A 56,656-nucleotide genomic window follows, 5' to 3' on the forward strand; every position below is an offset into this window, starting at 1 on the left:
GCCTTTTGACCGGCAGCACGGCGGGCGTCGCCTTCCTTTTGCACTATGCTTTCGGCATCAATTTCGGCCTCGCCTTCTTCCTGCTCAACCTGCCGTTCTTCTACCTGTCGCTGAAGCGGCTGGGCCCGGCCTTCACGGTCAAGACCTTCATCGCCATCGGCGTGACCTCGTTCCTGACGGACATCCAGTCGCGCCTTTTCCAGATCGGCACGATCCAGCCAGCCTGGGCGGCCCTGCTCGGCGGACTTCTGCTCGGCTACGGCCTGCTTGCGCTCTACCGCCACCGCGCCAGCCTCGGCGGCGTCGGTATTCTCGGCATCTATCTGCAGGAGCGCTTCGGCATTCGCGCCGGCCTCGTGCAGCTTGCGATCGACATGGTGGTGCTTGTCTTCGCCTTCGGCGTGACCTCGCCCACCGTCGTTGCCTGGTCGGTACTCGGTGCTGTCGTCTTGAACCTGTTCGTGGCCATCAACCACCGCGCCGATCGTTACATCGCGCTCTAGAACGCCGTGCGTTCATCTGAACGCAGATGCTCTAGGATGCAGAGCAGCTAGCCCCGAAGCGGACCTCGGGGCTAGCTGGAAGTTCCTCACGCGATATCAGGCGGCCTTGACCGGCTGATCGACCGGATGCTGCGAGCGCAGGCCGACAGCGACACGGTTCCAGACATTGATGACGCCGATCGCCATGGTGATCTTGGTGATTTCAGCCTCGCTGAAGTGCGCGCGCAGCGGCTCGAAATCCGCGTCGGGTGCGCCGGTCTGGGCAAGGTTGGTCAGCGATTCCGTCCAAGCGAGCACGGCGCGCTCACGCGCGTCATAGATCGGCGATTCCCGCCAGGCGCAGATCAGGTGAATCCACTGCTCGCTCATACCGGTGTGGCGCGCCTCTTTCACATGCATGTCGATGCAATAGGCGCAGCCGTTGATCTGCGAGGCGCGCAGCTTGATCAGGTGGATCAGGCGCGGCTCCAGGCCGGATTCCTTGACGATGTAGCTGTCGAAGGCGGCCGCGGCCTTGTAGGCATCGGGAGCGGCTTGAACGAAGTTGAAACGCGGCTGCATGGACTTCTCCTTGGGCTTAACGGGTTGATGGGGGTCAGGCGCTGGCGGACGATTTGCGCTCGTTGATCGCCAGAAAGGCTTCGGTTCGCGCCCATACGCTGCCGTCATCCTTGGCGTTGAGGTCATCCAGGATGCTGGCGATGGTCACGCGCCTGAGTTCGGTGCGGTAGGCCTGCTCGGCTCTCAGCATCGCGACATTGATGGTGCAGGGCGCGGTCGGCTTGCAGGCATAGGGATTGGGACCGCGCAGCCGGATCTCGTTGCAGCGGAACGCCGGCTCCGGGCCTTCGACCGCAAGTACGATATCTAGCAAGGTAATCTTCTCCGGCGTCTTCGCGAGCCGGTAACCGCCCTTAGGACCCGGAACTGCCTCCAGCAGTCCGGCACCGGACATCGCCTGCAGGTGCTTCAAGAGATAGCTCGTAGAGACGCCATGGAACTCGGCAAGAGCGGCCGCCGACAGGGTGCTGCCCGGCTGAAGACAGCTCAGCATCGTCACGCTGTGAATGGCCTGCTCGACCCCGTCACCGAGTTTCATGGGCGGCTCCTTAATCGTGGATAATTTTTATCTATGATTAGACCGCGAGTCAATGCCTGTGATTGCACCCATCGGACAGGCTTCTCTTTTGGCGGATTTGATCTACCTTTGTTCTCCGTGAACAGGATCGATTCCAGAGAGCCGCAGGGCGATGCCCTGACCCTGCCCGCTCCCTTTCTGCGCTGGTTCGGCGAGAAGGGCTGGCGGCCGCGTGCGCACCAGCTGGAGCTGCTCGCCCGCGCCGGGGCCGGGGAAAGCACGCTGCTGATCGCTCCGACCGGCGCCGGCAAGACGCTCGCCGGCTTCCTGCCTTCGCTGGTCGATCTCACCCGGCGCGGCAAGATCCCGCCGGGCGCAGCCTTCGTCGGCATCCACACGCTCTACATCTCGCCTCTGAAGGCGCTCGCCGTCGATATCGAGCGCAACCTGATGAAACCGGTCGGCGAAATGGGACTGCCTGTGCGCGTCGAAAACCGTACCGGCGATACGCCGACCGCCAAGCGTCAGCGGCAGAAGCTCAATCCGCCCGACATCCTGCTGACGACGCCGGAGCAACTGGCGCTGCTGCTCGCCAACGGCGAGGCGCAACGCTTCTTCAAGGACCTGCGCTACGTCGTCTTTGACGAGCTGCATTCGCTCGTCACCTCCAAACGCGGCCATCTTCTCTCCCTCGGTCTGGCGCGGCTGCGCCGGCTGGCGCCCGGCCTGCAGACGATCGGCCTTTCGGCAACGGTCGCCGACCCGATGGATCTGCAGCGTTGGCTGGCGCCGCAAGAGCCGGACGCGCACAACCATGCCGGGCTGGTCCAGGTCCAGGGCGGGGCCAAGCCGCAGATCTCCATTCTGAAGACCGAGGAGCATGTGCCCTGGGCCGGGCACTCGGCACGCTACGCCATCGCCGATGTCTACGAAGCGATCAAGGAGCACGGCACCACCCTGCTCTTCGTCAACACCCGCAGCCAGGCGGAGCTGCTCTTCCAGGAGCTCTGGACGATCAACGACGACAACCTGCCGATCGCGCTGCATCACGGTTCGCTCGACGTCGCCCAGCGCCGCAAAGTCGAGGCGGCGATGGCGGAGAACCGCCTTCGGGCGGTCGTTGCGACCTCGACGCTCGACCTCGGCATCGACTGGGGCGATGTCGATCTCGTCGTGCATGTGGGCGCGCCGAAGGGCGCGAGTCGCCTTGCCCAGCGCATCGGCCGCGCCAACCACCGCATGGACGAACCGTCGAAGGCGATCCTGGTGCCGGCCAACCGCTTCGAGGTGATGGAATGCCAGGCCGCACTCGACGCCAACTATATCGGCGCGCAGGACACGCCACCCGTCGGCAAGGGCGCTCTCGACGTGCTCGCCCAGCACGTGCTCGGCATGGCTTGCGCCGCGCCTTTCGATCCGCTCGCATTGTTCGATGAAATCACCACCGCCTCGCCTTATGCGACGCTCGCCTGGGAGACCTTCGAGCGCGTCATCGATTTCGTTGCGACCGGCGGCTATGCGCTGAAAACCTACGAGCGCTATGCCCGCATCCGCAAGACCAAGGACGGGCTCTATCGCGTCTCCAATCCGCTGGTGGCGCAACAGTACCGGCTGAACGTCGGCACCATCGTCGAATCGCCGATGCTGAACGTGCGTTTGGTCAAGCGCAACGCCCGCGGCTCGCTTGGCCGCGGCGGCATGCCGCTCGGCAAGGTCGAAGAGTACTTTCTCGAAATGCTCTCGCAGGGCGACACCTTCATGTTCTCCGGCAAGGTGCTGCGTTTCGAGGGCATCCGCGAAAACGAGTGCCTGGTCAGCCAGGCCTTTACCTTCGATCCCAAGGTGCCGAGCTATGCTGGCGGCAAGTTTCCGCTGTCGACCTATCTCGCCGAGCAGGTCCGCAGGATGCTTGCCGATCCGGCGCGCCGGGCAGCGCTGCCGGAACAGGTGCGCGACTGGCTGTCCTTGCAGAAGGACGTCTCGATGCTGCCGCGCGAGGACGAGCTTCTGATCGAGACCTTTCCGCGCGGCAGCCGCCATTACATGGTCATCTATGCCTTCGAAGGGCGGTTGGCGCACCAGACGCTCGGCATGCTGCTTACCCGCCGGCTCGATCGCGCCGGGCTGAAACCGCTCGGTTTCGTCGCCACCGATTACTCGCTAGCGGTCTGGGCGCTCGACGACCTCGGGGCCACCTTCGAGCTCAGGCGCGGCGCGCTTGCCGATCTCTTCGACGAGGACATGCTCGGCGACGACCTCGAAGCCTGGCTCAACGAATCCTTCCTGCTCAAACGGACCTTCCGCAACTGCGCCGTCATCGCCGGCCTCATCGACCAGCGCCATCCCGGCAAGGAAAAGACCGGCCGGCAGGTGACGGTCTCGGCCGACCTCATTTACGACGTATTGCACGCGCACGAGCCGGATCACCTCCTGCTCGAAGCGACCCGCAACGATGCGGCGACGGGGCTTTTGGACATCGCCCGCCTCGGGGATATGCTGAAGCGAATCAAGGGCCACATCACGCATCGACGGCTCGACCGGATCTCGCCGCTGGCGGTGCCCGTCATGCTGGAGATCGGCAAGGAAATGGTCCAGGGCGAAGCGCAGGACTTCCTGCTGTCGGAAGCCGCCGACGACCTGATCCACGAGGCGATGGGCGGTCTGGATGTGGATTGATAGGAAAATGGTTTCGAGAATGAGCAGTCTGTCGATGTCGGCGGGTTACCCCCCTCTGGCCTGCCGGCCAGAGGGGGTTATTATCCTCGCAACACAATGTGCGAGACGGTGACCATGCACCGCCTCGCCCACGCCGTCTCGGCTCAGACGACTGCCCCCCTCCTCCATGCCCAGACAATCGTCAACGGCGTCATCGCGATCTGCGATCCGCTCGGTAGCCTCTACCTGCCGGAGACGGGCACGCTGGTCGTCTCCGACCTGCATCTGGAGAAAGGCTCCGCCTTTGCCCGCCGCGGCATGCTTTTGCCGCCTTACGATACGCTGGCGACGCTGCGCGTGCTTGAAGCGGCGATCGCGCGGCACGACCCGAAGTTCGTCATCAGCCTCGGCGACAACTTCCATGACCGCGTCGGTTCGGCGGCAATGCCCGATGATTTCCGGCACATGATTGCCGCCATGGCGCATGGGCGCGAATGGGTCTGGATCAACGGCAACCACGACCCGGACGGCGCTTTCGGGCTGCCGGGCGCCTCGATGGACGAACTTGGCCATGCGGGCCTGACCTTCCGGCACGAGCCGAAGCGCGGCGATGCCGTCGGCGAGATCGCCGGGCACCTGCATCCGGCTGCAACGGTGGTAAGACGGGAAAGAGCGGTGCGCCGCGCTTGCTTTGCGACCGATGGCACGCGCATGCTGATGCCGGCTTTCGGGGTCACCACTGGCGGGCTCGATCTCAGGCACCGGGCGATGACCGGCCTCTTCGACCGCAGCAAGCTTGTCGCCCATATGCTCGGGCGCGACCGGATCTATTCGGTTCGCTTTGCCAATCTCATCGCCTGAAGAGGGCGGGGAAAACGGCGCGGCTCTCCCGCGCCGGGGATCCGCCGGTAATCAGAAGGCGTTGAAGGTCAGCGTCGTCAGCGAGCGCGAGATGCCCGGCACCGTGGCAATGTTGTCGTTGATGAACTTGCCGATGTCCTGGCCTTCTTCGATATAGACCTTGATGATCAGGTCGTAATCGCCGCTCGTCGAATACATCTCCGAAACGATCTCCTTGCGGTAGATCTCGTCGGCAACCTCGTAGGTCTTGCCGGGAGCGCACTGCAACTGGACAAAAATCGGTTTCATCGAGCTTCCTCTGTTTTTTATTTGCCATGGCATGCGCTGATGAAACGCATTCAGCATGCCTTTCCATAGCGCTCCGGCGCGCAAAAGGAAACGTCGGCGAAGATCGCCCGTCGCTATTCCTTGCGGAAGATCACGCTGGCGCCCCAGCCGGTGATGACGGCGAGCAGCACGGCCATGAGGCCATAGAGCAGCGGCTGCTGGTGTGCCGCCTGGGTGATGAACTGTTCCAGGCCGGTCTTGACGACACGCAGCGGCAGCGCCTTGGCGGCGACGAAGACGCCGTCACGGAAGAGATAGGCGCGAACCACATGCACGCCGTTCGGCACGTTGGCCGGCAAGCGCACCGAGGCCTTGAAGAGGCTGGAGCTGATGAACTGCACGCCGCCGGGATCGCGCTCGTAGACGCCGCTGGTCTCGCGGATGCGGCGGAAGGCATTGCGGAATTCGCCGAGATTGCTGCCGTCACCGACGAAGCCGAGCGGCACCAGCCGCATGTGGTCGACGCCGATGCCCATGTTGCCCATCTCGCCGGGCGGCGCGATCGTCTCGATATCGCGCGTCGACGACAGCGAATAGGATTCAGGCACCAGCTCGAAGGTCATGGAGCTGGTGTTCACCCAGATGCCGAAGACGCGCTCCTTCTTACGCACCGTCGCGTTGTCCTTGGGCCCTTCGAGGCTGACGACGATGTTGTAGCGACCCTGAGCCAGCAGGCCCTGATCGAAGCCGTCGACGGCGCCGAAGATCGTCAGGTCGGCGCCGCGGAAATCGGAAGTGATGGCGATCTCGTCGGTCGAGATGCCGATCTCCAGCTTCTCGGTGAAATCGGCATTCTCGTCCTGGATGGCTGCCTGCGCCGGGGCGGCGAAAGCGAGAACAAGGAGAGCGAGAGCTGTGCGGGCGAGGCGGATCATCAGAAACCGAACCCCGCGGATACGACCGAATAGACGTCCTTCGGCGGAATGATGAGCTCGATTGCCAGACGGATGCCGACGGCAAGAACAAGCAAGGCCAGCAATGCGCGCAGCTGTTCGCCGCGCAGCTTCTGGCCGACGCGTACGCCGTATTGGGCACCGATGACACCGGCGATCATCAGTACGAAGGCGAGCACGATATCGACGGTGTAGTTGGTCGAAGCCTGGACGATGACCGTGTAGGCCGAAACGAAGATAATCTGGAACAGCGACGTGCCGACGACGACGTTGGTCGGGATGCGCAGGAGATAGATCATCGCCGGCACCATGATGAAGCCGCCGCCGACACCCATGACCGAGGTCAGGATGCCGATGCAGAAGCCGAGGGCGACAACCGGGATGACGCTCAGGTAGATCTTCGATTTCTTGAAGCGCATCTTCAAGGGCAGGCCATGCACCCAGTTGTGCTGGCCAGGGCGACGCAAGGTCGTCTGCTGGTTCTTGGCCGCCTTGCGCATGGCGACGACGCTCTCCCAAAGCATCAGGCCGCCAACGGTGCCGAGCAGCACGACGTAAAGCAGCGAGATCACCAGGTCGAGCTGGCCGAGGCGACGCAGCAGCGAGAACAGCCAGACGCCGACGGTCGCGCCGGCAAGACCACCGCATAAGAGCACCGTGCCGAGCTTGATGTCGATCGTGCCACGCCGGAAATGCGTGATCGCCCCCGAAATCGACGAGGCCACCACCTGGTTGGCACCGGTCGCTACCGCTACGACGGGAGGAATATTGTAGAAGATCAGGAGCGGGGTGATCAGGAACCCGCCACCGACGCCGAACATGCCGGACAGAAAGCCGACTGCGGCGCCCATACCGAGAATGATGAGTATGTTCACCGACAACTCTGCGATGGGCAGATAAATCGACACGCCGGGACCTCGATATGCCAACGGCCCGCGATGCGGGCGAACCAGTCAGTGTGGCAATCAAATCACCACGATTGAGGGAATATTCGAAGGGCCGGCACCTCTCCCGAGGGCGAGGCGGCCTCCGTCATGCACTCCTGCAGCGTTGCGCTTCCGCCAGGACGTGCCAAGGCCACGAATCGGACCTTGATTGCTGCATCGGCTCTTCCTTAGCCCGATTCCGATTAAGGAATTATGCAGCAGCCCGAGATTTCAACCTTTTCAGCCACATGGCGGATGGCTGCGCCACCCGCAACCCGTGTCGCCCGGCTCTGCGGCTTTATTACGGCGCAAGGCCCAAGGGTCAGGAATTGCGCTTCAGCAATTCCTTGACCAACTGCTCGGTGATTTCGCCCGTCGGCTCCTGGCCGACCGACTTCTGGAAGGCCTTGATGGCGGCGACGGTCTTCTTGCCCATCTGGCCATCCGGCTTGCCAGCGTCAAAGCCGTTGTTGTTGAGGATCGCCTGGATGTTGCGGACCGCCTTGCTCATGTCGACGCTGGCGGTCTTGTTGGCCGGGCCAACCCAGGCATCCGGAACGTCGACGCTGTTTGCCTTGGCGTCGACCGGCTCAGCCTTCCAGGCTTCCGCCTTGGCCTTGGCGCTTTCGAGCTGCTCCGGCTTCATCGCCTTGGCAACTTCGTCGCGCTTGGCGCCGGCATCGAGATCGCCTTCGCGGGCAGCCGCCGAGAACCACTTGTAGGATTCCGTCAGGTCCTGCGGCACGCCGTTGCCACGGGCATAGAGAACCGCAAGGTTGAACTGGCTGTCGCGGATGCCGAGCTCGGCCGCCTTCGCAAACCACTTCGTTGCCTCGTTGAAGTCAGGCGCGCCATCGCGGCCGCTTGCCAGCATCACCGCGAGGTTGTGCATGGCGCTGGCGTTGCCCTGGCCAGCGGAAGCGATATAGAGCGCCTTCGCCTTCGCCGCGTCGCGCGTCACGCCGGTGCCCTTCTCGTAAAGGGTCGCGAGGCGGTACTGTGCCGGCACGACACCGGCATCGGCGGCGCGCTGATACCATTTGGCGGCTTCAGCCATGTTTTCCTGAACACCACGGCCCTCGGTGAAGCGCACGGCGATTTCGTAGAAGGCGAGCGGGTCGCCGCCCTTGGCCGCGGTCACCAGCGCGACCGGACCGAAACCTTCCGGCAACACGACGTCGGTGGGCACAGCGGCAGCAGCTGTCGTCGCCGGGGTCATCTCGGCGCCATCGGCCGGCGCGCTGGCGAGCGAAGCGTTCGCCACCGGCGACGCTGCGGCCGGAGCCGGCTGGAACTCGGTGACCGGCGTCTTCGTTTCGGCGACCGGCGCAAGCATCGGCGCCTTGTCTTCGGGCGTTGCAAAGGTGGTCGTCGGCACGGTCGTTGCCGTCACCGCGATCGAGGCCTCGGCAGGCTTCACGGGCGTTTCGACGGAATCGAGCGGCGGCGCAACGGCCGTCTCAGACGCGGTAACCGGTGCTTCCTGCGCCGCGACGGTCGTGCCCTGCACCAGATGGTCGTCGGCGGCCTTGAACTCGGCTGCCTGCGGAGTGACCGTCTTCTCGATGACCGCGACCCGTTCGACCGGCATCTCGTCCTTGTTCAGCATCGAGCTGACCAGCGGGTAAGACATGATCGCCAAAAGAACGGCGCCGACGGCCATGAGGATCGGCCGGCGATGGCGGGCGAAGGCGCCGCCGATGCCGGACGTCGCGGCCTTGTCGCCGGTCTTGTTGAGGGTGTCGGTCTCTTCGACGGCAAGCTGGGCGGCGCGGCGGGCGGCGGCGATGAAGTCCGATTTGTCGCCATCGGCCGGTTGGATGCCTGCCTTGTTCATCTGCCCGGCGCGCACGCGTTCCAGGATCTTCTTCACGTCGGGAACGCCGGAGCCCGGCTCGAGCAGCTGGTTCGCTTCTTCCGGCGCGAGCATTTCGGAGGGATCGATCGACGGGGTCGGCTCGACGAGCTTGCGTGCCTGTTCCGGCGCCGGTTCCGAGCGCTTGCCGGAAAAGCGCCGGGTGAGGCCGGCGAGCAGGCCGGTGCGGGCGGCGGCAGCCGGCTCGCGCTCTTCTTCGAGCTCGACGGTCGAAATCTGCGCATCGTCGGCAAGGGCTGTTGCCGGTTCGGCGGGTTGAACCGCGACGGCCTGGTCCTCTGCCTGGAGGGCACGGACATTGCGCTGCAGGTCGTCGTAGCGATCATCAAGATCGCCGCCACCGAAGGGGTCGTGGAACTCCGGCTGTGCGGCGCGCGGCATCTGAGCCGCTTCGCGCACCACCGCCATGGCAGGCTGCGCCGCCATTGCCGGCTCGCGGTTTTCGATGCGCTCCAGCTTGTCGGCAATGTGGACGAGCGTTTCGTGCAGCGCCTCGAAGGTGCGCGCGGTCCGCTCCTCGCTGGAACGGCTCAAGTCCTCAAGCGTCCTCAAGTCTTCGGCGAGTGCCGAGATCGCTGCCAGATCGCCACCGGCGGAGGCCTGCGAAGGGCCGTTCTTGGAATAGGCTTCCATCACAGCTTCGGCGGCCTGGCGCGCGGCTTCCACGATGTACTCGTCGCTGGTCGAGAAATAGTCCTCGAGCGCGGTCATGCGGCTTTCGTAGTCGACGGGCATGGCGCTTTGGGCGACGTCCGCCCGCGGCTGGCTGACCAGCGTCGACAGGTTGGCAATCTGGGCTTCAAGGTTCTGAAGTGCTGCGCGGTCGTCGAACGGCGCGGCGTAGGTCTCTTCCAGACGCTGCGCGATACCGACCAGGCGATCTTCCAGCCGGTCGAAACGCGGATCGGACGCGGGCTGGGCGCCATGGGCGTCAAGCTCGTCGATCCGGCGGGCGAGATAGTCCAACCGTTCGGCGAGCGCGTCGTTGACGCTGCCCTGGTCGAGAGCTTCGATCTTGCGGGAAATGTCCGACAGGTAATCGTTGAGGTCTGACTGCGCGGTCCTGCTGCTGCGCTCCATCATCAGCGACAGCTGGTCCAGCCGCTCTTCCAAGCGGGCAGCCGCCTTTTCACCGGCGAGATCCTCGACCCGGACGGTCAAGGCTTCGAGGCGCGCACCGAGCCCACCGTCGTTCGGGCGCGACAGGCTGTCGATCTGGCGGGAGAGATCGCCAAGCCGGCTTTCCAGGCGATTGACAAAGCCGGAATCCAGCCCGGACGTCATGCGAGTGTTGGCCGCGATGGCGCGGCTGATTTCGTCGAGACGGCTGTCGAGATCGGCAAACTGCGAGACGAGGCGGCGATCGTCCGGCTGGATCTGGCGACCGAGCATTTCGATCGCCTGGGCGACGGCGATCAGCTTGTCTTCCAGCGCGTCGACGGCGGAGCTTCCCTGGAGCGAGCCGATCTGCGACTTGATTTCGTCCAGGCGATAGGCGAGCGCGACCAGTTCGTCGTCGCGGTTCTGATCAAAGGCGATCAACCGGTCTTCGACACCGCTCCAGCGGTTCTCCATCCGGCGCATGCTGTCTTCGCGCGCGAGACCGTCGATCATCGCGCGCAGGTCGTCAAAATCGCCGCGCAGCGCATCGGCCTGGGCGGGCGATGCCTGGCGGCCGAGATGCTGGATGCTGTCGGCAAGGCGCTGCATGTCGCCGCGCACGTCTTCGGCAAAGCTGTGATCCTGCGCCTGCGCCTTGATGCCGCGAATTTCGGAGCGCAGCGAATTCATCTCGCGCGTCAGGCCGTCAGTGATGTCGCGCTTCAGGTCCTGGCGCAAACCGATAAGCGCTTCGGCGATATCGTTGACCGCGGAGGCGGGCCGCGGAGGTTGGCTGTGAAGCGGTTGCTGGCGCGGCTCTTCGACGAAGCGCTCGGAAACGGGTCGTTCGGGGGCATAACGTTCCGGCTCGCGCTGCGGCATCCGGTCGCGAAGCGTCGGGCGCTCGCGCGAGGTGCTGAGGCTGCGCTGGCGCTGCATGATTTCGGCGACGGCATCGCGGGGCGAGGCCGTTTCCCGCACGGGTTCGCGGGCGGGCTGGCGCTCGGGCGGCCTTGGCGCCGGGTCGCGGGCCGTGCCGCTCATCAGGCCTTCGATCCGCGCCTCCAATCCTTCGATGGTGCGGTTCAAGGCGTCGAGCGACGGCCGCTCGCTATAGGACTGGCTGCCTGCGCGCTGAGGATTTGATCGCAATCCACTCATGTTGTTCTTCGCCCCTGTCGTCGGCCATCTCGAAAGTCGTCACGGAAGAAAACTGCTTTCTTCACCCCTGTGGCGCTTCCGACGCGGGCAAAACTACAACGATGCGACGCCAGGACAGGTTGCAGCTTTGACCATCTCAACACGCACCTTTCACGAAACGTGGTAAACAAGCGGTTAACCTGCGGATGATTTTTTAACGATTTGGCAGGATCGTGCGAAGTTGAGGCGCCGCGGTGCCGCCGACCTCCCCCACACGCCACCAATCTGCACGACACGCAATTTTTGACGTTTACGCAAACGTCAAAATTTTGTAGCATCCGGCCAACGATGCGAGACCGCCCTGGAGCATCCCGATGTCCCGTGGAAGCACGGGAGGGAGACGATGCCCTGGAATCAATGAGGATGGCGGCGCATCCGGCATCCTGCAACCGGGCGTCGACGACGAGAGACGGCAGCCCGAAGCACCAAAGGCGAGGAAAGAATGCCCATCTACAAGGCTCCGGTCGACGATACCCTCTTCATCCTGAACGACGTGCTCGGCATCGAGCGCTACAACAACCTGCCCGGATTTGCCGATGCGACGCCCGACATGATCGAAGCGATCGTCGGCGAAGCTGCCAAGCTTGCCGAAGAAGCTCTGTTTCCGGTCAACCTTTCCGGCGACCAGGAAGGCTGCAAGCGTCGCGACGACGGTTCGGTCAGCGTGCCGAAGGGCTTCAAGGAAGCCTTCGACCTCTACCGCGAAGGCGGCTGGCTTGGCCTTGCCGTGCCCGAAGAATTCGGTGGCCAGGGCCTGCCCTATACGCTGCACACCGCCGTCGGCGAATACATGTCGTCGGCCAACATGGCACTGACCATGTATCCGGGCCTCACCCAGGGCGCGATCGCCGCGATCCTCGTGCATGGCACGGACGAGCAGAAGCAGGCCTACCTGCCGAAGATGGTTGCCGGCACCTGGACCGGAACGATGAATCTCACCGAGCCGCATTGCGGGACGGACCTCGGCCTCCTGCGCACGAAGGCAGTGCCCACCGGCGACGGCGCCTACAAGATCTCCGGCCAGAAGATCTTCATCTCTGCCGGCGAACACGACATGTCGGACAACATCATCCATCTGGTGCTCGCCCGCATTGAGGGCGCGCCCGAGGGTGTGAAGGGCATTTCACTGTTCATCGTACCGAAATTCAGGCTTGATGCCGCCGGCGAGCCGGGCGAACGCAACGGCGTTTCTTGCGGCGCGATCGAACACAAGATGGGCATCCACGGCAACTCGACCTGCGTCATGAACTATGACGAGGCCGAAGGCTATCTCATCGGCACGGAGAACAAGGGCCTCAACGCCATGTTCGTGATGATGAACGAGGCGCGCCTCGGCGTCGGCCTGCAGGGTCTCTCGATTGCCGAAATCGCCTACCAGAATGCCGCCAACTATGCGCGCGACCGCATCCAGGGCCGTTCGCTCTCCGGCCCGAAGGCGCCGGACAAGAAGGCCGACCCGATCATCGTGCATCCGGACGTGCGCCGCACCCTGATGACGATCAAGGCCTTCAACGAAGCCGGCCGCGCCTTCACGCTCTGGACCGCGCTCAAGTCCGACATCGCCCACCGCTCCGACAATGATGCCGACCGCCAGACGGCCGACGACGTCCTCGGCCTGATGACGCCGATCCTGAAGGGCGTACTCACCGACAAGGGCTTCGACCATGCCGTCATGGCGCAGCAGATGTTCGGCGGTCACGGCTACATCGAAGAACACGGCATGAGCCAGTATGTCCGCGATGCCCGCATAGCGATGATCTATGAAGGCGCCAACGGCATCCAGGCGCTCGACCTCGTCGGACGCAAGCTGGGCCTCAACGGCGGCCGCGCCATCATGGCGCTGTTCAAGGAGATCGGCGATTTCTGCGAGGAAAACCGCAGCAACGAAAAGCTCGCCGCCTATACCAAGGCGCTGAAGAAGGGCCTCAACGACCTGCAGGCGGCCACCATGTGGTTCATGCAGAACGCCATGGCCAAACCCGACAATGCCGGCGCCGGCTCGACCGACTACATGCACCTCTTCGGTCTCGTCGTCCTTGGTTACATGTGGGCGAAGATCGCCAAGACCGCCGAGGAAAAGCTTGCCTCTGGCGAAACGGCGCGCGCAGACTATTTGAAGAACAAGCTGATCACCGCGACCTTCTTCATGGAAAGGATCCTGCCGGAAACGGCCCTGCGCAAGGCCCGCATCGAAACCGGCGCCGACACGCTGATGGCGCTTGATGCGGCCGCTTTCTAATCCCGCCGCGGGTTCGATCTAAAATGTTTTGACGGGCAGCACCTGACGGTGCTGCCGAAAGGGAGATGAGACATGACGAAAGTCTTCGTTTACGACCACGTGCGCACACCGCGCGGCCGTGGCAAGAAGGACGGATCGCTGCACGAAGTGCCGTCCGTTCGCCTGGCAGCCAAGATGCTGGAAGCGGTGCGTGACCGCAACGACCTCGACACCTCGACCGTGGACGACATCATCATGGGTTGCGTCGATCCTGTGATGGACGCAGGCGCGGTGATCCCGAAGGCTGCCGCCTTCGAAGCCGGTTATTCGACCCGTGCGCCTGGCATGCAGATTTCACGCTTCTGCGCCTCCGGCCTCGACGCCGTCAACTTTGGCGCAGCCAAGATCGCCCAAGGCGCCGACGACATCGTGATTGCCGGCGGCGTTGAATCGATGTCGCGCGTCGGCCTCGGCATGTCGGGCGGCGCCTGGTTCATGGACCCCTCAGTCAACCTGCCGGCCTTCTTCATGCCGCAGGGCGTTTCGGCCGACCTGATCGCCACCAAGTACGGTTTTAGCCGCGACGACGTCGACGCCTATGCGGTCGAAAGCCAGAAGCGTGCGGCGCACGCCTGGGAACAGGGCTACTTCAAGAAGTCCGTCGTGCCCTTCAAGGACCAGAACGGCCTGACCATCCTCGACCGCGACGAGCACATGCGTCCGGGCACCGACATGCAGGCGCTCGCTTCGCTCAACCCGTCCTTCCAGATGCCGGGCGAAATGGGCGGCTTCGAAGCCGTCGGCATCCAGGCGCATCCTGAAATTGAGAAGATCAACTACGTGCACCACGCCGGCAACTCCTCGGGCATCGTCGATGGCGCTGCTGCCGTGTTGCTCGGCTCCAAGGCCGGCGGCGAAAGCATGGGCCTGAAGCCGCGCGCCCGCATCCGCGCCTTCGCCAACATCGGCTCCGATCCGGCACTGATGCTGACCGGCCCGGTCGACGTCACCGAGAAGCTCCTGAAGCGCGCCGACATGAAGCTGTCGGACATCGACCTCTTCGAGCTCAACGAAGCCTTCGCCGCCGTCGTGTTGCGCTACATGCAGGCCTTCGACATCCCACACGACAAGATCAACGTCAACGGCGGCGCGATCGCCATGGGCCATCCGCTCGGCGCAACCGGCGCGATGATCCTCGGCACCGTGCTCGACGAACTGGAGCGCCGCGATCTCAACACCGCGCTCGTCACGCTCTGCATCGGCGCCGGCATGGGCACGGCCACGATCATCGAAAGGGTCTGACGATGGACGTGATGCGCCGCACCCTACTCGGAGTGATGGGCCTGGGGCTGCTTGCAGCCGCGGGCTGCGTCTCCGACGAGGAGGAAGGCGGCGACAGCTTCACGCTCACCGGTGCGATCTCCAATGTCGCGAGCGGCCCGGTTCCGGCCGGCACCGTCACGATCCGGCTCGAAGAGCAGGGCGTGATGGACGTGGCCGCCAAGCTGATCGCCGAGACTTCGGTTGTCAGCGACGGCAAGGCCACCCGCGTGCCCTTCGTGCTGCAGGTGCCGAAGCCCGAACTCGACAAGACTGTCGACGCGGGCTTCACCATCCGCGTCGAGCGCGACGGCCGGCTGATCGCCACCAACACCAGCAAGCAACGTTACAGCGGCGGATCGAACGTCTCGCTGCAGATCGAACCCATTCTCTACTGAGGGGGAGAACCATGACGAATTACACCAATTTCAAGATCGAGACCGACGCTGACGGCATCGCGCTCGTCACCTGGGACATGCCTGAGAAGTCGATGAACGTCTTCACTCAGGAGGTGATGGAAGAGCTCAACGCCATCGTCGACCAGACCACGGCCGACGCAACGGTCAAGGGCGTCGTCTTTACGTCCGGCAAGTCGAGCTTCTCCGGCGGCGCCGACCTTTCGATGATCAAGTCGATGTTCACCTTCCAGCAGGAAGAAAAGAAGAAGGATCCGGATAACGCCGCCCAGAAGCTCTTCGACCTCGTTGGCCGCATGACCGGGCTCTTCCGCAAGCTCGAAACCTCGGGCAAGCCATGGGTATCGGCGATCAACGGCACCTGCATGGGCGGCGCCTTCGAGCTTTCGCTCGCCTGCCACGGCCGTGTCGCGTCGAATTCCAAGTCGGTCAAGATCGCGCTGCCGGAAGTCAAGGTCGGCATTTTCCCGGGCGCCGGCGGCACCCAGCGCGTGCCGCGCCTGACCAATGCGCAGGACGCGCTGCAGATGATGACGACAGGCTCGTCGCTGACGGCAGCCCGCGCCAAGGCGCTTGGCCTGGTGCATGAAGTCGTCGATGCCGACAAGCTGGTCGACGCGGCCAAGGCGATGATCAAGAACGGCCTGAAGCCGGTCCAGCCGTGGGACGAAAAGGGCTACAAGGTTCCGGGCGGCGGCATCTGGACGCCGGCTTCGGCCCAGCTCTGGCCGGCCGCTTCCGGCATCCTGCGCCGCGAGACCTACGGCAACTATCCGGGCGCCGTCGCGATCCTGAAGTGCGTCTATGAAGGCCTGCAGGTACCGTTCGACACGGCGCTCAAGATCGAGCAGCGCTACTTCACCGAGATCCTTCAAACGACCGAAGCCTTCTCGATGATCCGCTCGCTGTTCGTCTCGATGCAGGAACTCGGCAAGGGCGCCCGTCGTCCGGCCGGCGTGCCGAAGTCCGAATTCAAGCATGTCGGCGTCGTCGGCGCCGGCTTCATGGGCGCCTCGATCGCCTATGTGACGGCTGCTGCCGGCATTGCGGTGACGCTGATCGACCGCGACATGGAAGCGGCCGAAAAGGGCAAGGCGCATTCGGAAGGCCTGGTCAAGGATTCGATCGGCAAGGGCCGCCTGACCAAGGAAGAGGGCGAGGCGCTGCTTGCCCGTATCACCCCTTCGGCCGACTACAATGACCTGAAGACCGCCGGCCTCGTCGTCGAAGCGGTGTTCGAGGATCGCCAGGTCAAGAAGGACGTGATCGAGAAGGTGGAAGCGGTGATTGCCGAAGACGCGATCTTTGCCTCCAACACCTCGACGCTGCCGATCACCGGTCTTGCCAAGAACTCCAAGCGCCCCGGCCAGTTCATCGGCGTCCACTTCTTCTCACCGGTCGAGAAGATGATGCTGACGGAAGTGATCCTCGGTAAGGAGAGCGGCGACAGGGCGCTCGCCGTGGCACTCGACTATGTCGCGGCGATCAAGAAGACGCCGATCGTCGTCAACGACACCCGCGGCTTCTACGTCAACCGTTGCGTCTTCCGCTACATCCACGAAGCCTATGACATGCTGATCGAAGGCGTGCCGCCGGCGATGATCGAAAATGCCGCCAAGATGGCCGGCATGCCGGTCGGCCCGCTGTCGCTCAACGACGAAGTGGCGATCGACCTCAGCCAGAAGATCCTCAAGGCCACCGTCGCCGACCTCGGCGAAAAGGCTGTCGATCCCAAGCACCTGGCGCTGATCAACAAGATGGTCGACGATCTCGACCGTCGCGGTCGCAAGAACGGCAAGGGCTTCTACGAGTATCCGGCCAAGCCCGCCAAGAAGTATCTGTGGCCGGAGCTGAAAACCCTCTATCCGCAGAAGAACGCAGACAAGATCGATGTCGAGGTGCTGAAGCAGCGGCTTCTCGCGACGATCGCGCTCGAAGCGGCCCGCACCATGGAAGAAGGCATCGTCACCGATCCGCGCGAAGCAGACGTCGGCTCGATCCTCGGTTTCGGCTTTGCTCCCTACACCGGCGGCACGCTCTCCTACATCGACGGCATGGGCGTGAAGGCCTTCGTCGAGATGTGCGAGACGCTCGCCAAGGATTATGGCAACCACTTCAAGCCGACGGCACTCCTCAAGGAAATGGCCGAACGCGGCGAGACCTTCTACGGCCGCTTCGACCCCTATGGCGAGAAGAAGCAGGCGGCGTAAGGTTCGCTGAATAGCATTGGAAGCAGGCCCCTTGAGGGCCTGTTTTCGTTTGAGCACGGCCTGCTCGAGGCCCTTGCCGGCTTAGCGCCCACCCGGCCGCCATCACTCTGTTACGGTTGTGGTGCTAGGCCTGCGCGGATTGAACCACACTCCATGACGAAACCATGACCAAAGCCGCCCTCCGCCCCGCCGTCCCCGACGACGAACCCTATCTGCGCTGGCTGGAAGAAGCCTGTATGCGCAACTATGCGATCGCGCTTTGGGGCAGCTGGCGGCCTCGGCTGGCGGATGCACTCATCCTCGGCGAGTATCGCATCATCGCCGTGGGGCACGAGGATGTCGGCTGCGTATCGGTCACGCGGCGCGAGGACCATTTCTGGGTGAACAAGCTTTACGTCGCGCCCGGTCACCAGAAGTGCGGCTACGGTGCGATCGCGCTTCGCCAAGTGCTCGGTGAAGCAAGGGCGATCGGCCTGCCCGTGCAGCTCAGCGTGCTGACGACCAATCCGGCGGTGGCGTTCTACCGCCGCGAAGGTCTTGTGATCTATGAAGAAACTCCCGAGCGACGTTTCATGACGTCCGGCGTGCGTTAAGCTTATCAGCATCTTCTGATTGACGCTCTTCGCGCGCAGGCGCATCCTCCGCGAGGTCAGAGGGGGACACGCCATGAGCGAGCCTGATCTCTATCTTCTTGGGCGCGCCGGGCCCGAAGAAGAACGCCTGAAACGACAGATTGCCAATCTCGCCCCTGATTCCGACCAGCAGCTCGAACGGGTCGGAATCCGGCCGGGCGAACGCGTCGTCGATCTTGGCTGCGGCCCCGGTGGGGTTCTGCACCTACTTGGCAAACGCGTCGGGCCAAACGGATCGGTGCTCGGCATCGAACGCGATCCGAATTTTGTCGAACTCGCCCGCCGTTTCGTTGCCGGCCATGCGCTCCCCCAGGTGGATGTGCGCGAGGGCGATGCCTATGCGACAGGCCTGCCGCGCCGTTCCTTCGACGGCGCTCATATGCGGCTGGTGCTCGTCAACGTGCCGCGGCCAGAGCTGATCGTGCTCGAAATGGTGTCGTTGGTACGGCCGGGTGGCTGGATCGCGAGCTTCGAGGCCGATTTCCTCGGACATATCTGCGATCCGCCGCTTGCCGCCTGGGACAGGCTGCTTGCCGCCTATGTCGCCTATTCCGCCGCCAGAGGCATCGACCTCAATATCGGTCGCCGGCTGCATCGTCTGTTCCGGAACGCCGGTATCGAGGCGATATCCGTCGACGCGGTCGAGCATGTCTATCCGCCGGGTCACGACCGCCGGCCGATCCTTCGGGATTTCATCGACAATGTCCGCGGCGGGCTTGTCGCCGAAGGCTTCATCGGCCAGGCCGAGCTCGATGCCGATCTGGAAGCACTCGACCAGCATCTTGCCGACCCAAACGTGCTCGTGACCTCACACATGTTCTTCCGGCTGACCGGCCGTGTTCCCGAGGCGCTCGTCATCAAAGCATGACGACGGTTTCCATCCGTCCCGTATCTCTAAGCGGCGGCACCGGCGCGCCGATGCGCCAGTCGTTCGCCGACGATGATCAGCAGGCCAGCCGCAAAGATCAGCCCGGCGCCGGCAAAGACGTTCATGGCCGGAACGTCGCCCCAGATTAGGAAGCCGAGTCCGAAGGCCCAGACGAGCGAGGTATATTCGAACGGCGCGATCACCGAGATCGGTGCCCGGCGCATACCCTCGAACAACGCGTACTGGGCGATGCCGGCGATGACGCCGGTTCCGGCCATCAGCGCGACGTCGAAGAGCGCAGGCGGCGTCCAGAAAAAGCCGACGGCAAGCCCGGTCATGCCGATGAAAAAGACGTTGGAGATCGTCATCTGCACCAGGGTCGTTTCCTGAAGTGCCGTCTTGCGCAGCATGACCGTGCCGATCGCCCAGAAGACGGCGGCGATAAGCGCCAGGAACACCGGCAGCGACAGTTTCATGCCGGTGCCGAGCGGATCGCAGGCGATGAGCACGCCGACGAAACCGATGAACACGGCGAACCAGCGGATCGGCGGAACGTCCTCCTTCAGGATCGGTACAGCAAGCAGCGTCACGATGATCGGCGCGGCGTAGTAAAGGGTGGTCATCTCCGCCAGGCCGAGGTCGCGCGCCGCGTTGAAATAGGAAAGCCAGGCAGCGAGCAGCAAAAGATTGCGCACGAAGAGCGGTTTGATCACCGGCGACGAGATGGCGCTGCGCACCAGCTTGCCGCGACCGATCACAAGGCAGAGCAGGAGAATGGTGATGCTGCGGGTAAACAGGATCTGCCAGACCGAGTAGCCGACGACCAGCCATTTGACCGACGCATCCTGCAGCGAAAACAGGAAATAGGAAAACGTCGTCATGACGATGCCTGACAGGACGGTCTTGTTCATGGGAGCCTCGATCACGCCGGCGGGAGGAGAAGCGGCGGAGCCCGTCTGATAGCGCGGCCGCGACGGGCGCGGAAGGGGCATGTCGGGGCGGCGCTGTGGCGATTTCTTGGGGTGGCTTGCACCACGGATCGGACAGCAAGCTTGATGGAGATCAAGAACCGGCGCTTGCGCCGCTGCTAGAAGGCAGCGATAACGACCATGAAACTCGGGTCCCAACGACATGCAGCCGCTCGCCTTTGCCCTTGCCGCCCTCGCCCTGCTCGCGACGCCCGGTCCGACGAATACGCTGCTTTGGCTCTCCGGCGCATCGGCCGGGTTTCGCCGGTCGCTGCCGCTTTTGACCGGCGAGCTCGGCGGCTATCTCGCGGTGATCATTCCCGCCGTCGCGTTGCTCGCACCGTTCCTTGCCGCCCATCCGAACCTCGGCCTGGCGCTGAGGCTCATTGCCGCCTGCTGGGTTCTCTACCTCGCCTATGCGCTCTGGACGACCGATGCCGAGCGCAGCGAAGGTGTCGTCATCTCCATCCGACAAGTCTTCGTCACGACGCTGCTCAATCCGAAAGCCCTGATCGTCGCCCTGGTGCTGTTGCCGCAGACAGGACTGGCAGCCGTCTGGCCCTGGATCGCCGGCTTCTCCCTGCTGGTCATCGCCGCCGGGTCGACCTGGATCGGGGCCGGCGCCCTGCTGGTGCAGATGTCCAAGGGTCTTTCGACTTCGCACCTGCCGCGCCGGATCGCCGCCGTCTGCCTCACGCTCTTCTCCGTCGGCATCGCCGGCAGCGCGATCGCTGCCATGCACTAGAAAAATCCCGGAGGACCAGCACGTGTCCTCCGGGATATTGATCGCTATGCGCGCTATGCGCGGCCAAACGTTGTGCCTCAGGCAGCAACCGCCTCGCCGAGTTCCTTGGCCAACGCCCCCATCAACTCTTCCCAGCCTCCGCGGCGGTACTCGAGCTTGTCGAGCCCGTCGAGGAAGGCCACCTGTTCGGTAAAGACGAGGCGCGTGCCGGTGCCCGCAGGCTGGATATCGACCGTGGCGACGGAGGCAGAAATCCGCCTGTCGTTCTGCGTCATCGTATAGGCAAAGATGATCCTGCGGTTCTCGACGATATCGAGATAGACGGTATCGTCGTAATAGGTCGTCCCGTCGTCCACGCTGAAGCGACCGCTTTCGCGGCCGCCGACGCGGAAGTCGTGGGTGATCTGCGCCCCGGCTTCGACGTTGACGAACCAGCGCTCCTTTGCGGCTGGCTCCGAGAACGCCCTGAACACCTCAACCGGTGTCGCCTTGAAGCTGCGTTCAATGTTGAAGCTCGAATGTTCCACGGATCTGGCAGTCATGTCTTGCCTCCTCTGGGTCGGAAACCGATGGCTTATACGCAACTGGTTTCGATTATGAACTGCTATAATTTTGAAATCAGTTGAACGTTAGCGTCAGTGATGCGATAATGCAAGCGGTTTTAAAGAGGTGCCAATGAAGGACGACATGCGCTCGGGTTGCCCGATCAATCTTTCGCTCGAAGTGTTCGGCGACAAATGGAGCCTGCTGATCATTCGCGACATGATCTTCGGCGGCAAACGGCACTTCCGGGAGCTGCTGCGATCGCAGGAGGGTATCTCATCGAATATCCTTGCGGATCGGCTGAAGATGCTGGTCGAACAGGGAATGCTGACGAAGCGCGACGACCCCACGCACAAGCAGAAGGCGATCTACAGCCTGACGGAAATGACGATTGCGCTCGTGCCGATCATGGCCCAGCTCGGTGCCTGGGGACGGCGCTACCTGCCGGTCAGCGAAGAGCTCAGCATTCGCGCCGAACTCATGGAGAACGGCGGCCCGGCGCTCTGGGATCGCTTCATGGAAGAGCTGCGGCACGACCATCTGGGGATGCCGCTCGATGGCCCGCCACGGGTGCGCGCCACGCTCCAGGCCGCCTATGAAGAGGTGGTCGCCAGGAAGGCGCAGGAAAAGGCGACGGCCTGACTTCGCCCGGCGGCCCGTTCAGAGCCCGATCGCCGAGAGCATGACGAAGGTGGCAAACAGCACGAAATGCGTCATGCCCTCGATGGCGTTGGTCTGGCCGTCATTGAGGTTGATCGCGGCAACGATCAGCGTGATCGTCACCATCACCGTCTGCACCGGCGACATCGCCATCAGGAACGGCTGGCCGGTATAGAGCGCGATCGCCTCCATCACCGGCACCGTCAGGATGACGGTCGAAAGCGAAGCGCCGAGCGCGATATTGACGACCGCCTGCATGCGATTTGCGAGAGCGGCGCGCATGGCGGTCATGATCTCCGGAGAGGCGGAAATCGCCGCGACGACGATGGCCGTGACAGCCGGCGGTGCACCGCTCCCTTTCAAGCCCGATGTCAGCAGCGACGACATCACTTCCGCCAGCACACCAATCAGTACGATGCCGAGGATCAGGATCACGATCGACGGCAACACCGGCTGGTCGGGGCCGCCCTCTCTCGCGCTCCCCTCGCCCTTCGCCTTCGGATAGCTGTAGCTGAAGAAGTAGCTGTGCACGCCCACCTGCATGCGCAGGAACAGGGCGTAGAGCGTGATCATCGCGCCAATGGTGAAGGCCGAGTAGAGATGCCATTTCGCCGCCGGCACGAATTCCGGCACGATCATAGAAATCCCCATCGCCGTCAGGATCATCACGCTGTAGGTGCGGGCGGAATCGTCATTATAGGGCTGTTCGCCGTGCTTCAGACCTCCGAGAAGGGCTGCGAGGCCCAGGATGCCGTTGATGTCGAGCATGACGGCCGCATAGATCGTGTCGCGCACCAGCGTCGGCGAGGTCTCGCTGGTCATCATGATCGCCAGCACGACGACTTCGACGAGCACCGCCGACAGCGTGAGGATCATCGTGCCATAGGGATCGCCGACCTTGGATGCCAGAACCTCGGCGTGATGCGACACCCGCAGCGAAGCAAGCACGATCGCAACCACCAGACCGGCGGCACCGAGAAGCGTTGCGAGGCGCCCCATCTCAAGCAGGCGATCTTCGAGCGCAAGCCCGGCGACCGCGGCAAGCATGGCGACGATCAGCAGGCGTTCCGCTTTCATGCGCATCAACAAAACGCCCTCCACCGAAAGCCTGTCCTGCCCATCACCGGAACTATAGGGGCCGCGTCCCGCAAAGCAAATGACGGAAAGAGGACTATTTTCCTCCCGATTCTTTACCGCCCTGCAGCGTTTCGGTAGTGTGGCCGGGAACCAAAGCAGCAAGTGGCCGCCTGCCCGGCCTGGATCTCTCGTCATGTTGTCTCACGGCACGATCTGGCACGCTATCGACACCCTGGCCGAGCGCCACCAGCTCTCGCCGTCCGGCCTCGCGCGCCGTGCCGGCCTCGACCCGACCTCCTTCAACAAATCCAAACGTCGCTCCGCCGACGGGCGCGAGCGCTGGCCCTCGACAGAATCGATCGCCAAGGTGCTGGGGGCGACGGGCGCCACCATGGACCAGTTCACAAGCCTACTGCAGCCGGACGGGGCCCCAGCGCCTTCCGAGCCGGTGGCCGCTGCCACGATCCCGCTGATCGGCTTTGCCCAGGCGGGTGCCGGCGGCTACTTCGACGATGGCGGCTTTCCCGCCGGTCAGGGCTGGGACGTCATCGATTTTCCGACGGATGCGGAAAAGCGCAGCGGCACCTATGCGCTCGGGGTCCAGGGAGACAGCATGCTGCCGCTCTACCGCGACGGCGACATCCTGATCGTCGATCCCGGCGCGCCGATCCGGCGTGGCGATCGGGTCGTGGTGAAGACGCAGGAGGGCGAGGTCATGGCAAAGGTGCTCACGCGCCAGACGCCGCGTGTGATCGAACTTCTGTCGCTCAATCCCGAGCATCCGAACCGGAGCTTCGAGACCAGCCAGATCGAATGGATCGCCCGAATTATCTGGGCCAGCCAATAGGACGTCCTTCCTGATGCGGCAGCATTTCTACACCCTTGCCGGCGGCATCGCCGCAATCGCCCTTTTCACCGGCATCCTCTATGCGGGCGCTATTGCCATCCGCGACCGTGAGACCGCCGCCACACCGGAACTCGTTCTCGAAACGCCCGACATGACAGATTTCGAGGCGACGCCGGATCAGGCCGACGACGAGGTCCCGCTCGACCCCGGCGCGTCCTCCGGCGGCGCGGCGACGACCGGCGAGCAACCGCAGGGCACCCCCACAACGGAAAATGCGGCGCGCGCCATCGAGCCACAGCAGTTCGGCCTGCCCGATACGGTCACCAGTGCGCCGCTCGAACGGGTGGAACCGCGTGCGCCGTTGTCGGAACCGAAGAAGGAAGCGAAGGCCGCCGGGCCGACCGTACTCTATCGCCCGGTGGCGGTCGCCGCCGGTGTGATCCAGTTCGACAAGCTGACGCTGCAGATCGACGGCATCGAGCCGGAACAAGCGGAGCGGACCTGCGAAAGCGCCGGCAAGAGCTGGCCCTGCGGCATCGTCGCGCGAACCGCCTTCAGAAACTTCCTGCGCGCACGTGCGATCAGCTGCGATCTGCCCGAAGGAGATTCCGGCCCTTCGGCCACCGCCTCCTGCACGCTTGGCGGACAGGATCTTGCCACCTGGCTCGTCGACAATGGCTGGGCAACGCCGGTTCCCGGCTCGACCCTCGAAAAACGCGCCGACGCAGCACGCCAGGCGAAGCTCGGTTTTTACGGTGACGATCCGCGCGACCTCAGCCACACGCCGATGACATTCGACGATCCGACCCTCGGCATCGGAGTGGACGCCTCGCAGCCGGACTTGTAAATAGCCGCGACAATTCCCAGCTCTCGACCGTCTGCCGAAAGCGGCAGACGGCTCAACTCTTTCAAACGACGCAATTCCGGATCAGGAACCGTCCCATCCCTGGAATCGCTCTACCGCCGGAAAGCCCATGCAACCAAGCCTCAGCCACCACGAAGCTCTCATCTATGTCATGGTGATGATGTCGGCGGTCGACCGCGAGATGAGCGACGACGAGTTTGCCCGCATCGGCCGGCTGGTTCAGTTCCTGCCCGTGTTCGACGGCTTCGACGAGGACAGCCTCGTCCATATCGGCCATGAATGCTCGGCGCAGCTGGCGGCGCCCGAGGGGCTCGACATCATGCTCGAGATCGTGCGCGAAGCGCTGCCGGAAAAGTTCCACGAGACGGCCTATGCGCTCGCCGTGGAGATCGCGGCCGCCGACCAGCGCATCCGCAACGAAGAAATCCGCCTGCTGCAGTTGCTGCGCGACCGGCTTGGCCTCGACAAGCTGACCTGCGCCGCTATCGAGCGCGGCGCGCTCGCCCGCTTCCGCCGATAGGCCGGCCGGTGATCACGCCGAGAAGTCCTGGCGCCTAGTAGATTCCGTTCGGGAAGTAGCGCAGATAGATTTCCTCCAAGCGGCCACTGCGCGACAGCGCCAGCAGCGCGTGATCGATCGCCTGGGTCAGGGCAGGCTCGGACTTGCGGTTCATGATCGTCAGGCCTTCACCGAGGAAGCGCTGCGAGAAGTAGGCGCCATCGACAAGCGTGCAGCAGCCGCCAGCAGCGCTACCCGAGATCCAGAAGGACAGCTGCATGCCGTCGGAAAACACCGCCGGCACATCGCCCTTCTGCAGAGCCGTCAGCATGGCCTCGCGGTCGGGATAGACCTTGGCCTGGATCTTCGGGAAAAACGCCTTGAACATCGCCTCATGCGTGGTTCCGGCGACGACACCGACCGGCTTCCCCTTGAGATCGCTCGGCGCCGAGACTGCGCCCGCCGCCTTGGTGTTGACGGCGACGCGCGCCGGAAGCCGCATGAACGCGCGGGAAAAGGCGAAGCGTTGGCGCAGTTCCGGACCGACGGCGATACCGGCGGCCACCGCCTCGCCCTGCCCCTCTTCCAGCGCCGGCAGCAGCTCCGCATAGGTCACGGCCTGGATCTGGCATTTGGCCTCGATGTCGAGCTCGCGGCAGATCTCGCGCACGAGATCGACATGAAATCCCGAAAGCTTGCCGGACTGGTCGATGAAGTTGAACGGCGGAAAATCCACCGTCGTCAAGAAACGCAGGCGCGCCAGGCCCGTGAGATCGGGCTTGGCGATGCGTTCGCGCGCGTCGAACAGCAGCGGCAGATCCTTGGCCTCGGCCGCAAGCGGCGTCGCGATCAAGGATGCGCAAAGGGCGAAAAGGGAAAGAACTTTCATGGGCAGCGGCCGGCACGTCTCATGTGGCAGGGGCGGCCCTTGGAACCGCGGTGATTCATCGAGCGGTAAAGTAACCGGCCGCAGCGCAGCTGACCATAGGCCACCACGAGAACGCGGTTACACAAGGAACGGGACGAGGAAGAATGGAGCGGGTGATCGGGATCGAACCGACGACATCCAGCTTGGGAAGCTGGCGTTCTACCGCTGAACTACACCCGCGGCGCCTGCGAAACTTCCCGAACCGAGGCGATCTGTCAAGCACCCTTGCGCGGGATCGCGTAAGGGGCGCTGCGAAATCCCCTACTCGGCGCGGAAATGCTTCGAGAGCTTCAGGCCCTGCGCCTGGTAGTTGGAGCCGACGCCGAGGCCATAGAGACCATCCGGCCGTTCCAGCATGTGTTCGTAGATCAGGCGGCCGACGATCTGGCCGTGTTCGAGGATGAACGGCACCTCGTGGCTGCGCACTTCGAGCACGGCCCGGCTGCCCGTGCCGCCGGCCGAGGCATGGCCGAAGCCTGGATCGAAGAAGCCGGCATAATGCACGCGAAACTCGCCGACCAGCGGATCGAACGGCGTCATCTCGGCCGCATAAAGCGGTGGAACATGCACCGCCTCGCGCGAGACGAGAATGTAGAACTCATCCGGATCGAGGATCAGTTCGTCGCGCCCGCGGCTGTAGAGTGGCTCCCAGAAATCGAAGATCGCGTGCTGCGCTTTCTTGTCGACGTCGATGACGGCGGTGTGATGCTTGCCGCGATAGCCGATCAGGCCTTCGGGCCCGGTGCCCTTCAGATCGATCGACAGCGCGATGCCGCCGCCGCTGACGTTCGGCTTGTCGCTCGCCACCAGCACGTCGCTCTCGTGCAGCGCCTGCAGTTCCTGCTCCGACAGGATAGACTGGCCCATGCGGAAGCGGATCTGCGACAGGCGCGAGCCTCGGCGCACGACGATCGGGAAGGTGCGCGGGCTGATTTCGAGATAGAGCGGACCGCTGTAGCCGGCCGGGATCTTGTCGAATTCCTGGGCGCGATCGGTGATGACGCGGGTGAAGATGTCGAGGCGACCGGTCGAGCTTTTCGGGTTGGCCGAGGCCGACATGCCCTCAGGCAGTTCCAGGCTTTCCATCAGCGGCACGATGTAGACGCAGCCCGTTTCCAGCACCGCGCCATCGGTCAGATCGACGACGTGCAGCTTCAGCCGGTCGAGCTTGTCGGCAACGAGGTGAGACGGACCCGGCATGAAGCTTGCGCGGACGCGGAAAGCCTTCGAGCCTAGGCGCAGGTCGAGGCTTGCCGGCTGGATCTGATCGTCATCCAGCGGCTTCTCGCTTTTGAGGCGTCCCGATTCTAACAGCGCGGCGATCGCGCGATCGGCCAAAATCCCAGTGTCGCGGCCCATTGCAGTCCTCTTTTCAGTTGCGAGACAAAACCAAACTCCGGGAATTGACGCAAGCGTACCCTGGCAGTATTGAAGCTTTATCCCGTGGTGATTTGGCCGGTCGGCTTGCAGCCACGTTAAACAAGTAGCTAAAAAGGCCGGGTGTCAAACCGGCCCTTCACGCGGCCGGTTTTTTTGTTTTTGAAAGTGACCGTCACATGAGCAAAAACTGGCGCCCCGCAACGCAACTGGTCCATGGCGGGACCACCCGTTCCCAGCACGGAGAGACCTCCGAGGCGATCTTCCTTACCCAGGGCTTTGTCTACGAGACGTCGGAAGCTGCGGAAGCTCGTTTCAAGGGCGAGACCGAAGGCTTCATCTACGCCCGCTACGGTAGCCCGACCAACGACATGTTTGAAAAGCGCATGTGCATGCTGGAAGGCGCCGAGGATGCGCGCGCCACGGCATCGGGCATGGCTGCCGTCACCGCCGCCATTCTCTGCCAGCTGAAGGCCGGCGACCACATCGTCGCCGCCCGCGCCCTCTTCGGCTCCTGCCGCTGGGTGGTCGAGACGCTGGCGCCGAAATACGGCATCGAGTGCACGCTGGTCGACGGACGCGACCTCGCCAACTGGGAAAAGGCGATCCAGAAGAACACCAAGGTCTTCTTCCTGGAAAGCCCGACCAACCCGACGCTCGAAGTCATCGACATTGCCGGCGTTGCCAAGCTCGCCAACCAGATCGGCGCCAAGGTCGTCGTCGACAACGTCTTTGCGACGCCGCTCTTCCAGAAGCCGCTGGAACTCGGCGCCCATATCGTCGTCTATTCCGCCACCAAGCATATCGACGGCCAGGGCCGTTGCCTCGGCGGTGTCGTGCTTTCCGACAAGGAATGGATCAACGAGCACCTGCACGACTACTTCCGCCACACCGGCCCGGCGATGTCGCCGTTCAACGCCTGGACGCTGCTGAAGGGCATCGAGACGCTGCCGTTGCGCGTGCGTCAGCAGACGGAAACGGCCCGCCGCGTGGCCGACTTCCTGGCAGAACAGCCGCAGGTCGCCAAGGTCATCTATCCTGGCCGCAAGGATCATCCGCAGGCCGACATCATCGCCAAGCAGATGACCGGCGGATCGACGCTCGTCGCCTTCGAACTGAAGGGCGGCAAGGACGCTGCCTTCGCGCTGCAGAACGCGCTGGAGATCGTGCGCATCTCCAACAACCTCGGCGACAGCAAGAGCCTGATCACCCATCCGGGAACGACCACGCACAAGAACCTGACCGACGAGGCCCGCGAAGAGCTCGGCATTTCCGCCGGAACCGTGCGCTTCTCGGCCGGTATCGAGGACAGCGACGATGTGGTGGAAGATTTCGCCCGCGCGCTGAAGGCCGTGAAGGCCTGATTTTACGAAGACACGGCCGCCGTGATCAACGGCGGCCGAACGCCGCTTGCCGGCCGTCACGATATGGTTTCCGGCGGCGGGGCGCCAATGCGCCAGGCACGTTTCACCCGCTCGATCGCGTCAGCACGGCCATCCGTCCCATCATGGGATCGCACAATCTTGCCGTTATTCTTGACGAAACCATCTTGCTGTAGAATACCCTGAAAGACCTGAAGCAAGGTGATGCCCATGTATCGCGCTTTGACCCGCGACATAGAAGTTACGGTGGAGCCGTACTATCTCGAAGAGCAGTCGGATCCCGATGACGGCCGCTATGTCTGGGGCTATCGCATCGTCATCTCAAACCACTCGGACGCGTCCGTGCGGTTGATGACGCGCTACTGGCACATTACCGATGAGAACGGGCAAGTCGACGAGGTCAGCGGTCCGGGCGTCATCGGCGAGCAGCCGCTGCTCAATCCCGGCGATACCTATGAGTATTCGTCCGGATGCCCTCTGGATACGCCCTCAGGCGTCATGTTCGGCCACTACAGCATGGAATCGGAAGGCGGAGAGACCTTCAACGTTGCCATCCCCGCCTTCTCGCTCGATTCACCCGGGCTCGTGCGCACCCTGAACTGAAGCCAATCCGGAACAGCGCGTCCTTCGGACTAGCGTCGCTCTAAATCGCGGCCAGTCGGCCGGAGGCGCCCGCTACTGCGGGCGCACCTCGCTTGCTTCGAAGCGATAGGTCGTCGAGCAAAACTCGCAGGTCACCTTGACTTCGCCATCGTCGATGGTGCTTTCGAGGTCGTCCGTGCTCAGGTTGGACAACACCGACTGAAGCTTCTCGCGCGAGCAGCTGCAACGGTCGTAGACCGCCTGCGGTTCGTAGACGCGGACGCCGCGCTCGTGGAACAGGCGATAGAGCAGCCGCTCGGTTCCGACCATCGGATCGGTCAACTCGTCCATGTCGATCGTTTCGACCATCACCTTGGCTTCGGCCCAGAGATCGTCGTCCCCGAACGCGCTTTCACCATCATCGCCATCACCGCCGGAAAGGTCGGGCTGGCGCATGCGCTCCGGCGCTTCCGGCAGGAACTGGGCGACCATGCCGCCGGCGCGCCAGCGATGGCGCGGCTTGCCGTTTTCGTCGCGATCGAGAAGCTCGGCCACGCCAAGGCGCACCTTGGTCGGGATCTGCTCCGACTGCCGGAAATAGACGCCGGCGATTTCTTCCAGCGTCGCTCCGTCGAGCGCAACGATACCCTGGTAACGCTGGGTATGGGCGCCCTGGTCTATGGTGAAGGCGAGCACGCCCTTTCCGAGCAGCTCGTGCGAAAGGGTCCGGCCGTCCTTTTCGGCAGCGGCAAGCGCTTCTTGATCGTAGCGGGCATAGGCGCGCACGCGATCCGGCGTCGAGAAATCAGCGACCACCAGATCGACAGGGCCATCGCCCTGGGTCTGGACGATCAGCTTGCCTTCAAACTTCAGCGAGGTCCCGAGCAACACGGTGAGTACAACGGTTTCAGCAACCAGGCGCGCGACCGGAAGCGGATAGTTGTGGCGCTCTAGGATTGCGTCCAGCATGGGGCCAAGCTGCACGGCGCGGCCGCGCACGTCGAGGCCTTCCACCTGGAAAGGCACGACGTGATCGTCACCGGCAAAGTCGAACTCACCAAGCCCTGGCGTCATGTCAGTCATGTCTTGCTCCTTGCCTTCAGCCACCAAGCTGCACCAGAGATATTGCTATCCCCGCGCAACGTGCTCGCTGTCTCAGTTGATCCCGCGATAAACGGATTGTCCACCAGGTATGTGCCGCCGCCATAGCAACGCACCACCTCGACGGTTGCGCGCTCACTACTTTCAGGAGCGCCCGTATGCCGCCTAAATCGTGTCGCACGTGGACAATGTCAAGTGCGGTGAACACGCCCCTATATGGCGCAAGCTCGGCGGAGCGCACTGAAGCCTCTTCGCCGTCGCGCGCGACCGGGCAGCCGGCTCAGACGAGCCCCATGCACCAGGCAATGACCGACTTCTGTGCGTGCAGCCGGTTTTCCGCCTCGTCGAAGACCACCGACTGCGGGCCGTCGATCACCTCGTCGGTGACCTCTTCGCCGCGGTGCGCCGGCAGGCAGTGCATGAACAGCGCATCGGAGGCCGCACGCTTCATCAGCGCTTCATTGACCTGGTAGGGCTGGAAGACGTTGTGCCCGCGCGCGCGATGTTCCTGGTTCATCGAGATCCAGGTGTCGGTCACGACGCAATTGGCGTCGGCGACGGCCTGTTCGGCGTCATGACACAAAAGGACCTCGCCGCCATTGTTGCGCGCCCAGTTCAGGAACTTGTCCTGCGGCTCGGAACCGAGCGGCACGGCCATGTTCATGCGGTATCCGAAGCGGGCAGAACCTTCGATCAGCGAATGCAGCACGTTATTGCCGTCGCCGGTCCAGGCAATCGTCTTGCCCTTTACCGGACCGCGATGCTCCTCGAAGGTCAGGATATCGGCCATGATCTGGCAGGGGTGCGTATCGTCGGTCAGGCCGTTGATGACCGGGACCGTCGCATGCTCGGCCAGTTCCAGAAGGCGGCGATGGTCGGTGGTGCGGATCATGATGGCGTCGACGTAACGCGAGAGCACCTTGGCCGTGTCGCCGATCGTCTCGGCGCGGCCGAGCTGCATTTCGGTGCCCGACAGAAACAGGGTTTCGCCGCCGAGCTGGCGCATGCCGACATCGAAGGAAACGCGGGTGCGGGTGGAGGGCTTTTCGAAGATCATCGCCAGCATCTTGCCGGCGAGCGGCTTCTCGGCAGTTCCGGCCTTGGTCGCCGCCTTTCGGACGCGCGCATCGTCGATGATCGTCCGGAGGTCGGCGGCCGTCATGGCCGAAAGATCGAGAAAATGTCTGGTGCCTGCCATCGTACTCGGTTCCTGTCTGAAAAATCGGTCCCTGGTGCGGCACGCTATCGACGTGCCCGCACGAAGGTCATTCTAACGCCTTAGTCGGCCCTGGGTCGCTACCTTCAGGCCGCGGCGTTGCCGCTTGCCTTGCGAACCGCCTCGGCGGCGCGTTCGATACGTGCGAGCCCCTCGCGCGCCTCTTCCGCCGTCACGGTCAGCGGCGGCAGCAGACGCAGCACATTTTCGCCCGCCGGCACGGCCAGGAGCTTTTCGGCGCGGATTTCCTTCAGCAGATCGGCCGAAGGGCCCTTCACCTTGATGCCCAGCATCAAACCGTCGCCGCGGATGTCCTCGATGACATCAGGGAAGCGGTCCTTGAGCGACGCAAGGCCCTGGCGGAAGACCAGCGCGACATCGCGCACATGCGTCAGGAATCCGTCGGCCAGAACGACGTCGAGCACGGCGTTGCCGACGGCCATGGCCAGCGGGTTGCCGCCATATGTGGAGCCATGCGTGCCCGCCACCATACCAGATGCGGCTTCCTCAGTCGCGAGGCAGGCGCCGAACGGGAAGCCACCGCCGATACCCTTGGCGACCGCCATGATATCCGGACGGATATCCGCCCATTCATAGGCAAACAGCTTGCCGGTACGGCCGACGCCGGTCTGGACCTCGTCGAGGATCAAGAGCAGGCCGAACTCGTCGCAGAGCGCGCGCAGTTCCTGCATGAACTCCTTGGTCGCCGGACGGATGCCGCCCTCGCCCTGGATCGGCTCGATCAGGATCGCTGCGGTTTCCTCGGTGATCGCATTCTTGACCGCGGCGATGTCGCCGAACGGAACCTGGTAGAAGCCCGGCGCCTTCGGCCCGAAACCTTCGATGTATTTCTGCTGACCACCGGCGGCGATCGTCGCGATCGTGCGGCCGTGGAAGGCGCCTTCGAAGGTGATGACGTGGAACTTCTCCGGGTGGCCCTTGGAGAAGTGGTAACGCCGTGCCGTCTTGATGGCGCATTCCAGCGCTTCCGCGCCCGAATTGGTGAAGAAGACCTTGTCGGCAAAGGTCACCGCCGTCAGCCGGCGGCCGAGGCTTTCCTGGCCCGCAATTTCATAAAGGTTGGACAGGTGCCAGACCTTGTCGGCCTGCGCCTTCAGCGCTTCGACCAGGTGCGGGTGCGCGTGGCCGAGCGAGTTCACGGCAACGCCGGCACCGAAATCGAGATAACGCGTGCCGTCTTCAGCGATCAGCCAGGCGCCCTCTCCTCGCTCGAAACGCAACGGCGCGCGCATGTAGGTATCGTAAAGCGGCGTGGTTGCAGTCATGCGAGGCTCTCCTTCACTCCAGATCGACATCGATCCCGCGCCTCACGCGGGCCGATAAAAATCAAAAATGCCGCCTTTCGGCGGCGCAGGCACTATTCCCATTTCGCGCTGCAATGTCAACAAAACCAAGCCTTGCAGCGCAACATGAAGGGTCGATTCCTGGCAGCAGAAAAATCGTCCGGGAGGGCTTGCAAAAATGCAACGCTGGCCGAGCAAGTTGGGGAAAACTACGAAATCGATTCGGCCTGATTCCCGGGACTCTTGCCACAGAGTCCAGCGGTCAGTACGTTAACATTCAATTACTAGACGCATGCGGCGGACCTAGTCACCAAAAGAGTTATCGCGTTTGCAACCCCGGGGTTTAGCCGGGGTGCGGTGAGGGATTCTGCCATCCCCAACGCTGAGAACGGAGAGTGCAGAAATGAACTGGACTGACGAGCGGGTGGAGAAACTGAAGAAGCTTTGGTCCGAGGGCCTGAGCGCAAGCCAGATCGCGGCACAGCTCGGCGGCGTCAGCCGTAACGCTGTCATCGGCAAGGTTCACCGCCTGAGCCTGCCAGGTCGCGCCAAGGCCGGTGGCAGCACCACGACGGCGGCCCGTCCGAAGCGCCCGACTTCGGCACCGCGCGCGCCGAACTACGCTTCGCGCGTTTCGACCCGCCCGGTTGCACGCGCGGCCGGCGCTGTCGTTCTGAAGGAAGAAATCGAAGTCGATCTCGTTGCCGAGCAGGATTTCAGCACCCGCACCGACGTTGTCGTGCCGATGTCGCGCCGCCTCGAGCTGACCCAGCTCACCGAGCGCACCTGCAAGTGGCCGATCGGCGACCCGCTGAAGGAAGAGTTTCACTTCTGCGGCAACGATTCCCCGGAAGCCTCGCCTTACTGCACCTTCCATGCGCGGCTGGCCTACCAGCCGTCGGGGGAGCGCCGCAGGGCCCGCTAAGAAGCTGGACCGCATTGATAAAGGAAGGGGCCGATCGGCCCCTTTTTTTTGTTGGCGACTTTCAGACCGCTCAGCTTTCGAGCGAATAGCCGGCGCCGCGAACGGTGCGGATGACGTCGGGCATGTTCGAGAAGTTCAGAGCCTTGCGCAGACGACCGACATGCACGTCGACGGTGCGCTCGTCGACATAGATGTCATGACCCCAGACGCCATCCAGAAGCTGCGAGCGAGAGAAGACGCGGCCCGGCGAGGACATGAGGAACTCCAGAAGACGGAACTCGGTCGGGCCGAGGCGCACTTCGCGGCTGCGGCGATGAACGCGGTGGGTCTCGCGGTCGAGTTCGATGTCGCCGCAGCGAAGCAGCGTCGAGAGCACCTCGGGCTTTGCCCGGCGCAGCATCGCCTTGACACGCGCCATCAGCTCCGGCGTCGAGAAGGGCTTGACCACGTAGTCGTCGGCACCGGTCGCCAGACCCCGGACGCGCTCGCTTTCCTCGCCGCGCGCCGTCAGCATGATGATCGGCAGACGTTCGGTCTCCGGACGCTGGCGCAGCCGACGGCAAAGTTCAATGCCGGAAACACCGGGCAGCATCCAGTCGAGGATAAGCAGGTCGGGCAGCCGCTCCTGAAGCCGGATCTCCGCCTCGTCGCCCCGCAGGATCGTATCGACGTCGAAGCCCTCGGCTTCCAGATTGTAACGCAGCAGAACGCTCAGCGCCTCTTCGTCTTCGACTACGGCGATTTTTGGCAACATCAGGTAACGTCTCCTTACCGCGGGCGGCCTTTGGGCTCATCGGCCCGGCCGGCGCTCAGACACTCTAAATCTGGAGCACATCCGCCGTTTTCAAAGGCGGGGCGAAAACCACATGCTTCAGATACAGGAATTCGGGGCCGCGACCGAAGCCGCGACCGGATCAGATTTCAAAGGGCATGCATGCTTACGGCGCGCTTGGCGCTCAGTCGTTGACCGAGCCCAGCGTCGACGTGGTGTCATCCTTCGGACGCTCGCCTTCCGGCTGAGCACCCGTCGCCATGTAATAGATCGTCTCAGCGATATTGGTCGCGTGGTCGCCGATGCGCTCGATGTTCTTGGCGCAGAACAGAAGATGCGTGCAGGGCGTGATGTTGCGCGGATCTTCCATCATGTAGGTCAAGAGCTCGCGGAACAGCGAGGTGTAGATCGCGTCGATCTCCTCGTCACGCTCGCGGATGCTGTTGGCCTTTTCCGGCGAGCGCGAGGCGTAGACGTCGAGCACTTCCTTGAGCTGGACGAGAGCGAGCTCTGCCAGATGCTCGAGGCCACGGGCGAGCTTGCGCGGAATGCCGGAGCCGGCGACCGCGATCACGCGCTTGGCGGTGTTCTTGCCGAGGTCGCCGACGCGTTCCAGATCGGAGGCGATGCGGATCGACCCCATGATCTCACGCAGGTCGGCGGCGACCGGCTGACGCTTGGCGATCGTGACGATCGCCTTCTCACCGATCTGGCGCTCGGCGTCGTCGAGGACGGTGTCGTCCGAGATCACCTTCTGTGCGAGAGCCAGGTCGGAGTTGACCAGCGCGCGAACGGACTCGGCGACCATCTGTTCGGCGAGGCCGCCCATCTCCGAGATGCGGCGCGTCAGGTACTTCAGTTCTTCGTCATAGGCGGACATGATATGCATGGACATGATCGTCGATCCTTACGGGCGCTTTGCAGTTACTGTTGCAGCCTTATGCGGCCTCAGCCGAAGCGGCCCATGATGTAATCCTGGGTGCGCTGGTCATCCGGATTGGTGAACATCTTGTCGGTGTCGTTCTCCTCGACGAGATTGCCGAGGTGGAACATGGCGGTGCGCTGCGAAACGCGGGCGGCCTGCTGCATCGAGTGGGTCACGATGACGATCGTGAAGTTCGTGCGCAGCTCGTGGATGAGCTCTTCGACCTTGGCGGTCGCGATCGGATCGAGAGCCGAGCACGGCTCGTCCATGAGGATGACTTCCGGGCTGACGGCGACGGCACGCGCGATGCAGAGGCGCTGCTGCTGACCACCGGAAAGGCCGGTGCCGGGCTCCTGCAGACGATCCTTTACCTCGTTCCACAGACCGGCCTTCTGCAGGCTGGTCTCGACCACTTCGTCAAAGTCGGCCTTGGTGCGGGCAAGGCCGTGAATCCGCGGGCCGTAGGCGACGTTGTCGTAGATCGACTTCGGGAACGGGTTCGGCTTCTGGAAGACCATGCCGACGCGGGCGCGAAGCTCGACGACGTCGATCGTCGGGTCGTAGATGTCGTCCTCGTCGAGCGTGATCTTGCCGGTGACGCGGCAGTTCTCGATCGTGTCGTTCATGCGGTTCAGCGTGCGCAGGAAGGTCGACTTGCCGCAACCCGAAGGACCGATCAGCGCCGTGACCGTGTTCTCGCGGATGTTGAGGTTGACGTCGAAAAGCGCACGCTTCTCGCCGTAATAGACCGACACATCCTTGCCGATCATCTTGTAGGGCACGGTGTTCATTTTCTGATCCAGAGCCTTCTCGACTGCTGCTTCTGACATGATGTTCATAGTAATTACCTCACTACCAGCGGCGCTCAAAGCGACGTCGCAACAGAATGGCTCCAAGGTTCATGACGACCAGGAAGATGAGAAGAATGATGATTGCGCCGGAGGTGCGCTCGACGAAGGCGCGCTCCGCCTCATTGGCCCACATGTAGATCTGCACCGGCAGTGCCGTCGACGGTTCCATCGGCGAACCGGGAAAATCGACGACGAAGGCGACCATGCCGATCAGGAGCAGCGGCGCGGTTTCACCAAGCGCGTGGGCAAGACCGATGATGGTGCCGGTCAGGATGCCCGGCATCGCCAGCGGCAGCACGTGGTGGAAGATGGTCTGCATCTTCGACGCACCGAGACCGAGGGCCGCCGAGCGGATCGACGGCGGGACCGCCTTCAACGCCGCACGGGTGGCGATGATGATCGTCGGCAGGGTCATCAACGTCAGCACGAAGCCGCCGACGACGGCTGCCGAGCGCGGCATGCCGGCGAAGTTGATGAAGACGGCGAGACCCAGGAGGCCGTAGACGATCGACGGAACGGCCGCGAGGTTGTTGATGTTGACCTCGATCAGGTCGGTCAGCCGGTTCTTCGGCGCAAACTCCTCGAGGTAGATCGAGGCGGCGACGCCGATCGGAAGCGACAGCACCAGCACGATCAGCATCATGTAGAGCGAGCCGAGGGCAGCGACGCCGACGCCTGCCGCTTCGGGACGACTGGAGGCGCCGAAGGTGAAGATGCCGGTGTTGAAGCTCTTCTTCAGGATGCCGGCGCTCGCCAGCTCGTTCATCCAGGTCACCTGCTGGTCCTTGACCTTGCGCTTGCCCTCATCGACCGAGAGATCGATCTGGCCCTTGAAGGCGGAGTCGATGTTGGCCTCGGCCAGCAGCGTGACAGGAACCGTCTTGCCGATGATCGACGGGTCGGCGGCGACCATGTCGCGCAATAGCGTGCGGGAGCTCGCGGAAACCATGTCGGTCGCCTGCTTGACCTGCGGCCGCTTGGTGGCGTCGATGCCGAGCTGCTTGACGAGCGCGTCGCGCACCAACAGCGGATAGTTGGCGGTCATCAGCACCTTGCCGTCGGTCGCGCGTTCGCCTTTGGGGTCGATGACCTTTTCGGTGAATTCGATCGGCAGCGTAATCGTCGTCTGCTGGAATGCGGTGTAGCCGTTGGAAAAGACGGTCCACAGCAGCAATGCCAGGAAGAAGAGACCGGTGCTGATCGCGGCCATGCCGTAGAAGCGGAACCGGCGTTCGGCAGCATAGCGACGCTTGATGCCGATATCGCGCTTGGCGGATGCGGGACGGGCGGAGATCCGGACGGTCGGGGAAGCGATGTCGGTCATTCGTACTGTTCCCGGTATTTGCGCACGATGTAGAGCGCGTAAATGTTGAGGCCGAGCGTGATGACGAAGAGCGTGATGCCCAGTGCGAAGGCCACCAGCGTCTGCGGCGAGGTGAACTCGAGGTCACCTGTCAGCTGGTTGACGATCTTAACGGTCACCGTCGTCATCGGCTCGAAGGGATTGATCTGCATGCGGGCCGCCACACCGGCTGCCAGCACCACGATCATGGTCTCGCCGACGGCGCGCGAGGCGGTGAGCAGCAGCGCGCCGACGATGCCCGGGAGGGCTGCCGGAAGGATCACCTTCTTGACCGTCTCCGAGCGGGTGGCGCCAAGGCCGAGCGAGCCGTCACGAAGTGCCCGCGGCACCTGGGTGATGATGTCGTCCGACAGCGACGACACGAATGGGATCAGCATGATGCCCATGACGATGCCCGCCGTCAGAACGCTTTGTGCCTGGATGAAGTTCTGGTAGTTGCCGGTCATGAGACCGTTCATCTGGGCGGAGATGTCACGCAGGAACGGGCCAACGGTCACCAGCGCAAAGAAACCGTAGACGATGGTCGGGATGCCGGCGAGCACTTCAAGCAGCGGCTTTGCGGTCGAACGCAGGCGCGGGCTTGCATATTCCGCCATGTAGATCGCCGCGAAGAGGCCGATCGGCACCGCAAACAGCATGGCGACGAAGGCGATGTAGAGCGTGCCGGCAAGAAGCGGGATGAGGCCGAACTGGCCCGAAGCGCCGCCGCTGCCGGCAGCGGCAAACCGCGGATCCCAGACCGTGCCGAAGAAGAACTCGAACGGCGAGACCATGGTGAAGAAGCGTCCGGCTTCCGACAGCATCGAGGCGACGATGCCGACCGTCGTCAGGATGGCGATGGAGGACGCGACGATCAGCGAGCCGAGAATGACCCGCTCGACCTGGTTGCGGGCGCGGAAGCGGGTCGCGACGTTGCGGATGGCGTAGACGCCGCCGGCAATCGCGATCAGCAGAACGGCGACCGTCATCAGCCAGCGGTTGGTCGCGGTCATCGCGTTGAAGTGCTTGGCGACGGTGACCATGTAGGGATCGCCTTCGCCAGCAAGGGCAACGCCCTTGGACGCGAGCGTCGCGCGAAGATTGGCGGAGCCGCTCTCAAGGGCTGCGAGCTCTTCGCCGCTCAGGCGCAGAAGGCCACCGGCAACGGATTTGACCTGACCGAGCGCGAGCTGCACGGCGGCAGGGCCCTGGCTCTGGACGGTATCCGGCAGGGCCGCGCGCGTGCTTCCGTCGATATAGACGGGAGCGGCGAACAGCCAGGTGCCGAGAACGAGTGCGGCCGGAAGCATCGCCCAGATGGCGACGTAGCTACCGTGATAGCCCGGCAGAGAATGAAGGTTGGAGAGCTTGCCGCCGGACTGCGCCAGCGAACGGGCGCGGCCTGCAAAATAAGCAATGAAACCAATAACAATAATGAGCAAAAGAAGGAGCGAAGTACTCATCCGCACGTCTCCCCGGCATCGCCCGTCATGGGTGCCGGCAAATCGAATGAAGGCATGCCCCGGCGCGAAGACATCGCGCCGGGGCTTGTCATTATCAGAGCATGTTGCCGGCAGAGAAAGCCTTGCGGATTTCTTCGCGCTCAGCGTCCGGAGCGGCAACGAGGCCGTATTCGGCGAGCGGGCTTTCCGGGCCGATCATCTGGTCGTCGAGGAAGAACTCAACATATTCCTTGAGGCCCGGAATAACGCCGAGATGTGCCTTCTTGACGTAGAAGTACAGCGGGCGGGAAACCGGGTACTCGCCGGAAGCGATCGTTTCGGTCGACGGTACGATGCCGTTGACGGTCGCGACCTTCAGCTTGTCGGCGTTGTTTTCGTAGAACGACAGGCCGAACACGCCGATGCCGTTCTTGTTGGCAGTGATACGGGCGAGCGTTTCGGTGTAGTCGCCGTCGATGTCGACAGCCAGGCCGTCCTTGCGGACTGCGACGCACTTGCTGTGCTGCTGCTTTTCATCGGCAACGGCAGCCTTGATCACGTCAACGGCGCCAGCGTTCTTGCAGCCTGCAGCGAGGATCTTCTCTTCGAAGACTTCGCGGGTGCCGTGCTTTTCGCCCGGGATATAAGCGGCGATTTCGACGGCCGGCAGGGCGGCGTTGACTTCGGACCACTTCTTGTAGGGGTTGGCGACGATCTTGCCGTCGACGACGACTTCAGCAGCGAGCGCCTTGTAGAGGTCTTCCGGCTTCAGGGCGAGGTCGGCATTGCCGGCGTCGGTCGCAAAGACGATGCCGTCATAACCGATCTTCACTTCCTGGATTTCGGTGACGCCAGCGGCCTTGCAGGCCTCGACTTCGCTGTCCTTGATCTTGCGCGAGGAGTTGGCGATGTCGATGGTATCAGGGCCGACGCCCTTGCAGAATTCCTTCAGGCCAGCGGAGGAGCCGCCGGATTCGACCACCGGGGTCTTGAAGTCGGGGAACGTCTCGCCGAACGTCTCGGCGACGATTTTGGCGTAGGGAAGAACGGTCGAGGAGCCAGCGACCTGAACCTGATCGCGAGCGGCGGCTGCGCCGGCAAATGCGGCCGAAGCGACCAGCGCCGCGACAGTGAGTTTAAGAGCTTTCATAAAAGTTCTCCCGGAATGGGCTTGTGTTGGTGTGCGCCAAGCGTTGCAGCGCTCTTCGCCGTCTTATCGGCTGCCCCTAACTAGCTGCCGATGGCCACACCTTTTATGTCAGTTCGACGAAACATTTATGACAGCTCATGTCATTGAAAATACTAATGAAAAATGAACACCCCCGGGTTTTCCCGCGCCAATATGTCAGAAGCGGACCGTAAAGGTCGTGCCTTTGCCGACCTCTGAATGGATGAGGAGCCGGGCACGATGCCGCGTGAGAATGTGCTTGGCGATGGCAAGGCCCAGGCCGGTGCCCTTCTTCGAGCGGCTGGCCTCGACATTGACCCGGTAAAACCGCTCGGTGATGCGCGGCACATGCTCGGCCGGAATGCCCGGGCCATAGTCCTTCACGACGACTTCGGCCTCGCCTCCCTCGCCGCCATGCAGGATTACGTCCACCTTCTTGCCTTCCTGGCCGTACTTGCACGCATTCTCGATCAGGTTCTCGAAGACCTCGATGAGTTCGTCGCGTTCGCCGCGGACGACCACGGGCTTGTCCGGCACCACGAGCGAGACGGTGACATCCAGATCCTTCGCCAGCGGCAGCAGGCTGTCGCGGACATGCCCGAGCAGCGGCGCCAGATCGACGGGGTCATCGGGGGCGATATGCGAGCGCAACTCCAGCCGCGACAGCGACAGCAGATCGTCGACAAGCCGGCTCATGCGCGTCGCCTGCTCGTGCATGATGCCGAAGAACTTTTCCTGCGCCTTCAGATCGTTGCGCGCCGGACCCTGGAGCGTCTCGATGAAGCCGCGCAAGGAGGCTAGCGGCGTGCGCAGCTCGTGGCTGGCATTGGCGACGAAGTCCGAGCGCATGCGGTCGATACGGCGCGCCTGAGAGATGTCGCGATAGGTCAGCAGGAAGATCCGCTTGACCGGCCCGTCGCCCGGAATTTCAGCCGGAGCGACCCGCACCACATAGACGGCGTCGGACGGCAACTGCTCGTTATGCTCGATCTGGTTCGCCTTGCCGGTCGCCATCGTCTCGCGGACCATGTCGAGGATGCCGGGCGAACGCACCCGAGCGGCAAGATAGGTGTTTGGCGGAATGGTCCCGAAGGCCTTCTCGGCTGCAATGTTCTGGAACACCACCGTCTCGTCGGCAGCAATCACCAGAACCGGCATGTCGAGCGCGTTCAGCGCGGGCACCAGCGGATCGCTCGCCGGGCCGGCAGCGACCACCGCCTTGGCCGGGCTCAGAATAACCGAGGTTGGCGCGCTACGGTTGAGCAACGCGGCGACGAGAACGATCCAGAAGGGCAGGACAATGAGGAAATGAATACCCGCGACGGTCGCAAGGATCGCCAGGAGCACGGTGAGCCCCAGCAGCCAGCGCTCTGCTTTCAGCCGCGGAACCAGGTTCCGCCAGAACGCCTTCGAACCGTCCACCTCGACATCCTCATGAATCACTTTCTTTTCCTCCCGGACCAAAATGGTCGAGGAATAGCGATCCTTCATGACATGATTTTCACGACCGGCTTGAATCCGCAACGCAATTATGGCCTCCTCCAACGAAATCGGGTCGCGAGCGCCTTGTTTATCCGATGACAGGCGCAGGCCCGAAAGTTTGAAAACGCGCATGATCCTTCCGATGATCGAAGCCGGTTTTCGGGCCCGTGCGCCAAGCCGAAAGGGCGAACCGATGGCAGCGACGGATACGGCGGACAAGGCGGAGAACCGCGCGGTGGAACTCGAAATCGGCGGCAAGAGTCGCGTTTTCGACATCGACAATCCCGAGTTGCCGAAGTGGATCGACGACGCGGCATTTTCCTCCGACGACTACCCCTACAAGAAGAAGCTCGACGACGACGAATATCTGGAAACGCTGGAAAAGCTGCAGGTCGAACTGGTCAAGGTTCAGCTCTGGCAGCAGAAGACCGGCAAGCGCATGATGGCGTTGTTCGAGGGCCGGGACGCCGCCGGCAAGGGCGGTGCGATCCATGCGACTATGGACAACCTCAACCCTCGCTGGGCGCGTGTCGTCGCTCTGACCAAACCGACCGAAACCGAACGCGGGCAATGGTATTTCCAGCGCTACGTCGCGACCATGCCGACGGCCGGCGAATTCGTGCTGTTCGACCGCTCCTGGTACAACCGCGCCGGCGTCGAACCGGTCATGGGCTTCTGCACGCCCGAAGAGCATAAGCAGTTCCTGAAGCAGGCTCCCCGCTTCGAGAAGATGATCGTGCATGAGGGCATCCAGTTCTTCAAATTCTGGATCAACATCGGCCGCGAGATGCAGCTGAAACGCTTCCACGATCGCCGCCACGACCCACTGAAGATCTGGAAGCTGTCGCCGATGGACATCGCGGCGCTCAACAAATGGGACGATTATACCGCCAAGCGCGACGAGATGCTGAAGGAGACCCACACGGACCATGCACCCTGGACGGTGGTACGCGGCAACGACAAGCGGCGAGCCCGGCTCAACCTGATCCGCCACATCCTTTCCTCGCTCGATTACGAGGGCAAGGACAAGGGCGCGATCGGCGAGGTCGATGACAAGATCATCGGATCCGGCCCCGGTTTCCTGAAATAGACGCCGGCCCTGTCAAAACCGATGACGCCGATGGGGCCGGCAGGTTTTCCCGCTGCCCCACCCCGGAAAGCCTTGGCGACCGGCCTTATTGCCCCGGCAGGACGCGGATGGCGTAGAGGCTGAGGCTCTTGCCCTCACCGCTGATATCGCTGTTGATCACGATCTGGCCCGGCGAGCTCGGCGCCAGGCTACGGTCGAAGGTGATCTTGAACAGCATGTCGAGCCGCTCGTCATGCACGGTGAAGCGATGGCGCCCGCATTCTCCGAGCGAGGAGAAATTGCACTCGACCGCGAACTCCGTGGTCTTGCCGGGCTCGGCCTGCACGGTCAACGCCAGCGTCGACGTCTTGCCGGAGAGTTCCGCCAGGACCGAGGCCGGGATTTCGATGGTGATATCCCCTTCCGCGTCGGCGACCGCCGATGTCAGCTGCACGCGTCGCCCGCCTTCGTCGTCCACCGGCTCGACCTTTGCCTGCGCTCCGGGCGCGATCGCGCCGGTTTCCTTGGGCGTGAAGACCTCGACCCAATCGCCGGTAAAGCCCTGCTGCGCGCCGAGTGTCCGCAATCCCGCCGCGCCATCGAAGTCTTCCGACGCGACCGATGCCGGGGGATTGGCAACATTCGTGTCGCGCTCGGCGGCAGATTTCAGCAGGTCATTGGTCTGCACCCACCAGGCCGCGGCCCCTGCTGCGGCGGCAAGCGTGACGACGACCATGGTGAAGGACAGAAAGCGGCTGCGCTTGCGCCGGCGTTTGCGCGTATCTCCGCGGACCGTGGGCGCGATGCTCGCAGCTTCGCCAGCATCCGCCGTGCTCTCGGCGGCTGCACGCGTCGATACCACCGGACCGTCGCGATCGGCACGCAGACCACCGAGACCGCCATCGCTCGCCGCCTGGCGCGGCGCGTCGCCGGCAAAACCGGGTTCCCGACGACCGGCCGCCGGGGCCTGTGGCTGGCTCTGGGGCGGAGTCTGGGCTTGAGGTTGGGGTTGGGCCTGCGTCGGTGACCGGACTTGCGGCTCGACCCGTGGCTGTGCCGGCCCGCGCGCCCGCGCGGCATCATCGAGGCTGACCACCGGAGGTGCCGGTTGTCGCGTCCTCAGTGCCGCTCTCTCTTCCGTTTCGATCGCATGGATGACGGCTTCGAGCCGATGGCGCTGCTGGGCGATGACGTTGCCGTCCTCGATCCCCTGTTTCTGCAACCCGGTTTCGAGCGCCTGACGGGCAGATTGATAGATGCGCGCCCGCGTTTCCGCATTGGCGCGATCGGAGCGCTCAAGGGCATTTCTGATTGCAGTCTCAAGTCCGCTCACATCAAGTCCTTCTGTGTAGGCAGGGCTTTGGACCTGCCGGCGCGCCGCGGTTGACCACCGCTCTCGATCCAACCGCAAGGGCATAAGGGTTAAATCTGGAGGCACGCCGTTGGTTTTGTTAACAATTGCGTAACCGCTGCTGCCAGAATCCGCAAGTCCGGCGACGGGCGCGACCGGCCAAGGCCGGGGAAAACGCTTTGCTTCGCGGCGCCTGCGAGAAAAAGAGGCGGCGACATCACGGCCAAACCGCCCTTTGCAAGCGGCAAACTTGCTGCTATCTATTTTGACGTTTACGCAAACGTCAAAAATCTGGCGCGCCTTACCGAGGGATGGAGAAACCGATGCCGCTTCCGCCAATTCTTTCCGGAACGACGAGACTGCCGGTTGTCGGCGCCCCCCTGTTCATCATCTCCAACCCGAAGCTGACGATCGCGCAGTGCAAGGCTGGCGTGATCGGCGCCTTCCCGGCGCTGAACGCCCGCCCGCAATCGCAGCTCGACGAATGGCTGGCCGAGATCACCGAGACGCTTGCCGACCACGACGCCAAGAATCCCGGCCGGCGGGCCGCCCCCTTTGCCGTCAACCAGATCGTGCACAAATCCAATGCGCGGCTCGAGCAGGACCTGATGCTCTGCATCAAATATAAGGTGCCGGTCGTCATCTCCTCGCTCGGCGCCGTGCCCGAGGTTAATGCCGCCATCCATTCCTATGGCGGCATCGTGCTTCACGACGTCATCAACAACCGTCACGCCAATTCGGCGATCCGCAAGGGCGCCGACGGCCTGATCGCGGTGGCCGCCGGCGCCGGCGGCCATGCTGGCACGCTTTCCCCGTTTGCGCTTGTCCAGGAAATCCGCTCCTGGTTCGACGGGCCGCTGCTTCTCTCGGGCGCGATCGCCACCGGCGGGGCCATTCTGGCGGCCCAGGCGATGGGCGCCGACATGGCCTATATCGGCTCGCCCTTCATCGCGACGGAAGAGGCGCGCGCCAGCGACGCCTACAAGCAGATGATCGTCGACAGCAACGCCGCAGACATCGTCTACTCCAATTATTTCACCGGCATCCACGGCAACTACCTGAAGCCCTCGATCTCGGCCGCCGGCATGGATCCGGACAATCTGCCCGAAGCCGACCCGTCGAAAATGGACTTCGGCGCGGCGACCGACGGCGCCAAGGCCTGGAAGGACATCTGGGGATGCGGCCAGGGCATCGGCGCGGTCAAGGAAGTGACATCCGTCGCCCGCATGGTCGACCGGCTCGAGCGCGAATACGATGCAGCGCGCACCCGCCTCGGCCTGCACTCCGCACCCGCAGCGACAGCCAACAAGGAATTTTCAAGTTCTCGCAACTGATGGCTTGAAATCTCGGCGCTTTGCGTTTATCAGCGCCTCACATTCGTTCCGCGGGCTTCCGCGGAACTGCCTCCGGGCCGCTTTAGCTCAGTCGGTAGAGCACATCATTCGTAATGATGGGGTCACGTGTTCGAGTCACGTAAGCGGCACCATTCCTCCTTGAAAAGAAAAGCACGATCGCCAACGGCGAAAGTACCACTCTGTCGTCGGACAAACGATTGCCGAGATTGCCCTATCTCGCTCGGACTTTCCAGCCGTGCTTGGCATCAGACACGGTTCCAGGTGACTTCACGTCGGTCACCCAAATCTCCAGTCCATTGGCACCCGGTCGTTGACGCTTTTGCGGAAACCACGGCCGGTTCGGGTCGACGGCAATCAGCATGCCTTCATCATTGCCGATCGCGGCAAAGCTGGACGAGGCTGGCCCCACCGTTCCGACACCGAACGTCCAGGCCGCCTCGGCCACCATGCCCTCGACATCATCGGAGGGAACGCCGACCTCGCTCAGGCAGGACAGGTCAGCGCCGCTGAACGGTCGCTTGTCCGCAGGATGGATCAGCCTGCGGCGGCCGATCAATTCGAGCACGGCATTGTCGGGGCCGTCGAAGTAGATCGACCTTGATTGCCAATCTCCTTCAAGGGCAAAGCACGCGTCTCCACCCGGCTCCTTTTGGAGCAATGTCCGCCCCCCCAACCAAGCGACGGCCATATCAAAACGCGCAAAGGGGACGTTGAAGGCCAGGTGCACGCCGTGCGGCGCTCCCTCTGCCGCCGGGATCAGCTGAATTTCGCTCCGCCCCACCTGGATGGAGTTCCCGGCCGTCGGCAGTTCGAGGACGTCGCGAAAGAAGGCAGCACTTTTGGCGACGTCCGATGCCGGCAGAATTAGTCTGGAGATGTGCATGAAGTCCGATCCGTCACATGGCAATTGGCTCTATCGGACAAGTTCATAAGACCTCAACTTAAGTTGAGGTCAAGACGCTTCCCTATCCTGGACCACGGACAGCCGGATTTTCTGTTTCGAACCTCACCACAACGAGCCCAAACAGACAGGCCGAGCCTGATCAGGGCACGGCCTCCCCGACGAAGCGACGCGCGTCACAGCAGCAACAGCTTCTTCAGCACCGAAAACACTTCCTTGTAAGGCAGCCTTGTCGCGCCGGCGACGGCGAAGGGAATGAGAGCGGCGGCGGCGACCGGCACGACGGCGTCGCGGCTGATGAGCATGGTCGAAAGCTTCTTGGTCGCGTCGAACAGTTTGCCGGGGTCGGCCACGTCGTCGTCGGGTTCCTCGGTCGCGTCGGCTGCCACGTTGCGGCCGAGCACCTTGCGCTCTGCTGCGCGCTGGAAGCGGGTCGCCTGCACGCCGAACATCAGCAGCCCGGTTTCCTTCAGCCGTGCCAGCGGCTTGGAGAAGGCCGATAACGGATAGGCGAAGAAGGCGATCACGATCGCCAGCCACCCGCTCATGATCATGCTGAACGTCGTCATCGACAGCGTCTCCTGCAGCAGGTGCTTCATGACCGCTGCCGCGATCGCCGCGCTCATGCCGAAGACGAAGAACATGTAGGCGTTCGGATATTGCGACAGAAAGCCGAGGCCACCCTTGCCGTCGGGATGGGCGGCGACGAGGCGAAGCTCCAGTTGAGCGATCTTGCGCAAAAGTCGCGCCCAGACGAGGTGCCGCCATACGCCGCGCAGGAACAGGAAGACGAAGAGCGGTAGGCTGACGCAGATCGACCACCAGCCGGCAGCGGTAATCCTGTTGCCCTCGGCCGAGTGCTCGACGGCCCAGAACGAGACGTCTGTCGTATGGAAGTTCAGGAAGGAAAGCAGCGCCGCGACCGCGGCGAGTGCCAGGCAGACGGTTTCCGCCAGCCCGGAATCGCGTTGTTTCAGCGCGTTGGAAATCGCGCGCGCGGCTGATGGCATCGAGGTCGGAGCGATGAGCGGCGCGCGCGAAAACTGTCCGAGCTTGATGCGAAGCCCCCGCTCGACCTGCTGTTCGGCCAGCACAAAAGCGGCAATCGCGACGAAGAACTTTGCCCACACGCCCGGATCGGTCAGATAGGCGCCCTGGCTATGGTCGAGCGACAGGCTGTCGGGCAGGCCAAGCAGAAAGGGAACGCCCCAGGCAAGCGCGACGAAAAGCAAAGCCCGCTTTCCTGACTGCAGCGCGTTCGCACGCAACAGCTTCAGCCTTGCCTGCAGCTCGAAGAACGGGCCGCCATGGGACGCGAGGTACTCGGCGATCTTTCCCTGCCGAGCTGCCGGCGCGGCATCCGCCGCGTCGCCGCCGGATGCCTTGGCGCCTGGGTCCGCTCCGCTCATGGCGCTCAATCCTCCACGACCTGCCAGTTGTCGTTGGGATTGAACTGCCGGATCCCTTCAGCAACGCTCTCGGTCTTGTCGCCCAGATCGGCCTGGTAGACGGTGCCGTTGCGGTTGACGACGAAGGTGTGGACGCCCGTTGCGCCATATTTCACCGGCCAGGCGACCAGAGCGAAGCCCGCAATCATGTTGCCGTTGATGATGTAGTCGAACTTGCCGCCGGCGATGTTGTCGCCCTGGCTCGTCAGCACGCGGTAGCGATAGCCGAAATAGCCCTTGCCGGCCTGGGCCCTGGCAAGCACTGCGCCATCGGCGAGCGCTTCACCCGCAGGGCTCTGTGGCTGGCCCTCGCCCGCGGGCCAGTAGAGCCCGTCGGTCTTGCCCTCGCTGCTGATCAGCTTCTGCGCGTATTCGAGCACGCCGTCGCCGTCATGATCTTCCTGCGCATATTCCTCCTGCGCCTCGACATAGGCGCGGACCGTCGCGATCGTGTCGAGTTCGTTGCGGCCGACCAGGCGATTGGCGATCTCCTCGAGACCGGTATAGGTGTCGAAGGCCCATTTTCCGTCGTCGCCCTTGGCAATCGGGAACGGGAAGGGCCAGAGCACTTCGCCGATCTCCAGTACCTTTCGGTTTTCGACGTCCTGTACGGCCACCTTCTTCTTTACGCCCGCCTGGATATCGGCGTAGGCGTCCATCACCCCGTCGCTGGTCTTGGCCTTGGCCGCATCCAGCCCCACCAGGTTCGCGAGCTTGTCGAAATCGCCCGAACCAACGGCGGCCTTGAACGCATCGATTGCCTGTTCCGGTGTGTCGAACGCCGGCGGATCGCTTGCGGCCGCATAGTCGGAGAGCGGCGTGTGCGCCGCGGGATCCTGCGCAGAAGCGACCGTCGCCGAGCCGCTGGCGAGCACGGCGGCTGCAAAGGAAGACAGGAGCAGATTATGTACGCGCTTGGTCATTTTCGTTCTCCTCCCTTGAGTTACCGGTGCCGTCCGCCGCCGCCGCCACCACCACGCCTGATCTCACGGTGCGGCTGGCCACCGCCGCGCTGGCCGCCACCAAGCGCCTGGCGGCCGCGGTCCGACTGCATCTTGGTCACCCGTCCGCTCTGGACCTGACCAAGGGCGGATGGTTTTCCGCCACCGCCACGATCGATCTTGCCGCCCGGCTTCGGCTTGGCGACCTGGCGATCGGCCCGGGCCGCCGGCTTGGCATTGCCGATCTTGTCGCCCTGAGGCCTCTGCTTGACCTGGTTGCCCGGTTTGCGGTCGCCAGGAGCTGCGTTGGTTCGCCCGAGATTTTCCCGCTGGCGCGCCTCGACCTTGCTCTTGCGGACATCGTCGACCGAGATCCGGCTACCGGATCTATTTGCCGCCGCGCCGATCTCGTTGGTGCGGGCCACCTTCGCCCGGTTGGCGATGTTGTTGCCTTTCGCGGACTTGAAGTCCCGCTCCATGGAGGTGCGATCGATCTTGGCGAACTGGTTCTTGTCGAAGCTGATCTTGCTGCGGTCGACATTTTTCCAGTCGACGTCGTTGAATTTCACCTTGCCGTTGATGTTGTTGAAGCAATTGTTGCAGTCGATATCGACATCGCCGCCGTTCCAGCGCCCGCCCCAGACGCCCCAGTCGTCCCAGTCGACGACCGCGGCAAAGGCAGCACCCGTGACCACGCCGGCAAAGAAGGTCGCCGTCGGATAGTAATAGTTCGGATAGGGCTCGGGATAATAGGCGATCGGGGCCGGCTGATAGCCTGGATCATAGAGCATCTGCGGCTCGTATTGGGGGACGTAGATTTTCTCCGGATTGGCGGCCTGGATCACGACGTTGTCGTTTTCCTGCTTCACCACCACCTTGTCGTCCGACTTGATGACGCCGTCGGCGACGGCCTTGTCGCGCAATTGCTGGATGGCGACGAGCACGTCCTTCTGCTGATAGGCGAGCGCGTCGCTGAGCGACTGGGTCCAGTCGAGGTCGTCGCTCATCATCTTGACGATCTGAGGATAATTCAGCAGCGAGACGATGCTGCCGTCCCAGCTGTCCTTCGGCTTCATGTCCTTCTTGGTCTGCGAAACCTCGAGGAAGCGCTCGGCCTCGACGATCTGCAGCGGGTAGAGCGAGGCAGAGGTCACGAGTGCGACGAGTTCGTCGGGATAGAGCGCAATGCGCGCGACGAGGACCTCGAGCTCATCTTCGCTGAGCGGTTGCGGCGCCTCTTCGGTCGCCGCCTGGGCGGCGGCCTGCTCCTGCGCCAGCGCAGTGCCCACCGCAAACGAACCCGTCAGCAAGGCAAGCAACGCCACCGTTGGCGCACGCAAAGAACGAGGTCGGTCGAACATGGTCTCTCCTATCCAGGCACAACGATCAACAAACGAGCCCGGGAGATCCCCCGGCTTGGACGTCACGGCGCCGGCCATACGCGGCCGGCGGGGCAATCGCGAGAATTCCCATTCGCTGTCATCGACGTCCCCTTCCGCACGCTTGCGTGGAGAACCTGGTCGCTTGTCAGAAAGCCGAATGGGACAATCAGGAAGAGCGGTATGAGCACCGGCAGCCAGCTGGCCAGCTGCCGGTGAATTTTAGACATGAGAAACAGAACGCCCGGCAATTGCAACCGGAAAATGAGGACGTGCGTGCGCGCACGCCGTCTTTGCTTGCGCGAGAGCCGGGCCGAAGCCCGTGCCCGCCAGCCGCGAACGACCGGGATCAAGGGCGGTCGGCATTGGCTCCAAGCATCATTTCAGGCTGCCGTCGCCGCTTCGATCCGCGGTCTTGAAATCCGCCATCACCCGATCAAGAAACTCGTTCCGGCTGATCTTGCCGTCGCTGTTGGTATCCGTGGCGGCAAACTGCTGAGCGTTCAGCGCCTGCTTCGTCTCGTCGGACGTAAGATTTCCGTCCTTGTTCTTGTCGAGATTGTCGAAGGCGCCCGCCATGAAGGCCTCGTACTCGGACCGCTCGACCGCGCCGTCCTTGTCGCTGTCGAGCGCGCTCATCTGTCCCTGGTTCATCGTCGCAGCTTGCTGCGCGATCGCCGGTGTGATCTGGCCGAGCGCAAGCACGCTCATAAGAACGATTTTCTTCATTCTGCTCTGTTCCTCGATCAATAATAGCGGCATGTCAGCGCGTTGCCGGCAGCAGCGCCGAGTGTCGCTCCACCACCAACGGCCCATAGCTGACCGGTGCCTGAACCAATGGTCGAGCCGATCAGGCCGCCGACAATGGCCCCACCAACGGTTCCGGCAATGCAGCCGAATTCGTTGCCGGTCGAACCGCTCTTGGACATATAGGCCGATTGGCACCCCGATAAGGCTAGGGCGCCGGCAAGAACGATAGTTATGGTCTGCTTGCTCATCTTATCCTCCAATATGGCCGTCTGATTGCAATAGAGATCGGCGGAGGCGCCATTGAGTGGCGTCGGATGTAAATAAGCTTCCGAATATTCTCCCGGAATCGGGGGAGACTCTTCTGTTGGATCAGAAGCAGCTCGCGGATTAGACATATTAGACATGCAGTCTAGCAACAACAGGGCCTTGAACTGCCGGCGAATACTACGCCCGAGAACCCCCGATGACAACGGACAGCGTGATTTTGTAGAGCGCACGGCGCCGGCGCCCCTCCCCGCCGCCCTTTCGGCCTCTGGAATCGTCTCCCGCGCGGCGACATCTCACCTTAGATTTTCTAGGGTCTCCCTCGAAATATCGTCATTTGTGCCGTCGGGCCGGGCGGTCTAGCTCTTTGCCGTCCTGTTGGGCACTTCTTGCAGGGTCTCCGTGGCCTGGCGGGACATGGGCCGGCAAAGCGCCAGCTCGGACCCGACACAGCATCTCCGACCGTGGCCGGCGGCCCTCCCACGCCGCGCCACCGACAGCATACCTATCGAGAGAGAACACATCGAATGGATAGAATGGCGACAATTAAATTAGGTCTTTCTACTGCAATCCTTGCGACCCTGGCGTCCAGCGCCTTCGCCGAAGGTGGCGAGCGGGCGCAGATTGCCGCTGCCGTGGACAAGGCGATCCGCCCCATCATGCGCGAACACAAGGTGCCGGGCATGGCCGTCGCCGTCACCGTTGAAGGCCGGCACTACTTCCTGAACTACGGCGTCGCTTCCAAGGAAACGAACGCACCGGTTACCGAGAATACGCTGTTTGAACTGGGCTCGATCAGCAAGGCCTTCGCCGCGACACTGGCGTCCTATGCGCAGGTCACCGGCAAGCTCTCCTTCGACGATCATCCCCGCAAGTACATCCCGGCCTTTGCGGGCACGCCGATCGACAAGGCGACCCTCCTGCATCTTGCCACCTATACGGCTGGCGGGCTGCCGTTGCAGTTTCCCGATGCGGTCAAGAGCGACGCCGACATGGTCGGCTATTTCAGCACATGGAAACCGGAGGCCAAGCCCGGCAAGACGCGTCGCTATTCCAACCCGAGCATCGGCCTCTTCGGCCACACCGCGGCTTTAGCGATGGGCGGCAGCTTCAGCGCGGTTCTCGAAAGCGAGATCTTTCCCAAGCTCGGCCTGAAGCACAGCTATGTCCGCGTTCCCGATAGCCAGATGGGCAGCTACGCCTGGGGCTACGGCAAGGCCGACAAGCCAATTCGCGTCACTGCCGGTACGTTCGACGCGGAGGCCTATGGCGTAAAGTCGTCGGCCGCAGACATGATCCGCTTCGTCGAAACCAACATCCAGCCTGAACTTCTCGACGGCGCGATCCGCAAGGCGGTCGAAGGCACCCATGTCGGATATTTCGATAGCGGCAAGATGGTGCAGGGGTTGGGCTGGGAACAATACCCCTACCCCGTTTCGCTGGAGCGGCTGCTCGACGGCAATTCGCGCGACATGGCCCTGAAAAGCAACCCGGTCAAGGCATTGGATCCCCCGAAGCGCCCCGATGGCTCGACGCTCTACAACAAGACCGGCTCCACCAACGGCTTCGGCGGCTATGTCGCCTTCGTACCGGAGAAGAAGATCGGCATCGTGCTGCTTGCCAACCGCAACTACCCGAACCCCGAGAGGATCAAGGCTGCCCACGCGATCCTGAAGTCGCTGGAAGCGGCGGCGAAGTAACGGCAGATCGCCCGCGTCGGTTTCGTGTCGCGGCAAGCCCGCAACACGGGAAACGACATCCATCAACAACTCTGTAGCGAATCTTCAATCAGCGCCTGCTTGCATATTGACGCCGAGTATTGTCATCTGCATTTCGCGAAAGCGCGATCAGATGCAGTCGAGTTCAGGCGTATGTGGGGATGCCGATGTTCGAATGGGTGGGAGTTCAGGGTTCGTTACATCGGGGAGGCGCAGGCAGGGGGCGGACAATGTTCGTGCTTGCGGCGCTGACGCTGCTTGCCGGCTGCGGCGGCCATGCCAAGGGTGTGATGGCGCCCGTCGCACTCACCACTCCGGTCCCGGGCGCATCCACCGTCGACATGCTTGTCGCAACCACGCGCGAACCCTCCGGCGATCCGGCAACGCTCTTTTCCGGCGAGCGCGACGCCAATACCTTCCTTACCGACGTCGCGGTTTCGATCCCGCCGGAAACGGCGCGCAAGTCGGGCACGGTGCAATGGCCGCGCAAGCTGCCGCCGGATCCGGCCAAGGAATTCGCCGTCACGCGGGTGAACGAGCTCAAGTCGCTCGATGAAGCCAAGTCCTGGTTCCTGCAGCACGATGTCGGCGGCAATGCCTTCGTCTTCGTGCACGGCTTCAACAATCGCTACGAGGATTCGGTCTACCGGCTGGCGCAGATCGTGCATGACTCGGAGGTCCAGGCAACGCCGGTTCTCTTCACCTGGCCTTCGCGCGCCAACGTGTTCGACTACAACTACGACAAGGAAAGCACGAACTATTCGCGCACGGCGCTCGAAGACATTCTGAAAAAGCTATCCGACGCGCCGAAGGTCAAAAGCATAACCATCCTCGCCCATTCCATGGGTACCTGGCTGACGATGGAATCGCTCCGGCAGATGGGCATCCGCGACGGCAACGTGCCGTCCAAGATCGAGAACGTCATCCTCGCCTCGCCCGATATCGATCTCGATGTCTTCGCCAAGCAGTTTGTCGAGATGGGCAAGAAACGGCCGAAGTTCACCATCTTCGTTTCGCAGGACGACCGCGCCTTGGCGCTTTCGAGCTTCATCTCGGGCGACGTTTCACGCCTTGGCGCAATCGACCCGTCGGCAGAGCCTTATCGCACTCAGCTTGAAAGGGCCGGCATCACCGCCATCGATCTGACAAAGGTCAAGTCTGAGGACGGCCTGCACCACGGAAAGTTTGCGGAAAGCCCCGAGATCGTCCAGCTCATCGGCACGCGGCTCGCCACGGGGCAGACGCTCACAGATTCCGATATCTCGGTTGGAACCGGCATTGCCGCGGTCGTTGCCGGCACGGCGAGAAACGTCGGCAACGTCGCGGCCGTGACGGTCTCGGCGCCTGTGTCGATCCTCGAAAACCCGCAGCCGGCGAAGAAGAAGAAGGTGGTCGTCGGAGACACGCTCGCAACCGACATGCCGACGCCGGTGAAGATAAAGTAAGGGCTTGGCGGCAGCCTGCCGTCAGCCCTCGTCGCCGACGAAGCGATAGCCGACGCCCGGCTCCGTACGGATGATCTGCGGATCGGCCGGATCGTGCTCGATCTTGCCGCGCAGCTGGCCGATGAAGACGCGCAGATAATGCAGGTCTTCGCCGTGCGCGACGCCCCAGACCGAGGTAAGCAGCGTCTTGTGGGTGACGACACGGCCGGCGTGATGCGCCAGCATCACCAGGAGGTCGTATTCCTTTGGCGTCAGCCGGACGGGCTCGCCGTCCTTCGTCACCACCCGCTTGATCGTGTCGATCGAAACGCCATCGGCGGAAAGCTGCGTCTGGCCGCCTTCCATCTGCACCCGGTGGCGAAGGGCCGCACGGATGCGGGCCGTCAGTTCGCCGATACCGAAGGGCTTTTCGATGTAGTCGTCGGCGCCGAGATCGAGTGCTGCGATCTTTTCGCTTTCCCGGTCGCGGGCCGACAGGATGATGATCGGCACCTGCGACCAGCCGCGCAGGTTGGCGATGACCTCCTTGCCATCCATATCGGGCAGGCCGAGATCGAGGATGACGACATCCGGCGCCATCGTCGCCGCCGCCTTCAGCGCCTCGGCGCCGGTCATCGCCTCACGAACGTCATAGCCGGCAGCACTCAGCGCGGGTTTCAGGAAACGCTGGATCTGGGGTTCGTCGTCGACGACGAGGATACGCTCCACGCTCATGCACGGTCCTTTTCGGAGATTTCAGCCTTGGCGGCGGGGAAGCGCATGGAAATGCGCGTGCCGCGGCGGCGAAGCGCCGGGCTCTCCGCCTTGATCTGCCCGCCCATCGCCTCGACAAAGCCCTTGGCGATCGACAGTCCCAGCCCCGTTCCCGGCGTACGGCCGTCCGCCTTGCCGCGGCGGAAGAATTTCTCGAAGACCTGCTCGAGGTCCCGCGGCGGAATACCCTTGCCGAGGTCGGTCACTGACAGCACGATCTCGTTGCCGTCGGTACGGGCATAGATGCTGATCGGCTCTTCGCCGCCATATTTGTTGGCATTGTCCAGCAGGTTGAAAAGCACCTGGCCAAGCAGCACGCTGTCGCCGCGCATCAGGGGCAAGTCAGGGGCGATGCTGGTTTCGATCTCGCGCTCGGGAAAATATTTGCGAGCGCGATCGACCGCCGCCCGCACCACGTCGGCGACATCGACCCAATCGCGCTTGGCGTTGACGGTGCCGGCCTCGATGCGGGTCATGTCGAGCAGGTTGGCGACAAAGCGCGTCAGCCGACCGCCCTCCTCCTCGATCGACTGCAACAAGTCGTCGCGGCTTTCCGGCGGCATGCGATCACCGAGCTGGCGCAAGCTGGTGACGGCACCGGTGATGGTCGCAAGCGGGGTTCTCAGATCGTGCGAAATGGATGACAGAAGGGCAGCGCGGAAGCGCTCGCCCTCGAGCTTTGCGGCCTGGTCGAGGCTTTCGCGTGACAGGCGGGCGCGGTCGACGGCGATCGCCGTCTGGTCGAGGATCGCTGCCAGCGCCCGCTCCTCGTTGATCTCCAGTGGCTTGTCGGCCTGGACGAAGCCGCAGACGCCGACGACGCCGTGCGGGCTCGTCAGCGGCCGGAAATGGAAAGGGCTGTTCGGCAGGGTTCCCGTGCCGTTGCCGGCCGGCTCGCGTTTGTCCATCGCCCAACGCGCCGCCATGATGTCGGTGAGGTCGAGCTCGGTGTCCGGCGGCCAGGCGGCTTTCAGCTGCAGGTCTCCGTCCTCAGGCAGAAGCAGCGCTGAACTGCGTTTCAGCGTCGACTGCATCTGCGTCACCGCCGCCCAGAGCACGTCGTCGGCCTTGGCGGTGCCTGAAAGTTTGCGCGAAAAGTCATAGAGCGCCTGAGTCGCGGCGGCGCGCTGGCGGGCGGTCTTTGCCTGCTCCCGTACCCGCGACGCCAGGCTGCCGGCGAGGGCTGCGGCAGCGAGG

52 protein-coding genes, 2 tRNA genes and 1 riboswitch (2 of these 55 running past the window's edge) are annotated in these 56,656 nt (G+C 63.3%); of the genes, 22 read left to right on the top strand and 32 right to left on the bottom strand.

Features of this window, described 5'->3' with window-relative positions; translation table 11 throughout:
* Positions 1-503, top strand: the 3' portion of a protein-coding gene (locus tag ASE71_RS31425; RefSeq protein WP_034797123.1) for a YitT family protein. The gene continues 133 nt to the left of window position 1, outside the view; only the last 503 of its 636 coding nucleotides appear in the window; its start codon lies beyond the left edge, outside the window; its stop codon occupies positions 501-503.
* Between the two features lie 96 nt (positions 504-599).
* Here ASE71_RS31425 and ASE71_RS31430 read toward each other — a convergent pair whose 3' ends face one another.
* Positions 600-1,064 carry a carboxymuconolactone decarboxylase family protein gene (locus ASE71_RS31430; protein WP_034797125.1) on the bottom strand — a complete coding sequence of 155 codons (465 nt, stop codon included), beginning with the start codon at positions 1,062-1,064 and terminating at the stop codon, positions 600-602.
* A 34-nt stretch (positions 1,065-1,098) separates the two neighbouring features.
* Positions 1,099-1,602, bottom strand: coding sequence for an Rrf2 family transcriptional regulator (locus ASE71_RS31435; RefSeq protein WP_060522333.1), 504 nt, complete (start codon positions 1,600-1,602; stop codon positions 1,099-1,101).
* Between the two features lie 108 nt (positions 1,603-1,710).
* Here ASE71_RS31435 and ASE71_RS31440 point away from each other — a divergent pair, with 108 nt between their 5' ends.
* Positions 1,711-4,257: a ligase-associated DNA damage response DEXH box helicase gene (locus ASE71_RS31440; protein WP_060522334.1), complete on the top strand. Its 2,547-nt coding sequence runs from the start codon at positions 1,711-1,713 to the stop codon at positions 4,255-4,257.
* A 114-nt stretch (positions 4,258-4,371) separates the two neighbouring features.
* Positions 4,372-5,097, top strand: a complete 726-nt coding sequence (gene pdeM / locus ASE71_RS31445; protein WP_060522369.1) for a ligase-associated DNA damage response endonuclease PdeM — start codon at positions 4,372-4,374, stop codon at positions 5,095-5,097.
* A gap of 51 nt (positions 5,098-5,148) precedes the next feature.
* On the opposite strand, the gene ASE71_RS31450 is transcribed toward pdeM, so the two are convergent.
* From ASE71_RS31450 to ASE71_RS31465, 4 genes are all read right to left on the bottom strand, one after another.
* Positions 5,149-5,385 (bottom strand): Lrp/AsnC ligand binding domain-containing protein, encoded by a 237-nt coding sequence (locus tag ASE71_RS31450; protein ID WP_034797129.1) that lies wholly within the window; start codon positions 5,383-5,385, stop codon positions 5,149-5,151.
* Positions 5,386-5,498: 113 nt separating this feature from the next.
* Entirely contained in the window at positions 5,499-6,299 is an 801-nt protein-coding gene (locus ASE71_RS31455) for a TIGR02186 family protein (RefSeq protein ID WP_060522335.1), read from the bottom strand.
* Positions 6,299-7,225: a sulfite exporter TauE/SafE family protein gene (locus ASE71_RS31460; RefSeq protein ID WP_034797131.1), complete on the bottom strand. Its 927-nt coding sequence runs from the start codon at positions 7,223-7,225 to the stop codon at positions 6,299-6,301. Before ASE71_RS31460 ends, ASE71_RS31455 begins: the two co-directional genes overlap by 1 nt.
* A gap of 340 nt (positions 7,226-7,565) precedes the next feature.
* A complete protein-coding gene (locus ASE71_RS31465) occupies positions 7,566-11,381 on the bottom strand; it encodes a peptidoglycan-binding protein (protein ID WP_060522336.1) in 3,816 nt (1,271 codons plus the stop codon).
* Between the two features lie 481 nt (positions 11,382-11,862).
* On the opposite strand from ASE71_RS31465, the gene ASE71_RS31470 reads away from it, so the two are divergent.
* From ASE71_RS31470 to ASE71_RS31495, 6 genes are all read left to right on the top strand, one after another.
* Positions 11,863-13,659 carry an acyl-CoA dehydrogenase C-terminal domain-containing protein gene (locus tag ASE71_RS31470; protein ID WP_060522337.1) on the top strand — a complete coding sequence of 599 codons (1,797 nt, stop codon included), beginning with the start codon at positions 11,863-11,865 and terminating at the stop codon, positions 13,657-13,659.
* A 72-nt stretch (positions 13,660-13,731) separates the two neighbouring features.
* Complete coding sequence (locus ASE71_RS31475) at positions 13,732-14,940, top strand: acetyl-CoA C-acetyltransferase (protein WP_034797134.1); 1,209 nt, start codon at positions 13,732-13,734, stop codon at positions 14,938-14,940.
* 11 nt (positions 14,941-14,951) lie between these two features.
* Complete coding sequence (locus ASE71_RS31480; RefSeq protein WP_162251930.1) at positions 14,952-15,356, top strand: YbaY family lipoprotein; 405 nt, start codon at positions 14,952-14,954, stop codon at positions 15,354-15,356.
* 11 nt (positions 15,357-15,367) lie between these two features.
* Complete coding sequence (locus tag ASE71_RS31485) at positions 15,368-17,584, top strand: FAD-dependent oxidoreductase (protein WP_060522339.1); 2,217 nt, start codon at positions 15,368-15,370, stop codon at positions 17,582-17,584.
* 164 nt (positions 17,585-17,748) lie between these two features.
* Entirely contained in the window at positions 17,749-18,177 is a 429-nt protein-coding gene (locus ASE71_RS31490) for a GNAT family N-acetyltransferase (protein ID WP_034797137.1), read from the top strand.
* A gap of 73 nt (positions 18,178-18,250) precedes the next feature.
* On the top strand, positions 18,251-19,084 hold the full coding sequence (locus ASE71_RS31495) for a methyltransferase domain-containing protein (protein WP_034797138.1): 834 nt from the start codon (positions 18,251-18,253) through the stop codon (positions 19,082-19,084).
* Positions 19,085-19,110: 26 nt separating this feature from the next.
* Here ASE71_RS31495 and ASE71_RS31500 read toward each other — a convergent pair whose 3' ends face one another.
* A complete protein-coding gene (locus ASE71_RS31500; protein WP_034797139.1) occupies positions 19,111-19,995 on the bottom strand; it encodes a DMT family transporter in 885 nt (294 codons plus the stop codon).
* Positions 19,996-20,215: 220 nt separating this feature from the next.
* Between ASE71_RS31500 and ASE71_RS31505 the strand changes: the two genes are divergently transcribed.
* Entirely contained in the window at positions 20,216-20,797 is a 582-nt protein-coding gene (locus ASE71_RS31505; RefSeq protein WP_060522340.1) for a LysE family translocator, read from the top strand.
* A gap of 77 nt (positions 20,798-20,874) precedes the next feature.
* On the opposite strand, the gene ASE71_RS31510 is transcribed toward ASE71_RS31505, so the two are convergent.
* Positions 20,875-21,339, bottom strand: coding sequence for an SRPBCC family protein (locus tag ASE71_RS31510; protein ID WP_060522341.1), 465 nt, complete (start codon positions 21,337-21,339; stop codon positions 20,875-20,877).
* 133 nt (positions 21,340-21,472) lie between these two features.
* Here ASE71_RS31510 and ASE71_RS31515 point away from each other — a divergent pair, with 133 nt between their 5' ends.
* Positions 21,473-21,982: a winged helix-turn-helix transcriptional regulator gene (locus tag ASE71_RS31515; protein ID WP_060522342.1), complete on the top strand. Its 510-nt coding sequence runs from the start codon at positions 21,473-21,475 to the stop codon at positions 21,980-21,982.
* 18 nt (positions 21,983-22,000) lie between these two features.
* On the opposite strand, the gene ASE71_RS31520 is transcribed toward ASE71_RS31515, so the two are convergent.
* The gene (locus ASE71_RS31520) at positions 22,001-23,083 is read right to left on the bottom strand and encodes a calcium:proton antiporter (RefSeq protein ID WP_034797145.1); all 1,083 of its coding nucleotides are present in this window, start codon (positions 23,081-23,083) and stop codon (positions 22,001-22,003) included.
* Positions 23,084-23,270: 187 nt separating this feature from the next.
* Here ASE71_RS31520 and ASE71_RS31525 point away from each other — a divergent pair, with 187 nt between their 5' ends.
* From ASE71_RS31525 to ASE71_RS31535, 3 genes are all read left to right on the top strand, one after another.
* Complete coding sequence (locus ASE71_RS31525) at positions 23,271-23,924, top strand: helix-turn-helix transcriptional regulator (RefSeq protein WP_060522343.1); 654 nt, start codon at positions 23,271-23,273, stop codon at positions 23,922-23,924.
* 13 nt (positions 23,925-23,937) lie between these two features.
* Positions 23,938-24,771 (top strand): thermonuclease family protein, encoded by an 834-nt coding sequence (locus tag ASE71_RS31530; RefSeq protein ID WP_060522344.1) that lies wholly within the window; start codon positions 23,938-23,940, stop codon positions 24,769-24,771.
* A 127-nt stretch (positions 24,772-24,898) separates the two neighbouring features.
* Positions 24,899-25,309, top strand: coding sequence for a tellurite resistance TerB family protein (locus ASE71_RS31535; RefSeq protein ID WP_034797150.1), 411 nt, complete (start codon positions 24,899-24,901; stop codon positions 25,307-25,309).
* 34 nt (positions 25,310-25,343) lie between these two features.
* On the opposite strand, the gene ASE71_RS31540 is transcribed toward ASE71_RS31535, so the two are convergent.
* From ASE71_RS31540 to ASE71_RS31550, 3 genes are all read right to left on the bottom strand, one after another.
* On the bottom strand, positions 25,344-26,177 hold the full coding sequence (locus ASE71_RS31540) for a transporter substrate-binding domain-containing protein (RefSeq protein WP_060522345.1): 834 nt from the start codon (positions 26,175-26,177) through the stop codon (positions 25,344-25,346).
* A gap of 144 nt (positions 26,178-26,321) precedes the next feature.
* A tRNA-Gly gene (locus ASE71_RS31545) sits at positions 26,322-26,396 on the bottom strand.
* Positions 26,397-26,477: 81 nt separating this feature from the next.
* On the bottom strand, positions 26,478-27,575 hold the full coding sequence (locus ASE71_RS31550; RefSeq protein ID WP_060522346.1) for a 2'-deoxycytidine 5'-triphosphate deaminase: 1,098 nt from the start codon (positions 27,573-27,575) through the stop codon (positions 26,478-26,480).
* A gap of 74 nt (positions 27,576-27,649) precedes the next feature.
* A riboswitch (SAM riboswitch) is annotated at positions 27,650-27,728 on the top strand.
* A 44-nt stretch (positions 27,729-27,772) separates the two neighbouring features.
* Here ASE71_RS31550 and ASE71_RS31555 point away from each other — a divergent pair.
* Positions 27,773-28,957, top strand: coding sequence for an O-succinylhomoserine sulfhydrylase (locus ASE71_RS31555; protein WP_034797156.1), 1,185 nt, complete (start codon positions 27,773-27,775; stop codon positions 28,955-28,957).
* Between the two features lie 56 nt (positions 28,958-29,013).
* Here the strand turns inward: ASE71_RS31555 and ASE71_RS36115 are convergent, their stop codons facing one another.
* Positions 29,014-29,187 carry a hypothetical protein gene (locus tag ASE71_RS36115; protein WP_156400780.1) on the bottom strand — a complete coding sequence of 58 codons (174 nt, stop codon included), beginning with the start codon at positions 29,185-29,187 and terminating at the stop codon, positions 29,014-29,016.
* Between ASE71_RS36115 and apaG the strand changes: the two genes are divergently transcribed.
* Complete coding sequence (gene apaG / locus ASE71_RS31560; protein WP_034797159.1) at positions 29,186-29,578, top strand: Co2+/Mg2+ efflux protein ApaG; 393 nt, start codon at positions 29,186-29,188, stop codon at positions 29,576-29,578. The two genes, ASE71_RS36115 and apaG, sit on opposite strands and share 2 nt — an antisense overlap.
* 72 nt (positions 29,579-29,650) lie before the next feature.
* On the opposite strand, the gene ASE71_RS31565 is transcribed toward apaG, so the two are convergent.
* The 3 genes from ASE71_RS31565 to ASE71_RS31575 all read right to left on the bottom strand — a co-directional run bounded on the left by ASE71_RS31565 (position 29,651) and on the right by ASE71_RS31575 (position 33,160).
* Positions 29,651-30,640 carry an Hsp33 family molecular chaperone gene (locus ASE71_RS31565; protein WP_034797161.1) on the bottom strand — a complete coding sequence of 330 codons (990 nt, stop codon included), beginning with the start codon at positions 30,638-30,640 and terminating at the stop codon, positions 29,651-29,653.
* A gap of 298 nt (positions 30,641-30,938) precedes the next feature.
* Complete coding sequence (gene argF, locus ASE71_RS31570) at positions 30,939-31,856, bottom strand: ornithine carbamoyltransferase (protein ID WP_034797163.1); 918 nt, start codon at positions 31,854-31,856, stop codon at positions 30,939-30,941.
* A 104-nt stretch (positions 31,857-31,960) separates the two neighbouring features.
* Positions 31,961-33,160: an aspartate aminotransferase family protein gene (locus tag ASE71_RS31575; RefSeq protein WP_060522347.1), complete on the bottom strand. Its 1,200-nt coding sequence runs from the start codon at positions 33,158-33,160 to the stop codon at positions 31,961-31,963.
* 421 nt (positions 33,161-33,581) lie between these two features.
* Between ASE71_RS31575 and ASE71_RS31580 the strand changes: the two genes are divergently transcribed.
* Positions 33,582-34,103, top strand: a complete 522-nt coding sequence (locus tag ASE71_RS31580) for a GcrA family cell cycle regulator (RefSeq protein WP_034797167.1) — start codon at positions 33,582-33,584, stop codon at positions 34,101-34,103.
* Positions 34,104-34,173: 70 nt separating this feature from the next.
* On the opposite strand, the gene phoB is transcribed toward ASE71_RS31580, so the two are convergent.
* The 7 genes from phoB to phoR all read right to left on the bottom strand — a co-directional run bounded on the left by phoB (position 34,174) and on the right by phoR (position 42,046).
* The gene (phoB, locus tag ASE71_RS31585) at positions 34,174-34,857 is read right to left on the bottom strand and encodes a phosphate regulon transcriptional regulator PhoB (protein WP_034797168.1); all 684 of its coding nucleotides are present in this window, start codon (positions 34,855-34,857) and stop codon (positions 34,174-34,176) included.
* Positions 34,858-35,059: 202 nt separating this feature from the next.
* Entirely contained in the window at positions 35,060-35,773 is a 714-nt protein-coding gene (phoU, locus tag ASE71_RS31590) for a phosphate signaling complex protein PhoU (RefSeq protein ID WP_089043230.1), read from the bottom strand.
* Between the two features lie 50 nt (positions 35,774-35,823).
* Positions 35,824-36,639, bottom strand: a complete 816-nt coding sequence (gene pstB / locus ASE71_RS31595; RefSeq protein WP_034797173.1) for a phosphate ABC transporter ATP-binding protein PstB — start codon at positions 36,637-36,639, stop codon at positions 35,824-35,826.
* Between the two features lie 13 nt (positions 36,640-36,652).
* Positions 36,653-37,975, bottom strand: a complete 1,323-nt coding sequence (gene pstA / locus ASE71_RS31600; protein WP_034797174.1) for a phosphate ABC transporter permease PstA — start codon at positions 37,973-37,975, stop codon at positions 36,653-36,655.
* Entirely contained in the window at positions 37,972-39,456 is a 1,485-nt protein-coding gene (gene pstC / locus ASE71_RS31605; RefSeq protein ID WP_034797175.1) for a phosphate ABC transporter permease subunit PstC, read from the bottom strand. Before pstC ends, pstA begins: the two co-directional genes overlap by 4 nt.
* 94 nt (positions 39,457-39,550) lie before the next feature.
* A complete protein-coding gene (locus tag ASE71_RS31610) occupies positions 39,551-40,585 on the bottom strand; it encodes a substrate-binding domain-containing protein (protein WP_060522348.1) in 1,035 nt (344 codons plus the stop codon).
* A gap of 195 nt (positions 40,586-40,780) precedes the next feature.
* Complete coding sequence (gene phoR / locus ASE71_RS31615; protein WP_034797603.1) at positions 40,781-42,046, bottom strand: phosphate regulon sensor histidine kinase PhoR; 1,266 nt, start codon at positions 42,044-42,046, stop codon at positions 40,781-40,783.
* A gap of 232 nt (positions 42,047-42,278) precedes the next feature.
* Here phoR and ppk2 point away from each other — a divergent pair, with 232 nt between their 5' ends.
* Complete coding sequence (gene ppk2 / locus ASE71_RS31620; RefSeq protein ID WP_034797604.1) at positions 42,279-43,175, top strand: polyphosphate kinase 2; 897 nt, start codon at positions 42,279-42,281, stop codon at positions 43,173-43,175.
* An 85-nt stretch (positions 43,176-43,260) separates the two neighbouring features.
* Here the strand turns inward: ppk2 and ASE71_RS31625 are convergent, their stop codons facing one another.
* Entirely contained in the window at positions 43,261-44,487 is a 1,227-nt protein-coding gene (locus ASE71_RS31625) for a hypothetical protein (RefSeq protein WP_060522349.1), read from the bottom strand.
* Positions 44,488-44,828: 341 nt separating this feature from the next.
* On the opposite strand from ASE71_RS31625, the gene ASE71_RS31630 reads away from it, so the two are divergent.
* A complete protein-coding gene (locus ASE71_RS31630; protein WP_034797180.1) occupies positions 44,829-45,839 on the top strand; it encodes an NAD(P)H-dependent flavin oxidoreductase in 1,011 nt (336 codons plus the stop codon).
* A gap of 76 nt (positions 45,840-45,915) precedes the next feature.
* Positions 45,916-45,991: transfer RNA gene (locus tag ASE71_RS31635), tRNA-Thr, on the top strand.
* Between the two features lie 80 nt (positions 45,992-46,071).
* On the opposite strand, the gene ASE71_RS31640 is transcribed toward ASE71_RS31635, so the two are convergent.
* From ASE71_RS31640 to ASE71_RS31665, 6 genes are all read right to left on the bottom strand, one after another.
* Positions 46,072-46,743 (bottom strand): VOC family protein, encoded by a 672-nt coding sequence (locus ASE71_RS31640; RefSeq protein ID WP_060522350.1) that lies wholly within the window; start codon positions 46,741-46,743, stop codon positions 46,072-46,074.
* A 194-nt stretch (positions 46,744-46,937) separates the two neighbouring features.
* Positions 46,938-48,170 (bottom strand): hypothetical protein, encoded by a 1,233-nt coding sequence (locus ASE71_RS31645; protein ID WP_034797195.1) that lies wholly within the window; start codon positions 48,168-48,170, stop codon positions 46,938-46,940.
* Between the two features lie 5 nt (positions 48,171-48,175).
* Entirely contained in the window at positions 48,176-49,132 is a 957-nt protein-coding gene (locus tag ASE71_RS31650) for a DUF2950 domain-containing protein (protein WP_034797196.1), read from the bottom strand.
* 20 nt (positions 49,133-49,152) lie between these two features.
* Positions 49,153-50,511, bottom strand: a complete 1,359-nt coding sequence (locus ASE71_RS31655; RefSeq protein WP_051659370.1) for a DUF3300 domain-containing protein — start codon at positions 50,509-50,511, stop codon at positions 49,153-49,155.
* 396 nt (positions 50,512-50,907) lie between these two features.
* Positions 50,908-51,258 carry an EF-hand domain-containing protein gene (locus ASE71_RS31660; RefSeq protein WP_034797198.1) on the bottom strand — a complete coding sequence of 117 codons (351 nt, stop codon included), beginning with the start codon at positions 51,256-51,258 and terminating at the stop codon, positions 50,908-50,910.
* A gap of 17 nt (positions 51,259-51,275) precedes the next feature.
* Positions 51,276-51,527, bottom strand: a complete 252-nt coding sequence (locus ASE71_RS31665) for a glycine zipper 2TM domain-containing protein (protein ID WP_034797201.1) — start codon at positions 51,525-51,527, stop codon at positions 51,276-51,278.
* Positions 51,528-52,070: 543 nt separating this feature from the next.
* Here ASE71_RS31665 and ampC point away from each other — a divergent pair.
* Positions 52,071-53,243 carry a class C beta-lactamase gene (gene ampC, locus ASE71_RS31670; protein ID WP_060522351.1) on the top strand — a complete coding sequence of 391 codons (1,173 nt, stop codon included), beginning with the start codon at positions 52,071-52,073 and terminating at the stop codon, positions 53,241-53,243.
* Between the two features lie 248 nt (positions 53,244-53,491).
* The gene (locus tag ASE71_RS31675) at positions 53,492-54,706 is read left to right on the top strand and encodes an alpha/beta hydrolase (RefSeq protein ID WP_051659371.1); all 1,215 of its coding nucleotides are present in this window, start codon (positions 53,492-53,494) and stop codon (positions 54,704-54,706) included.
* Positions 54,707-54,727: 21 nt separating this feature from the next.
* Here the strand turns inward: ASE71_RS31675 and ASE71_RS31680 are convergent, their stop codons facing one another.
* Both ASE71_RS31680 and ASE71_RS31685 read right to left on the bottom strand, forming a co-directional pair.
* Positions 54,728-55,420 carry a response regulator gene (locus ASE71_RS31680; RefSeq protein WP_060522352.1) on the bottom strand — a complete coding sequence of 231 codons (693 nt, stop codon included), beginning with the start codon at positions 55,418-55,420 and terminating at the stop codon, positions 54,728-54,730.
* Positions 55,417-56,656: the end of a sensor histidine kinase gene (locus ASE71_RS31685; protein ID WP_060522353.1), read on the bottom strand. The gene runs 1,457 nt beyond the window's last position; only the last 1,240 of its 2,697 coding nucleotides appear in the window; the start codon falls outside the window, past its right edge; its stop codon occupies positions 55,417-55,419. The genes ASE71_RS31680 and ASE71_RS31685 overlap by 4 nt, the downstream gene beginning before the upstream one ends.

Origin of the sequence: Ensifer sp. Root954 (genome assembly GCF_001429005.1) — a bacterium.
Taxonomy (GTDB): domain Bacteria; phylum Pseudomonadota; class Alphaproteobacteria; order Rhizobiales; family Rhizobiaceae; genus Ensifer; species Ensifer adhaerens.

Bases quoted from the DNA above. Each gene is read 5' to 3' on its own strand.
- ASE71_RS31660 (WP_034797198.1), bottom strand. From the start codon at position 51,258: ATGAAGAAAATCGTTCTTATGAGCGTGCTTGCGCTCGGCCAGATCACA.
- ASE71_RS31650 (WP_034797196.1), bottom strand. From the start codon at position 49,132: ATGACCAAGCGCGTACATAATCTGCTCCTGTCTTCCTTTGCAGCCGCC.
- ppk2 (WP_034797604.1), top strand. From the start codon at position 42,279: ATGGCAGCGACGGATACGGCGGACAAGGCGGAGAACCGCGCGGTGGAA.
- ASE71_RS31535 (WP_034797150.1), top strand. From the start codon at position 24,899: ATGCAACCAAGCCTCAGCCACCACGAAGCTCTCATCTATGTCATGGTG.
- ASE71_RS31665 (WP_034797201.1), bottom strand. From the start codon at position 51,527: ATGAGCAAGCAGACCATAACTATCGTTCTTGCCGGCGCCCTAGCCTTA.
- ASE71_RS31465 (WP_060522336.1), bottom strand. From the start codon at position 11,381: ATGAGTGGATTGCGATCAAATCCTCAGCGCGCAGGCAGCCAGTCCTAT.
- argF (WP_034797163.1), bottom strand. From the start codon at position 31,856: ATGGCAGGCACCAGACATTTTCTCGATCTTTCGGCCATGACGGCCGCC.
- ASE71_RS31510 (WP_060522341.1), bottom strand. From the start codon at position 21,339: ATGACTGCCAGATCCGTGGAACATTCGAGCTTCAACATTGAACGCAGC.
- ASE71_RS31655 (WP_051659370.1), bottom strand. From the start codon at position 50,511: ATGTTCGACCGACCTCGTTCTTTGCGTGCGCCAACGGTGGCGTTGCTT.
- ASE71_RS31640 (WP_060522350.1), bottom strand. From the start codon at position 46,743: ATGCACATCTCCAGACTAATTCTGCCGGCATCGGACGTCGCCAAAAGT.
- ASE71_RS31475 (WP_034797134.1), top strand. From the start codon at position 13,732: ATGACGAAAGTCTTCGTTTACGACCACGTGCGCACACCGCGCGGCCGT.
- ASE71_RS31675 (WP_051659371.1), top strand. From the start codon at position 53,492: ATGTTCGTGCTTGCGGCGCTGACGCTGCTTGCCGGCTGCGGCGGCCAT.
- ASE71_RS31645 (WP_034797195.1), bottom strand. From the start codon at position 48,170: ATGAGCGGAGCGGACCCAGGCGCCAAGGCATCCGGCGGCGACGCGGCG.
- ASE71_RS31555 (WP_034797156.1), top strand. From the start codon at position 27,773: ATGAGCAAAAACTGGCGCCCCGCAACGCAACTGGTCCATGGCGGGACC.
- ASE71_RS31495 (WP_034797138.1), top strand. From the start codon at position 18,251: ATGAGCGAGCCTGATCTCTATCTTCTTGGGCGCGCCGGGCCCGAAGAA.
- phoB (WP_034797168.1), bottom strand. From the start codon at position 34,857: ATGTTGCCAAAAATCGCCGTAGTCGAAGACGAAGAGGCGCTGAGCGTT.
- ASE71_RS31575 (WP_060522347.1), bottom strand. From the start codon at position 33,160: ATGACTGCAACCACGCCGCTTTACGATACCTACATGCGCGCGCCGTTG.
- ASE71_RS31540 (WP_060522345.1), bottom strand. From the start codon at position 26,177: ATGAAAGTTCTTTCCCTTTTCGCCCTTTGCGCATCCTTGATCGCGACG.
- ASE71_RS31485 (WP_060522339.1), top strand. From the start codon at position 15,368: ATGACGAATTACACCAATTTCAAGATCGAGACCGACGCTGACGGCATC.
- pstB (WP_034797173.1), bottom strand. From the start codon at position 36,639: ATGAACATCATGTCAGAAGCAGCAGTCGAGAAGGCTCTGGATCAGAAA.
- ASE71_RS31490 (WP_034797137.1), top strand. From the start codon at position 17,749: ATGACCAAAGCCGCCCTCCGCCCCGCCGTCCCCGACGACGAACCCTAT.
- ASE71_RS31525 (WP_060522343.1), top strand. From the start codon at position 23,271: ATGTTGTCTCACGGCACGATCTGGCACGCTATCGACACCCTGGCCGAG.
- apaG (WP_034797159.1), top strand. From the start codon at position 29,186: ATGTATCGCGCTTTGACCCGCGACATAGAAGTTACGGTGGAGCCGTAC.
- ampC (WP_060522351.1), top strand. From the start codon at position 52,071: ATGGATAGAATGGCGACAATTAAATTAGGTCTTTCTACTGCAATCCTT.
- ASE71_RS31500 (WP_034797139.1), bottom strand. From the start codon at position 19,995: ATGAACAAGACCGTCCTGTCAGGCATCGTCATGACGACGTTTTCCTAT.
- ASE71_RS31630 (WP_034797180.1), top strand. From the start codon at position 44,829: ATGCCGCTTCCGCCAATTCTTTCCGGAACGACGAGACTGCCGGTTGTC.
- ASE71_RS31480 (WP_162251930.1), top strand. From the start codon at position 14,952: ATGCGCCGCACCCTACTCGGAGTGATGGGCCTGGGGCTGCTTGCAGCC.
- ASE71_RS31455 (WP_060522335.1), bottom strand. From the start codon at position 6,299: ATGATCCGCCTCGCCCGCACAGCTCTCGCTCTCCTTGTTCTCGCTTTC.
- ASE71_RS31515 (WP_060522342.1), top strand. From the start codon at position 21,473: ATGAAGGACGACATGCGCTCGGGTTGCCCGATCAATCTTTCGCTCGAA.
- ASE71_RS31565 (WP_034797161.1), bottom strand. From the start codon at position 30,640: ATGACTGACATGACGCCAGGGCTTGGTGAGTTCGACTTTGCCGGTGAC.
- ASE71_RS31505 (WP_060522340.1), top strand. From the start codon at position 20,216: ATGCAGCCGCTCGCCTTTGCCCTTGCCGCCCTCGCCCTGCTCGCGACG.
- ASE71_RS36115 (WP_156400780.1), bottom strand. From the start codon at position 29,187: ATGGGCATCACCTTGCTTCAGGTCTTTCAGGGTATTCTACAGCAAGAT.
- ASE71_RS31450 (WP_034797129.1), bottom strand. From the start codon at position 5,385: ATGAAACCGATTTTTGTCCAGTTGCAGTGCGCTCCCGGCAAGACCTAC.
- pstC (WP_034797175.1), bottom strand. From the start codon at position 39,456: ATGAGTACTTCGCTCCTTCTTTTGCTCATTATTGTTATTGGTTTCATT.
- ASE71_RS31435 (WP_060522333.1), bottom strand. From the start codon at position 1,602: ATGAAACTCGGTGACGGGGTCGAGCAGGCCATTCACAGCGTGACGATG.
- pdeM (WP_060522369.1), top strand. From the start codon at position 4,372: ATGCACCGCCTCGCCCACGCCGTCTCGGCTCAGACGACTGCCCCCCTC.
- ASE71_RS31580 (WP_034797167.1), top strand. From the start codon at position 33,582: ATGAACTGGACTGACGAGCGGGTGGAGAAACTGAAGAAGCTTTGGTCC.
- ASE71_RS31520 (WP_034797145.1), bottom strand. From the start codon at position 23,083: ATGCGCATGAAAGCGGAACGCCTGCTGATCGTCGCCATGCTTGCCGCG.
- ASE71_RS31470 (WP_060522337.1), top strand. From the start codon at position 11,863: ATGCCCATCTACAAGGCTCCGGTCGACGATACCCTCTTCATCCTGAAC.
- ASE71_RS31430 (WP_034797125.1), bottom strand. From the start codon at position 1,064: ATGCAGCCGCGTTTCAACTTCGTTCAAGCCGCTCCCGATGCCTACAAG.
- pstA (WP_034797174.1), bottom strand. From the start codon at position 37,975: ATGACCGACATCGCTTCCCCGACCGTCCGGATCTCCGCCCGTCCCGCA.
- ASE71_RS31610 (WP_060522348.1), bottom strand. From the start codon at position 40,585: ATGAAAGCTCTTAAACTCACTGTCGCGGCGCTGGTCGCTTCGGCCGCA.
- ASE71_RS31550 (WP_060522346.1), bottom strand. From the start codon at position 27,575: ATGGGCCGCGACACTGGGATTTTGGCCGATCGCGCGATCGCCGCGCTG.
- ASE71_RS31530 (WP_060522344.1), top strand. From the start codon at position 23,938: ATGCGGCAGCATTTCTACACCCTTGCCGGCGGCATCGCCGCAATCGCC.
- ASE71_RS31680 (WP_060522352.1), bottom strand. From the start codon at position 55,420: ATGAGCGTGGAGCGTATCCTCGTCGTCGACGACGAACCCCAGATCCAG.